General features: G+C 69.8%; 42 protein-coding genes (2 of these 42 cut by a window edge). 5 read left to right on the plus strand and 37 right to left on the minus strand.

The annotated features are described in order from the left end of the window. On the minus strand, positions 1–366 hold the 5' end (the start) of the coding sequence (locus tag IE247_RS11785) for a crotonase/enoyl-CoA hydratase family protein (RefSeq protein ID WP_190122968.1). The gene continues 492 nt to the left of window position 1, outside the view; 366 of the gene's 858 nt are visible here — the first part of the coding sequence; its start codon is at positions 364–366; the stop codon falls past the left edge of the window. Between the two features lie 228 nt (positions 367–594). On the opposite strand from IE247_RS11785, the gene IE247_RS11790 reads away from it, so the two are divergent. After that, positions 595–2208 carry an acyl-CoA synthetase gene (locus IE247_RS11790; protein WP_190122969.1) on the plus strand — a complete coding sequence of 538 codons (1614 nt, stop codon included), beginning with the start codon at positions 595–597 and terminating at the stop codon, positions 2206–2208. 56 nt (positions 2209–2264) lie between these two features. Here the strand turns inward: IE247_RS11790 and IE247_RS11795 are convergent, their stop codons facing one another. After that, complete coding sequence (locus tag IE247_RS11795; RefSeq protein ID WP_190122970.1) at positions 2265–3587, minus strand: alpha/beta fold hydrolase; 1323 nt, start codon at positions 3585–3587, stop codon at positions 2265–2267. 151 nt (positions 3588–3738) lie between these two features. Between IE247_RS11795 and paaK the strand changes: the two genes are divergently transcribed. Continuing rightward, the gene (gene paaK, locus IE247_RS11800) at positions 3739–5034 is read left to right on the plus strand and encodes a phenylacetate--CoA ligase PaaK (protein ID WP_190122971.1); all 1296 of its coding nucleotides are present in this window, start codon (positions 3739–3741) and stop codon (positions 5032–5034) included. Positions 5035–5054: 20 nt separating this feature from the next. Here the strand turns inward: paaK and IE247_RS11805 are convergent, their stop codons facing one another. The 3 genes from IE247_RS11805 to IE247_RS11815 all read right to left on the minus strand — a co-directional run bounded on the left by IE247_RS11805 (position 5055) and on the right by IE247_RS11815 (position 8871). Further along, positions 5055–6158, minus strand: coding sequence for a calcium:cation antiporter (locus tag IE247_RS11805; RefSeq protein ID WP_190122972.1), 1104 nt, complete (start codon positions 6156–6158; stop codon positions 5055–5057). Positions 6159–6223: 65 nt separating this feature from the next. Beyond that, complete coding sequence (locus IE247_RS11810) at positions 6224–7765, minus strand: acyl-CoA synthetase (protein ID WP_190122973.1); 1542 nt, start codon at positions 7763–7765, stop codon at positions 6224–6226. Beyond that, positions 7762–8871 carry an NAD(P)H-dependent flavin oxidoreductase gene (locus IE247_RS11815; RefSeq protein ID WP_190122974.1) on the minus strand — a complete coding sequence of 370 codons (1110 nt, stop codon included), beginning with the start codon at positions 8869–8871 and terminating at the stop codon, positions 7762–7764. Before IE247_RS11815 ends, IE247_RS11810 begins: the two co-directional genes overlap by 4 nt. Positions 8872–9076: 205 nt before the next feature. Between IE247_RS11815 and IE247_RS11820 the strand changes: the two genes are divergently transcribed. Next, positions 9077–10906, plus strand: coding sequence for a serine hydrolase domain-containing protein (locus IE247_RS11820; RefSeq protein WP_190122975.1), 1830 nt, complete (start codon positions 9077–9079; stop codon positions 10904–10906). A 130-nt stretch (positions 10907–11036) separates the two neighbouring features. On the opposite strand, the gene IE247_RS11825 is transcribed toward IE247_RS11820, so the two are convergent. From IE247_RS11825 to IE247_RS11965, 29 genes are all read right to left on the minus strand, one after another. Then, positions 11037–12605 carry a phytoene desaturase family protein gene (locus IE247_RS11825; protein WP_190122976.1) on the minus strand — a complete coding sequence of 523 codons (1569 nt, stop codon included), beginning with the start codon at positions 12603–12605 and terminating at the stop codon, positions 11037–11039. A gap of 98 nt (positions 12606–12703) precedes the next feature. Continuing rightward, positions 12704–14926: a serine/threonine-protein kinase gene (locus IE247_RS11830; protein WP_190122977.1), complete on the minus strand. Its 2223-nt coding sequence runs from the start codon at positions 14924–14926 to the stop codon at positions 12704–12706. Positions 14927–15235: 309 nt separating this feature from the next. Further along, positions 15236–16327: a dTDP-glucose 4,6-dehydratase gene (locus IE247_RS11835; RefSeq protein WP_190122978.1), complete on the minus strand. Its 1092-nt coding sequence runs from the start codon at positions 16325–16327 to the stop codon at positions 15236–15238. Positions 16328–16357: 30 nt separating this feature from the next. After that, positions 16358–18754: a non-ribosomal peptide synthetase gene (locus tag IE247_RS11840; RefSeq protein WP_190122979.1), complete on the minus strand. Its 2397-nt coding sequence runs from the start codon at positions 18752–18754 to the stop codon at positions 16358–16360. A gap of 32 nt (positions 18755–18786) precedes the next feature. Further along, the gene (gene glyA, locus IE247_RS11845) at positions 18787–20127 is read right to left on the minus strand and encodes a serine hydroxymethyltransferase (RefSeq protein ID WP_190123126.1); all 1341 of its coding nucleotides are present in this window, start codon (positions 20125–20127) and stop codon (positions 18787–18789) included. A gap of 179 nt (positions 20128–20306) precedes the next feature. Continuing rightward, positions 20307–21206, minus strand: coding sequence for a hypothetical protein (locus IE247_RS11850; RefSeq protein ID WP_190122980.1), 900 nt, complete (start codon positions 21204–21206; stop codon positions 20307–20309). Between the two features lie 27 nt (positions 21207–21233). Beyond that, complete coding sequence (locus IE247_RS11855) at positions 21234–22424, minus strand: MFS transporter (protein ID WP_190122981.1); 1191 nt, start codon at positions 22422–22424, stop codon at positions 21234–21236. A gap of 50 nt (positions 22425–22474) precedes the next feature. Further along, positions 22475–23101: a TetR/AcrR family transcriptional regulator gene (locus IE247_RS11860; RefSeq protein WP_190122982.1), complete on the minus strand. Its 627-nt coding sequence runs from the start codon at positions 23099–23101 to the stop codon at positions 22475–22477. Between the two features lie 194 nt (positions 23102–23295). Further along, positions 23296–24975: an ATP-binding cassette domain-containing protein gene (locus tag IE247_RS11865; RefSeq protein WP_190122983.1), complete on the minus strand. Its 1680-nt coding sequence runs from the start codon at positions 24973–24975 to the stop codon at positions 23296–23298. A gap of 140 nt (positions 24976–25115) precedes the next feature. Continuing rightward, the gene (pabB, locus tag IE247_RS11870) at positions 25116–27176 is read right to left on the minus strand and encodes an aminodeoxychorismate synthase component I (RefSeq protein ID WP_190122984.1); all 2061 of its coding nucleotides are present in this window, start codon (positions 27174–27176) and stop codon (positions 25116–25118) included. Further along, a complete protein-coding gene (locus tag IE247_RS11875) occupies positions 27173–28669 on the minus strand; it encodes a class I adenylate-forming enzyme family protein (RefSeq protein ID WP_190122985.1) in 1497 nt (498 codons plus the stop codon). The genes pabB and IE247_RS11875 overlap by 4 nt, the downstream gene beginning before the upstream one ends. A 68-nt stretch (positions 28670–28737) precedes the next feature. After that, positions 28738–29661, minus strand: a complete 924-nt coding sequence (locus IE247_RS11880) for an NAD-dependent epimerase/dehydratase family protein (RefSeq protein WP_190122986.1) — start codon at positions 29659–29661, stop codon at positions 28738–28740. Continuing rightward, the gene (locus IE247_RS11885; RefSeq protein WP_190122987.1) at positions 29646–30875 is read right to left on the minus strand and encodes a hypothetical protein; all 1230 of its coding nucleotides are present in this window, start codon (positions 30873–30875) and stop codon (positions 29646–29648) included. The genes IE247_RS11880 and IE247_RS11885 overlap by 16 nt, the downstream gene beginning before the upstream one ends. A 2-nt stretch (positions 30876–30877) precedes the next feature. After that, positions 30878–31366 (minus strand): nucleoside 2-deoxyribosyltransferase, encoded by a 489-nt coding sequence (locus tag IE247_RS11890; RefSeq protein ID WP_190122988.1) that lies wholly within the window; start codon positions 31364–31366, stop codon positions 30878–30880. A 56-nt stretch (positions 31367–31422) separates the two neighbouring features. Continuing rightward, positions 31423–32139: a class I SAM-dependent methyltransferase gene (locus IE247_RS11895; RefSeq protein WP_190122989.1), complete on the minus strand. Its 717-nt coding sequence runs from the start codon at positions 32137–32139 to the stop codon at positions 31423–31425. 40 nt (positions 32140–32179) lie between these two features. Beyond that, a complete protein-coding gene (locus IE247_RS11900) occupies positions 32180–33667 on the minus strand; it encodes a glycosyltransferase family 4 protein (RefSeq protein ID WP_190122990.1) in 1488 nt (495 codons plus the stop codon). Positions 33668–33708: 41 nt separating this feature from the next. Next, positions 33709–35127, minus strand: a complete 1419-nt coding sequence (locus IE247_RS11905) for a GNAT family N-acetyltransferase (protein ID WP_190122991.1) — start codon at positions 35125–35127, stop codon at positions 33709–33711. A gap of 21 nt (positions 35128–35148) precedes the next feature. Beyond that, positions 35149–35922 (minus strand): sugar phosphate nucleotidyltransferase, encoded by a 774-nt coding sequence (locus IE247_RS11910; protein ID WP_190122992.1) that lies wholly within the window; start codon positions 35920–35922, stop codon positions 35149–35151. Positions 35923–36041: 119 nt separating this feature from the next. Next, positions 36042–37010: a Gfo/Idh/MocA family protein gene (locus IE247_RS11915; protein WP_373305542.1), complete on the minus strand. Its 969-nt coding sequence runs from the start codon at positions 37008–37010 to the stop codon at positions 36042–36044. Beyond that, a complete protein-coding gene (locus tag IE247_RS11920; RefSeq protein WP_190122994.1) occupies positions 37007–38344 on the minus strand; it encodes an NDP-hexose 2,3-dehydratase family protein in 1338 nt (445 codons plus the stop codon). The genes IE247_RS11915 and IE247_RS11920 overlap by 4 nt, the downstream gene beginning before the upstream one ends. 24 nt (positions 38345–38368) lie before the next feature. Beyond that, the gene (locus tag IE247_RS11925) at positions 38369–39490 is read right to left on the minus strand and encodes a DegT/DnrJ/EryC1/StrS family aminotransferase (RefSeq protein WP_190122995.1); all 1122 of its coding nucleotides are present in this window, start codon (positions 39488–39490) and stop codon (positions 38369–38371) included. A gap of 807 nt (positions 39491–40297) precedes the next feature. After that, positions 40298–41488 carry an acyl-CoA dehydrogenase family protein gene (locus tag IE247_RS11930; RefSeq protein ID WP_190122996.1) on the minus strand — a complete coding sequence of 397 codons (1191 nt, stop codon included), beginning with the start codon at positions 41486–41488 and terminating at the stop codon, positions 40298–40300. A 150-nt stretch (positions 41489–41638) separates the two neighbouring features. After that, positions 41639–42127: a DUF4430 domain-containing protein gene (locus tag IE247_RS11935; protein WP_190122997.1), complete on the minus strand. Its 489-nt coding sequence runs from the start codon at positions 42125–42127 to the stop codon at positions 41639–41641. 49 nt (positions 42128–42176) lie between these two features. Next, positions 42177–43634, minus strand: a complete 1458-nt coding sequence (locus IE247_RS11940; protein ID WP_190122998.1) for a prenyltransferase/squalene oxidase repeat-containing protein — start codon at positions 43632–43634, stop codon at positions 42177–42179. Positions 43635–43733: 99 nt separating this feature from the next. Further along, a complete protein-coding gene (locus tag IE247_RS11945; protein ID WP_190122999.1) occupies positions 43734–44558 on the minus strand; it encodes an ECF transporter S component in 825 nt (274 codons plus the stop codon). Beyond that, positions 44555–46177 (minus strand): ABC transporter ATP-binding protein, encoded by a 1623-nt coding sequence (locus IE247_RS11950; protein WP_190123000.1) that lies wholly within the window; start codon positions 46175–46177, stop codon positions 44555–44557. The genes IE247_RS11945 and IE247_RS11950 overlap by 4 nt, the downstream gene beginning before the upstream one ends. Next, a complete protein-coding gene (locus IE247_RS11955) occupies positions 46174–47340 on the minus strand; it encodes a CbiQ family ECF transporter T component (protein ID WP_190123001.1) in 1167 nt (388 codons plus the stop codon). The genes IE247_RS11950 and IE247_RS11955 overlap by 4 nt, the downstream gene beginning before the upstream one ends. Further along, positions 47337–48458, minus strand: coding sequence for an SCO2322-related protein (locus IE247_RS11960; RefSeq protein ID WP_190123002.1), 1122 nt, complete (start codon positions 48456–48458; stop codon positions 47337–47339). Before IE247_RS11960 ends, IE247_RS11955 begins: the two co-directional genes overlap by 4 nt. Further along, positions 48455–48691 carry a hypothetical protein gene (locus tag IE247_RS11965; protein WP_190123003.1) on the minus strand — a complete coding sequence of 79 codons (237 nt, stop codon included), beginning with the start codon at positions 48689–48691 and terminating at the stop codon, positions 48455–48457. Before IE247_RS11965 ends, IE247_RS11960 begins: the two co-directional genes overlap by 4 nt. A gap of 423 nt (positions 48692–49114) precedes the next feature. On the opposite strand from IE247_RS11965, the gene IE247_RS11970 reads away from it, so the two are divergent. Continuing rightward, positions 49115–50197 (plus strand): enoyl-CoA hydratase/isomerase family protein, encoded by a 1083-nt coding sequence (locus IE247_RS11970; RefSeq protein ID WP_190123004.1) that lies wholly within the window; start codon positions 49115–49117, stop codon positions 50195–50197. Here IE247_RS11970 and IE247_RS11975 read toward each other — a convergent pair. From IE247_RS11975 to IE247_RS11985, 3 genes are all read right to left on the minus strand, one after another. Then, positions 50194–52251 (minus strand): SpoIIE family protein phosphatase, encoded by a 2058-nt coding sequence (locus tag IE247_RS11975; protein WP_190123127.1) that lies wholly within the window; start codon positions 52249–52251, stop codon positions 50194–50196. The genes IE247_RS11970 and IE247_RS11975 overlap by 4 nt on opposite strands. Before the next feature lie 141 nt (positions 52252–52392). Further along, on the minus strand, positions 52393–56004 hold the full coding sequence (locus tag IE247_RS11980) for a phosphodiester glycosidase family protein (RefSeq protein WP_229869065.1): 3612 nt from the start codon (positions 56002–56004) through the stop codon (positions 52393–52395). A 521-nt stretch (positions 56005–56525) separates the two neighbouring features. Continuing rightward, a complete protein-coding gene (locus tag IE247_RS11985) occupies positions 56526–56795 on the minus strand; it encodes a DUF6158 family protein (RefSeq protein WP_190123006.1) in 270 nt (89 codons plus the stop codon). A 293-nt stretch (positions 56796–57088) separates the two neighbouring features. Between IE247_RS11985 and IE247_RS11990 the strand changes: the two genes are divergently transcribed. Beyond that, positions 57089–57671, plus strand: partial view of a VOC family protein gene (locus tag IE247_RS11990; RefSeq protein ID WP_190123007.1) — the 5' portion only. 224 nt of this gene lie beyond the right edge of the window; the window shows 583 of its 807 coding nt (coding positions 1–583); its start codon is at positions 57089–57091; its stop codon lies beyond the right edge, outside the window.

Here is a 57671-nt window from a genome sequence, read left to right on the forward strand (position 1 = left end):
ACGGGGGCGGTGGTGGCGGAGCATGGCCTTCCAGTGGAGGTCGGGGTCGGCTTTCAGCCGTTCCCGGTGGTTCTCTCCCTCCGGGTCCGCGCCGCCGAGGGCCTTGAGGTCCATACCGGCGCAGAAGGCGCCGCCCGCGCCGGTGAGGACGATGGAGCGGATCGTGTCGTCGCGGTCGGCCGCCATCCAGCCGTCGTGGAGACCGACCAGCATCGACGGCGAGAAGGCGTTCCTCGCGGCGGGCCGGTTGAGGGTGAGCACCAGGGTGGCGTCCCGGCGGTGCGCGGTGAGGTGCTCGGTGGCGAAGGGTTCCGTGTCGAAGGGTTCCGTGTCGATGGATTCCGTGCCGATCGGCCGTTCTGCCATGCGCGGGCCTCCCGTCCCAGACCTGGAACAGGTTGCAGCAGGGGCGGGCCCAGTTCAATAGCTTTCTGACAGTCAGTCAGATTTCTTGGCCGCCGCCCCTTCACAGTTGCCGCCCCGAACGCTCTAATGACCGCCGGGCCGGGACGCGGACGGCCCCGGGCCGGACCCGGGCCGACCGGACCGGACCGGACGGAACCAGGTCAGACGGAACCCAGGTCAGGAGGAGCGGTGGAGTACAACCTTGCCGACCTTTTCGAGTCGGTCGTGGATGTGGTTCCCGATCGCGAGGCCCTGGTCTGCGCCGACCTGCCCGGGACGGGCGCGGAGCGCCGGCTGACCTACGCGGAGCTGGACGCGGCGGCCAATCGGGTCGCCCACCATCTGCGGGACGCCGGCATCGGGCCCGGCGAGCACCTCGGGATCCAGCTCCGCAATGGGGTGGAGTACCTCCAGACCCTGCTCGGCTGCCTCAAAGCGCGGATCGTGCCGGTCAATGTCAACTACCGCTATGTGGCCGACGAGCTGACCCATCTCTACCGGGACGCCGATCTCGCGGCCCTGGTCTTCGACGCCGAGTTCACCGGGCCGGTCGCCGCCGCCGTGCCGAGCGCGGAGCGGCTGCGGCATCTGCTGCGGGTGGGGGACGCGCCCCCGGCCGCTGCCTTCACGGCCACCCCCTTCGCCGATGCCACGGCCTCGGCCTCGCCCGGGCGGGGGTTTCGCCCCCGGTCGGGCGACGATCTGTTCATCATCTACACCGGCGGCACCACGGGGATGCCCAAGGGCGTCATGTGGCGGCAGGAGGATCTGTTCTTCTCCGGCCTCGGCGGCGGCGCGCCGACCGGCGAGCCGGTCTCCTCGCCCGGGGAGCTGGCCCGGCGGGTCGCCGCCGGAGGCGACGGGATCACCTTCTTCCCCACTCCCCCGCTGATGCACGGCACCTCGACGCTGACCGCGTTCATCGCCTTCCACTTCGGCCAGCGGGTGGTGCTGCACCGGGGCTTCACACCGTCGGAAGTGCTGCGGACGATCGAGCGGGAGGCGGTCACCAGCGTCTCCCTGGTCGGGGACGCGATGCTGCGCCCGCTGGTCGACGCGCTGGAGGGGCCGCTGCGGGACGTCGACCTCTCCGCCCTGTTCAGCGTCTCGTCCTCCGGGGCGCTGCTCTCGGAGACGGTACGGGCGCGGTTCGCCGCGCTGGCCCCGAAGGTCGCGCTGCTCAACAACTTCGGGTCCTCGGAGTCCGGCTTCAACGGCACCGCGACCGAGGACTCGGGGCAGGAGAAGGGGCTACGGCTGCGGGTCAACGACCGTACGGCGGTGGTCGACCCGGTGACCCGGGAGCCGGTCGCGGCGGGCGAGGTGGGACGTATCGCCCAGCGCGGCCGGGTGCCGCTCGGGTACTACAACGACCCGGTCAAGACCGCGGAGACGTTCTTCCGGCGCGGCGCGGACCGCTGGGTGCTGCTCGGCGACATGGCGACGGTGGACGCGGAGGGCGTCGTCACCGTCCTGGGGCGGGGCTCGCAGTGCATCAACACCGGCGGCGAGAAGGTGTATCCGGAGGAGGTCGAGCAGGCGCTGACCTCCCATCCCGATGTGTACGACGCGCTGGTGGCGGGGGTGCCGGACGCCCGGTGGGGGCATCGGGTGGCGGCCGTGGTGCAGCTGCGCGCGGGCGCGCGGGAGCCGAGTCTGGCGGAGATCCAGACCCACTGCCGGGCCCGGCTCGCCGGGTACAAGATCCCGCGCGGGCTGGTGGTCGTACCCGAGATCCGGCGCTCGCCGAGCGGGAAGGCGGACTACCGCTGGGCCCGGGCGGCGGCGTCCGGGCACGCCTGACCCGGGACCTGACGCGGGTCCGGTCCGGGGCGGGTCCGGGTCCGGCCCTGGGGCGCTCAGATGCCGAACTCCCGCAGGGCGGCGAGGAACTCCTCCGGCCGGCTCTCGTGGATCAGATGCCCGGCGTCGATGGTGACCATCCGCGCGCCGGGGATCCGCTCGGCCAGCAGGGCCAGCCGGTCCTGGGGGACATGGCTGTCCGGTCCGCCGCCGATGACCAGGGTCGGAGCCTCGACGGCGGCCAGCCGCTCGCTCCAGGACGGGTCCGGCGCGCTCAGCTCGGCGTCGATGCTGAGCACCACCGGCCAGTCGAAGGCGGGCTCCCCCGGCTGCCGCCGGGCGGACGGCCTCGGCGGATCGGGCGGGAACGGCGGTGGCGGGTCCTCGACGACGAGCCGGTCCACCAGCTCGGGTTCCTCGGCAGCGAGCAGGAAGGCGGCCATCGCGCCCATGGAGTGGCCGACGATGTCGACGCTGTCCAGACCGAGCCCCCGGATGAACGCGCTCAGCTCGTCGCGGAGCCGGACGAAGCCGTACTCCCCGTGCCAGTCGCTCAGCCCGTGCCCGCCGAAGTCGGGGGCGTACACCCGCCGGGTGGCGGCGAGCCGCTCGGCGATCACGGTCCAGTCGGCCCCGCTGCCGCCCAGGGCGTGGGCGAGCACCACCGGCGGGGCGGACTCCTCGCCCCAGGTGCGGTAGGCGAGCCGGACGCCGTCGGCGTCCAGGGCCAGGATGTCGGGGGCGAGGAAGGCGCGGACGGTACGGACGAACGCGCCGGGGTCGTCGAGCCAGGGGTGGTGGGCCGCCGCCTTGCTCTCGTACGGGAACAGCGCCGCCAGCTCGGCGGCGCGGGCCGGCCGGGGGCCGTTCTCGCGGGGCGCGGAGAGCAGCAGCACCGGCGCGTCGAGCAGGGCGAGCGCGGCGCGGGTGGCGGCCGGGTCGAAGACCCCGTCGGCCTCCGGCCCCGGACCGTCGCCGTTGCTGCTGCTGTTGCCACCGCCGCCGACACGGGTGCCGGGGGCGATGAGCGTCAGGGAGCGCACCCGCAGCGGGTGCCGGGCGGCGTACAGGGTGGCGAGGTTCCCGGAGGCCGAATGGGCCAGCAGATGCACGCTCTCCAGGTTCAGATGCTCGCGGAGCGCCTCGATGTCGTCGGTCTGGAGATCCCAGCGGCAGGTGGCCGGATCGGCGGGTTCCGCGGAACCGCCGGTGCCGCGCAGATCCAGCAGCACCAGCCGGTGATGGGCGTCCAGGCCGCCGAGCGTTCCGTAGTAGGCGGCGGCGCGCGTGGGGCCGCCCGGCAGGCAGATCAGCGGTTCGCCCGCTCCCTTCAGATGGTAGGCGAGTTCCGTCCCGTCGTACGCGGTGAACTTCGGCATGTGCCGATCGTTGCCCGCCCGGGGCCTCGGTGCAATGGGCCCCGCCCAGGGCGGGCCGTCCTCTTGCCAGAGGCCCGGGCGAGCTGCCTTACTGATCCCCGGAGAACACGACCGAACGACCGGTCGGGTGACGGGTGGAGGGAGCGGCCGGATGAGGGAACTGCTGGACGCCGGGGAGCGGCTGAGCCGGCCCGAGCTGGCCGCGCTCCAGCTCGGGCGGCTGCGGGCGACGCTGCGTCACGCGTACGAGAAGGTCGGCTTCTACCGCGAGTCCTTCGACCGGGCGGGGGTGCGGCCCGAGGACTGCCGCACGCTCGCGGATCTCGCCCGCTTCCCGTTCACCGCCAAGTCCGATCTGCGCGACCAGTACCCGTTCGGCATGCTCGCCGTGGACCGGTCCGAGGTGCGGCGCGTCCACGCCTCCAGCGGCACCACCGGCCGCCCCACCGTCGTCGGCTACACCGCGCGCGATCTGGACATGTGGGCCGATGTGATGGCCCGCTCGATCCGCGCGGCGGGCGGACGCCCCGGCCACATGGTCCACGTCGGCTATGGGTACGGGCTGTTCACCGGCGGTCTCGGGGCGCACTACGGGGCCGAGCGGCTCGGCTGCGCGGTGGTGCCCGCCTCCGGCGGCATGACCGAGCGCCAGGTGCGGCTGATTCAGGACTTCCGTCCCGACGTCATCATGGTGACGCCCTCGTACATGCTCACCCTGCTGGACGAGTTCGAGCGGCAGGGCATCGACCCCCGGACCGCCTCGCCGTCGATCGGCATCTTCGGGGCCGAGCCCTGGTCCCCGGCGATGCGGGCGGAGATCGAGGAGCGGTTCGCGCTGGACGCCGTCGACATATACGGGCTCTCGGAGGTGATCGGCCCGGGGGTGGCGCAGGAGTGTCTGGAGGCCAAGGACGGGTTTCTTCATGTGTGGGAGGACCACTTCTTCCCGGAAGTGATCGATCCGCTCACTGGCGAGGTGCTGCCCGACGGGGAGCGGGGCGAGCTGGTGTTCACCTCGCTGACCAAGGAGGCCATGCCCATGATCCGCTACCGGACCCGGGATCTCTCCCGGCTGCTGCCGGGCACGGCGCGGGTCTTCCGCCGGATGGAGCGGGTGACCGGGCGCACCGACGACATGATCATTCTGCGGGGCGTCAATCTCTTCCCGACCCAGATCGAGGAGATCGTGCTCCGGACGCCGGATGTCTCCCCGCACTTCGAACTGCGGCTGACTCGCCCGGACCGGCTGGATGTGCTGACGGTACGGGCGGAGGCGCGGCCGGACGCGACGGCGGGGCGGCGGGCGGAGGCGGCCCGGCGGATCGCGGCGGCGGTGAAGGAGGGCGTCGGGGTGTCGGTGGCGGTGGAGGTGGTGGATCCGCGGACGCTGGAGCGGTCCTCGGGGAAGCTGCGGCGGGTGGTGGATCTCCGGGAGGCCGGGGGCTGAGGGCTCAGCTTCCGAAGCGCTCAGGGGCTGAAGGAGAGGAAGACGAAGGCGGCGAAGAGCACCAGGTGCACCCCGCCCTGGAGCAGGGTCGCCCGGCCCGGCACCACGGTGAGGGCGCTCACCACGGCGGTGAGCGCGAGCAGGACCATATGGGTGGCGTCCTCGCCGAGCACCAGGGGGCCCTGGAGCCAGATCGAGGCGAGCGCGATGGCCGGGATGGTGAGCCCGATGCTGGCGATGGCTGAGCCGTACGCGAGGTTGAGGCTGGTCTGCATCCGGTTCCGGCGGGCCGCCCGTACCGCCGCGAGGGTCTCGGGGAGCAGTACGAGGAGGGCGATCACCACGCCGACGACGGCGGTGGGCAGTCCGGCGGAGTCGACCCCGTTCTCGATGGCGGGCGAGACCAGCTTGGCGTTGCCGACGACGGCGACGAGCGCCACCAGGAGCAGGCCGACGCTCAGCCAGGTCTCACGGTCGCCCGGCGGCGGCGCGTGCGCGTCGGGGTCGCTCTCGGCGGCGCCGTCGGCGCTCACCGGGAGGAAGTAGTCGCGGTGGCGTACGGTCTGGACGCCGACGAAGAGCGCGTACAGACAGAGGGAGGCTCCGGCGGCGAAGGCCAGTTGGTCCCCGGTGAACTCGCCGCCCGAGTGTCCCGTGGTGAAGGCGGGCACGACGAGCGTCATGGTGGCGAGGGTGCAGACGGTCGCGAGCGCGCCGCCGGAGCCTTCGGCGTTGAAGACCGCGACCCGGTTGCGCAACGCGCCGACCAGCAGGGACAGTCCCACGATGCCATTGCAGGTGATCATGACGGCGGCGAAGACGGTGTCCCGGGCGTAGGTGGAGGCCTTCTCGCCGCCCCCCGCCATCAGGGTGACGATGAGCCCCACCTCGATGACGGTCACGGCGACGGCGAGCACCAGCGAGCCGATGGGTTCGCCGACCCGGTGGGCGACGACCTCGGCGTGGTGCACGGCGGCGAGCACGGCCCCGATGAGGCAGAGTCCGACGAGCGCCACGGCGACCCCGGCGAGGTCGCGGCCCCAGGCCAGCGCCAGGGCGAGCACCGCGACCGGGGGCACCCAGGTCGTCCACCGCGATCTGAGCCGTACCGCGCCGGTCGTCATGCCCGCCACGCTGCCAGCAGTCGCTGCGGCGCGCACGGGATGCTGCGCCAACGGGTTGACAGACGCTAGTCGCGGCCCTCCCAGTACGGGGCGCGGAGCCTGCGTTTGTAGAGCTTGCCGTTGGGGTCGCGCGGCAGCTCGGTGGTGAAGTCGATGCTTCTGGGCCGTTTGTACCCCGCGAGCAGTCCCTCGCAGTGGGCGAGGATCGCGGCCGCGAGCGTGTCGCCGGGGAGGTGTCCGGCGGCCGGTTCCACGACGGCCTTGACCTCTTCGCCCCGGTCGGGGTGGGGGACGCCGAAGGCGGCGGCGTCCGCCACGGCCGGATGGCTCAGCAGCGCCGCCTCGATCTCGGCGGGGTAGATGTTGACCCCGCCCGAGATGATCATGTCGATCTTGCGGTCGCGGAGGTAGAGATAGCCGTCCTTGTCCAGGACGCCGAGATCGCCGACGGTGAAGAAGTCGCCGACGCGGTTCCGCGCGGTCTTGGCCTCGTCCCGGTGGTAGCTGAAGCCCCCGGTGCTCATCCGCAGATAGACCGTGCCCTGTTCGCCGGGCGGGAGTCTGGCGCCGTCGTCGTCGAGGACGGCTATCTCGCTGATGGGCCAGGCCCTGCCGACCGTCCCCGGTCTGCTCAGCCACTCGTCGGCGGTGACGGACGTGCCGCCGCCCTCGCTCGCCGCGTAGTACTCCTGGACGCACCGGCCCCACCAGTCGATCATCGCCCGTTTGACCCCGTCGGGGCAGGGGGCCGCGCCGTGGACGGCGTGCCGCATCGAGGAGACGTCGTACCGCGCCCTCACCTCCTCGGGGAGTGCGAGGAGCCGGTGGAAGTGCGTCGGGACCATGTGGGTGTGGGTGCAGCGGTACGCGTCGATCAGCCGGAGCATCTCCTCGGGCGTCCACCGGTCCATCAGCACCAGCGGATGGCCGATGTGCAGGGCCGCCGTCGCGAACTGGAGGACGGCCGTGTGATAGAGCGGCGAGCAGACCAGATGGACATGGCCGTCGAAGGGCTCGATGCCGAAGAAGCGGAGGAAACCGCCGAGGGGAACCTCCTCGGGGAGTCTCCCGGGCAGCGGGCGGCGGACGCCCCTGGGCCGTCCGGTGGTGCCCGAGGTGTAGTTCATCACCGCGCCGAGGGTGCGGTCGGCGGGCGGCGCGCCGGACCGTCCGCCGAGGAGTGCGGCGTACGGGCGGAATCCGGCGATCTCGCCGACGGCGTAGCGGCGGTCGGCGGGCAGGGGGGCCTGGTCGGCGGCGGCGCTCGCGGTGTCCGCGAACCGCTGGTGGGCGATGAGCAGCCGGGCGCCGGAGTCGGCGGTGATCCAGGCGATCTCGGCGGCGAGGAGATGGTGGTTGACGGGGACGAGATAGAAGCCCGCCTGGGTCGCGGCGAGATGGGCGGTGAGGAGTTCGACGCCGTTGGGGAGCACGGCGGCGAAGGCGTCGCCGCGTTCGAGCCCCGCCGCGCGCAGGCCGTGGACCAGTTGGTTCGCCGCCGTGTGCAGCCGTCCGGCGGTCCACTCCTCGCCGTCGGGCGTGATCAGGACGGGGCGGTCGGGGTCCGCCGCCGCCTGTGCCCAGAAGCCGTGCGGCCGGCCGGTCACCGTTCGGCCCTGCCCGCGACGCGGTTGATGCGGTCCACGGCGCGTTCGAAGCCCCGGGTGAGATCGTCGACGACGGCCCGTACGCTCCGCTCGGAGGTCATCCGGCCCACGATCTGGCCGACGGGCGTGCCCAGCAGCGGGACCACCTCGTACCGCTGGATCCGGGAGACGGCCTCGGCGACCAGGAGGCCCTGGAGCGGCATGGGGAGCGCGCCGGGGCTCTCGGGGGCGTCCCAGGCGTCCGTCCACTCGGTGCGGAGCTGCCGGGCGGGTTTGCCGGTGAGGGCGCGGGAGCGCACGGTGTCGCCGGAGCCGGCGGCGAGGAGTTTGGCGGTCAGCGCGCGGGAGTGGAGTTCGGCCTCGGTGGTGGTGAGCCAGAGGGAGCCGAGCCAGACGCCCTGGGCTCCGAGGGCGAGCGCGGCGGCGATCTGTTCGCCGCTGCCGATGCCGCCGGCGGCGAGCACGGGCAGCGGGGCGACGGCCTCGACCACTTCGGGGGTGAGCACCATGGAGGCGATCTCTCCGGTGTGGCCGCCCGCCTCGTACCCCTGGGCCACCACGATGTCGATGCCGGTCTCGGCGTGGCGGCGGGCGTGGCGGGCGCTTCCGGCGAGGGCGGCGACGCGGACGCCGTGCTCGTGGGCGCGGGCGACGACGTCCTCGGGCGGTGGGCCGAGGGCGTTGGCGAGCAGGGCGAGGGGGTGGTCGAAGGCGATGTCGAGCTGGCGGCGGGCGACCTCTTCCAGCCAGCCGGTGATCCGCCAGCCGGAGGGTTCGCCTTCGGCGAGTTCGGGGACGCCGTGCCGGGCGAGGGTGTCGCGGACGTACTTCCGGTGGCCCTCGGGGATCATCGCCTCCGCGTCGGCCTCGGTCATGCCCGCCGCCCGGGTGGCGGGCATGACGACGTCGAGGCCGTACGGTCTGCCGTCGGTGTGGCGGTCCATGCGGTCGAGATCGCGCCGGAGGTCGTCGGGGTCGGTGTAGCGGACGGCCCCGAGGACGCCGAGGCCGCCCGCGCGGGTGAGGGCGGCGGCCACCGCCGGGAACGGCGTGAAGCCGAAGATGGCGTGCTCGATGCCCAGGGCCCTGCTCAGCTCCGTCTCCATGGACGGCAGGATGCCGCAGCCGGGTGGCCGGGGGAAGAGGTTTTCTGATGCTGTGTCAGATAGAGGGGGCGGGGGCACGGGACGGTTGACGGCTCCGCGCTCCGGGAAGAAAGGTTTCCTTGGTGGTCGAGGTCCCGGGTGTTCGAGGTCAGGGTGTTCGGGGTCCCGAGACGCTTTCAGGAGCGGGAGCAGGAGTGGGTGGCGGATGTCTGAGGACGCGACGGGGAGCGGGATCAGCCGGCGGCGGCTGGGGAGCGGAGTGCTCGCGCTCGGCGGGGCGCTGGCCCTGACGCCGATCCCGTTCGCGGCGGCGGACGGCGGCCCGGGCAGCGGCCTGGAGAGCGGTACGGGAAGCGGTACGGCCGTCGGCGGGGGCCGGGGGCGCCGGACGCTCCGGCGCGGCACCCCCGAGCGGGCCGGGCTGCTCCCCGGCCCGCTGGAACGGCTCGTCGCCGACGCCGAGAGCTATCTCGGCCCCTCCCCCACGCACCCCTGGTACGCGGGCGCGGTGCTGCTCGCCGGGCGCGGCGACACGGTCGCCCTGCACCGGCCGATCGGCAAGGCGGTGCGCTACTCCGCGTACGACGAGAGCACCGGCACGGCGGTGGAGTTCCCCGCCGAGCAGCAGATCCCCATGGCCGAGGACACCGTCTTCGACCTCGCCTCCGTTTCCAAACTGTTCACCTCGATCCTCGCGGTGCGGCGGATCGAGCGGGGCGAACTGGAGCTGGAGGCCCCGGCCGCCGCGTATCTGCCGGAGTTCGGCGGCGCGGGCAAGGCGGACATCACCGTGCGTCAACTGCTGACGCACACCTCGGGGCTGCGCTCCTGGATCCCGCTGTACACCGAGCCCACCCACGAGGGCAGGCTGCGGATGCTGTGGAACGAGCGCCCGGCGTCCCCGCCCGGCAGCCGCTATCTCTACTCCGACCTCAATCTGATCGCCTTGCAGCTGATCCTGGAACAGATCACCGCTCACCCTCTGGATGCGCTGCTCCAAAACGAGATCACCGCTCCACTCGGGATGCACCGCACTCGTTTCAACCCGCCCGCCTCCTGGAAGCCCGAGATCGCCGCCACCGAGGACGCCAGACCGCCCTGGTCCGGCCTGGACCGAGGGCTGGTCTGGGGCGAGGTGCACGACGAGAACGCCTTCGCGTTCGGCGGGGTCGCCGGTCACGCCGGTGTCTTCTCCCGCGCCTGGGACCTCGCGATCCTCGCCCGCGCCCTCCTCAACGGCGGCGCCTACGACGGCTACCGCCTGCTGCGCCCCGAATCCGTCGAGCTGATGTTCACCGACTTCAACACCGCCTTCCCCGGGGACGAGCACGGGCTCGGCTTCGAGCTGTACCAGCACTGGTACATGGGCGCGATGGCCACCCCGCGCACCGCCGGGCACACCGGTTTCACCGGCACCAGCCTGGTCCTCGACCCGGGCAGCGACTCCTTCCTGATCGTGCTGGGCAACTCGGTGCACCCGGTGCGCTCCTGGCGCTCCGGCAGCGCGCCCAGGGCCGCCGCCGCCGACCACATGGCCCGCGCCGTCGCGGTCCGCCCCGAGCGGGGGCGCACCGCCTGGTTCTCCGGCACGGCGGCCGCCGCCTCCGCGACCCTCGCCCTGCCCGCGCTCCCCCTCGCCTCCCGGCGGGCGCGGCTGCGCTGCTCGCTGTGGTGGGACACCGAGCCGGGGGCCGACGGACTCTTCCTGGAGGGCTCGCCGGACGGCGGGGCGAGCTGGCGCGCGGTGCCGTTCACCACCGTACGGCCGGGGCACGAGGAGACCTCGCACCCGTCGGGCTCGGTGACCGGCTGGTCCGGGCGGGTCTGGCACCGGCTGACGGCGGACCTCTCCGCGTGGCGCGGCACGGAGGTCCGGCTGCGCTGGCGGTACACCACCGACCGGCTGCGCTCCGGCCGGGGCGTGTACGTGGACGCGATCCGGGTCGAGGACGGCGGGCGGGCGGTCTTCGACGAGTCCCGGCCCGGTGACGCGGCCCGTATCGAGGCTGCGGGCTGGACGCCGTCCCGCGACTGACGGACCGTCCAGGAGCTGCCCGGCCCCCGGACGGCCCGGACGGCCCGGACGGCCCGGACGGCCCGGACGGCCCGGACGGCCCGGACGGCCCGGACGGCCCGGACGGCCCGGACGGCCCGGACGGCTCCGGTCAGCGCCCCAGGACGGCCATCGCCGCGTTGTGTCCCGGCACTCCGCTCACTCCCCCGCCGCGCACCGCGCCCGCTCCGCAGAGCAGCACATTGGCGTGGTCCGTCTCCACGCCCCAGCGGCCGGTGGACTCCTCCGCGTGGGGGAAAGAGAGGTCCCGGTGGAAGATGTGGCCGCCGGGAAGGCCCAGCTCGCGTTCCAGATCGAGCGGGGACTTGGCCTCCACACAGGGCTCGCCGTTCGCGTCGAGCGCGAGACAGCCGGCGATGGGCTCGGCCAGATGGGAGTCGAGTTCGGCGAGGGTCGCCGTGAGCAGCGCGGCGCGGGCGCCTTCGGGGTCGGCGGCGAAGAGCCGTGCGGGGGTGTGGAGTCCGAACAGGGTCAGCGTCTGGCAGCCCTCGGCGGTGAGTTCGGGGCCGAGGATCGACGGGTCGGTCAGCGAGTGGCAGTACAGCTCCGACGGCGGCGCGGCGGGCGGCTCGCCCCCGGCGGCCTGCCGGTGGGCGGCGGCGAGCTGCTCGTACCCCTCGGAGACATGGAAGGTCCCGGCGAACGCCTCGCGCGGCGCGACGGAGCCGTCCCGCAGCCGGGGCAGCCGCCGCAGCACCATGTTCACCTTGAACTGCGCGCCCTCGACGGGCGGCGGCGGTGGCTCGCCGAGCAGCGCGGCCAGTTCGTGCGGCGAGGCGTTCACCAGGACATGGCGGGCGGCGACCGTGCCCTCGGCGTCCGGGGTGCGGTAGGCGACCTCGGCCGCCGATCCGTCGGTCTCGATCCGGGTCGCCTCGTGCCGGGTCGCGATGCGCGCCCCGGCGTCCCGGGCGGCCTTCGCCAGGGCGTCGGTGAGCGCCCCCATGCCGCCGACCGGCACCTGCCACTCGCCGGTGCCGCCGCCGATGACGTGGTAGAGGAAGCAGCGGTTCTGCGCGAGCGAGGGATCGTGGGCGTCGGCGAAGGTGCCGATCAGCGCGTCGGTGAGGACCACTCCCCGGACCAGGTCGTGGCGGAAGCTCTTCTCGATCACCGCGCCGACGGGCTCCTCGAACAGCGCCCGCCAGGCCCTCTCGTCGCCGATCCGCGCCCGCAGCCGCTCCCGGGTCGGCAGCGGCTCGGTGAGGGTGGGGAAGACCGCCCGCGCCACCCGGCCGGTCATCGCGTAGAACTCCCGCCACGCCGCGTACTCCCGCTCGCCCCCGGTGAGCGCGGCGAACGACTCCCGGGTGCGGGCGCCGCCGACGAGCAGTCCGCCGTCCCCGGCGGGTGTGTACGACGAGACGGTGCGCTCCCGTACCCGGAAGTCGAGCCCGAGATCGCGCACGATCTTCCCGGGCAGCAGCGAGACCAGATAGGAGTAGCGGGAGAGCCGGGCGTCCACCCCGGCGAAGGGCCGGCTGGAGACGGCCGCTCCCCCGGTCTCCGGACCGCGCTCCAGGACCAGGACCGAACGCCCGGCGCGGGCGAGATAGGCGGCGGCGACCAGGCCGTTGTGGCCACCGCCCACGATCACGACGTCGTACGAGCGGGGGTCCGGGCCGGGGTACGGGCCGGAGTACGAGCTGTGTACGGGCATGGCCGGACTCTAGGCGGTGGCGGGCGGCGGCGGGAGAGGGGCGGCGCGGCCCGGGCTCCCGGGTACGGCTCGGCGCGGGCTCCCGGGTGCCGAGCGGCTCAGGCTCCCCGGGTGCCGCGCCGTTCGCGCAGGGCGGCCACCCGCCGGTACAGCTCCACCGCCTCGGTGTGCCTGCCGAGCTGCTCCAGGCAGTGCGCCTCGTCGTTGCGGCTGGCCAGTGCGTCGGGGTGGTCCGGTCCGAAGACCCGCTCGCGGGCGGCGGCGACCTGGGTGTAGAGGGTCAGCGCCTCCTCCCAGCGGCCCAGCCAGCCGAGGCCGACCGCCGTCTCACGGCGGCTGACGAGGGTGTCGGGGTGCTCCGCGCCCAGCACCCGCTCCCGTGCCCCGGCGACCGCGCGGGCCTCGGCGAGCGCCTCCTCCCAGCGGCCGAGCCGGCCGAGGTTCACCCCGAGGCCGTGGCGGGCCCGCAGCGTCTCGGGGTCGTCCGGGCCGTGCACCCGGGCGCGGTCGTCCACCAGGGCCCGGTACAGCTCCAGGGCCTCCGCGCTGCGGCCGAGGCGGCCCAGGCTTATGCCCGCCTCGTAGCGGGCGGCGAGGGTGTCCGGGTGGTCCGGGCCGAGCGCCCGGGTACGGGCGGACGCCACCTCCCGGTAGATGTCCAGCGCCTGGGGCCAGCGGCCGAGGCGGCCCAGGGCGTACGCCACCTCGTAGCGGGTGACGAGGGTGTCGGGGTGCTCCGCGCCCAGCACCCGCTGCCGCGCCTCGGCGACCTCGCTCACCAGCCGGAAGGAGTCCTCCAGCCGGCCGAGCCTGCTGAGGTTGAAGGCGAGGTTGTGGCGGCAGCGCAGGGTGTCGGGGTGGTCCGGGCCCATGACGCGCTCACGGGCGGCCAGCACGGCGGTGTAGACGTCGTTGGCCTCGAAGTGGCGGCCGAGCTGCCCCAGGACGTACGCGGTCTCCTGGCGGGCGGCGAGGGTGTCGGGGTGGCCGGGGCCGAGCGCGCGCTCCCTGCCGTCGGCGACCAGGCGGAATTCGCGCAGCGCGTCCTCGGCCCGCCCGGTCCTGCTGAGGCTGAAGCCGACCTCGTACCGGCTGGCGAGGGTGTCGGGGTGGTCGGGCCCCAGGGCGTGCTGCCGTTCGGCGGCGACCGCGCGGTGCACCTCGCCCGCCTCCTCCCAGCGGCCGAGGCGGCCCAGGCTCAGCCCCGCGTTGTGCCGCCCGGCGAGGGCGGCGAGCAGCGCGGGCGCGGGCCGCGCGGTCCGCGCCCGGGGTACGGGGAACGCCTGGCCGCGCGGGTCGGCGAGGGTGGTCCACTCGCCGGTCAGACCCGCCGTGTGATCGGGCAGCACGGTCCGCAGCGCGGTGTCCACCGCCTTGTGACCCGCCGTCATGCCCCGGGTCCACCCCGGCAGCCCCGGCGCCCCCCGCTCGGGGGAGCCGTCGGACGGCGCCGGGAGCGGGGCGCGGCCCCGGCCCTCCCGGGCGATTCTGCGGCGCAGGTCCCTGGCGTCGGCCGGCCGCTCCTCGGGGGTCTTGGCGAGCAGGTCGAGGACGATCCGCTGGAAGTGGTCCGGGATGTCGTCCCGGTGGTCGCTCAGCGGCGCGGGCGTCGTGTCCCGGTGCCCGACCAGGACCGACCAGGCGTCCTCGTGGTCGAAGGGCGGCACCCCGGTGGCGATCTCGTACAGCACACAGCCCAGCGAGTAGAGGTCGCTGCGGTGGTCCACCGGCCCGCCGCCGCCGATCTGCTCGGGCGACATGTAGTGCGGGGTGCCCATGGCGATGCCGACGCCGGTGAGCTGGGAGGACGCGCCGATGCCCTCGCCGAGGCGGGCGATGCCGAAGTCGCAGATCTTCACCGCCCCGTCGGTGAGCCGCATGATGTTGGCGGGCTTCAGATCGCGGTGCACGATGCCGCGCTCATGGGTGTACGCGAGGGCGTCGGCGACCTGCTCGGCGATGTCGACGATCTCGTGGACCGGCAGCGGGCGCTGGTCGTTCGCCTCCAGGAGCTGGCTGAGGTTGTGCCCCTCCAGCAGCTCCATCACCAGATAGAGCACCCCCTCGTACTCGCCGAAGTCGTGCACGACGGTCACGCCCCGGTGCTGGAGCGCCGCCGCGACCCGCGCCTCACGGCGAAAGCGCTCCCGCAGCACGGTGGTGAACGTCTCGTCCCGCTCCGGCGACATCGGCTTGAGGCACTTGACCGCGACGCGCCGCCCCAGCGACTCGTCCACCGCCCGCCACACCTCGCCCATGCCCCCGCGCCCGATGACTTCGAGCAACCGGTACCGGCCCTGGATCAGCCTGGTCTCCGCCATCGCGTGCTGTCAGCCCCCGTCGTTCCGCTCCGCCCTCCCGGCAGCTCCAGTATGGCCGCCCGGCCACCCGGTCCGCACGGGCCACGGCTCCGGCCTCCTTCCGCGCCGCGGGGGCGTGGGCATGCCCAGTCCTCCGGAGTCCGTACGCCCGTCGCCGGGGAGCGGGGCCGGGGAGCGGGGCCGGGGAGCGAGGCCGGGGAGCGAGGCCGGGGAGCGAGGCCGGGGCCGCAGCCCGTCGGGACTGCGGCCCCACGCCTCACACACTCGCCGTACGTCAGGAGCGTGGGGGCTGAACCCGACGACGTCCGGTCACGTTGTGGTGACGCGGCCGCCGGCGTTCAGTGGCCCCGGGGCCACCGCACCCCAGTCGAAGCCGAGTTCGCCCTTCTCCTCAAGGATCCTTTCCCACCAGGAGCGATGCTCCACATACCAGGTGACCGTCTCGGCCAGGCCGGCGTCGAAGTCATGCACCGGACGCCAGCCCAGTTGCGTTTCGATCTTCTTCGGGTCGATCAGATACCGGCGGTCGTGGTTCGGCCGGTCCGGGATGTGCTCGATCCACTCCGCCGGATCCAACCCGAGTGCCGTGACGACCCGGTCGGCGATGTCCAGGTTGGTGACCTCGTGGCGGGCGGACACATCGAAGATCGGCAACAGTTCCGGTTCCGTGGCCGCCCGCACCGGCACCGGCTCCAGCTCGGCGTGCAGCACCCGGTGCACCGCCGCGCAGTGATCGGCCACGTGCAGCCAGTCCCGGCTCTGCAGCCCGTCGCCGTAGACCGGCACCTTCCGGCCGCGCAGAAGATTCGTCACCGCCAGCGGAATGAGCTTCTCCGGCAGCTGGTAAGGGCCGTAGTTGTTGGCGCAGTGCGTCATCCGGATGTTGAGTTCCGGGTAGGTCTGCATATACGCGCGTACGATCTGGTCTCCGGCGGCCTTGGCCGCACTGTACGGCGTCTTCGCATTCAGCGGGGACCGTTCGGTGAACCACTTTTCCCAGGGGGCGAGTTCCCCGTACACCTCGATCGTGGACACGTGCACATGGGAACGGACCGGAACCAGGCGACTGCACTCGGCCATCACCTGCGCGCCAAGCGCGTTGGAGCGCATGAAAGCACTCGGGCCCAGGATCGCGCGGTCGTTGTGCGACTCCGCGGCGAAGTTCACGACAAAGTCAGGCCGGTACCGCCGGTATATCTCTTCCATGGCGTCCAGGTCGGCGATGTCGGCATTCTCGAACACGACGCGATCGGACACGAGGTCCAAATTCGCCTGATTTCCTGCGAATCCAAGGTAGTCCACCGCGATCACTTCGACATCGGGTGACTCCCACTCCAGCAAGTGCTGCACATAGTTCGCGCCTATGAAACCTGCGGCACCGGTCACGAGATAGACGGGCATGGCTCCTCCGTATGTCCGACAGGCATAGGACTAGGCATCGGGTTGTTCGCCGTACCGTTCGGCCAGGTGATCGGAGAGGGCGTCCACGGTCGGATGCTCGTAGATGTCGGAGATCCTCAAGCGTCGATCGATGCGCACCATGCTCCGGATCGCCTTCATGGAATCCCCGCCGTGGTCGAAGAAATTGGCGTCACCGTCCAGGTGGTCGACGCTCAGGACATCCCGCCACGCGTCGGTCACCACACGCTGCCAGTTCCCGGCCCGCTCCCGTTTCCCTCCGGGCACGCTCGGGGCATCCCCTCCCGCCCGCGCGCTCAACGCGCGCCGGTCAACCTTGCCGTTCTTGCTCAGGGGCAGCGACTGAACGATCTCGATCGACGAGGGAACCATGTGCTTCGGAAGCCGTTCGTGCAGCATGTCGAAGAGAGCCGCGTGGTCCAGCGTTCCAGCGCGCTCAGCCGTCACATATCCGACCAGCGTCACATGGCTGTCCGGAGCCTCTCTGGACACCACCACCGCGCGCTTCACTCCGGGATGCGCGGCAAGGGTGGACTCGATTTCCCCCAGTTCCACCCTGATTCCGTTCACCTTGACCTGGAAGTCCTTCCGCCCGAGGATCTCGATGATTCCGTCGGGCCAGAACCTCGCCATGTCACCGGTGCGGTACAGACGCTCCGGGGCAAGGTCGCCCCACGCCCACCGGACGAACCGTTCGCTTGTCTCCCGAGGGCGGTTGAGATAGTCGCGGGCCAGGCCCACCCCCGCGAGATAGAGCTCTCCGACCACACCGACCGGTACCGGCATCATCCGCTCGTCAAGGATGAACGTCCTCTGGTTGGCGAGCGGCCGGCCATAGGGAAGGTGGCCACCGCTCCACTCGTCGGACGTGTCCCACTCGTAAGCGGTGGAATGGACGGAGGCCTCCGTCGCACCGCCCAGCGCCACGAACCTGAGGTCCGGGGCGACCTTCCGGAAGCGGGCCGGCATCGTCGTCGGCACCCAGTCCCCGCCCGTCATGCAGAGCTTCAGGGGAAGCAACCGGGAATCAGCGCTGACCTCGGCGAAGTCGAGGAACAGCTCGATCAGCGGAGGCGCCGAGTTCCAGATCGTGACATGGTGCCGGTCGGCCAGTTCCCACCACGAAGCTGGATGGTATCCAGCCTCCGCATCCGGTATGACGACTGTGCCGCCGGCGATGGTGATGCCGAGGAACTCGTACGCCGACATGTCGAAACTCGGCGAGGACAGCGCGAGCACTGTGTCTTTGGGCCCCACACCGTATCTCGCGTTGAGATCGGCCAGGTTGTTCAGCACGCCACGGTGGCGCAGGGCGATCGGCTTGGGCGTACCGGTGGAACCCGACGTGTGGATCACATAGCAGAGGTTGTCCGGGCTGACCGCGGTGACCGGATTCCCCGCGGGTGCATCGGGGCGGCTCCCCAGGTCGTCGACCGACAAGTAGTGCCGCACCTGTGAGGGAAGGATGCGGTCGAGCCCCCGACCAGTGATCATCACTTCGCAGCCCGTGCCGAGGACCATTCTTTCGAGACGGTCCCGCGGGTACGCCGGATCCAGGGGCACGTACGCGCCGCCGGCCTTCAGAACGGCCAGGATCGCCACCAGCAGGCCGGGGGTCTTTTCAAGGTGGATGCCCACCCTGACGTCCGGTCCGACCCGGAGCTCGATCAGACGGTGAGCCAGTTCGTTGGCTCGCCGGTTCACATCATCGTACGACCACGACTCGGCTCCAAAAACGGCCGCCACCGCATCGGGCGCCTTCATGGCCCGGCTCTCGAACGCCTGATGGAGGCAGATGTCCTCCGTGAGACGGGTTTCCGTGTCGTTCCATGTGCGGAGCATGGTGTCGGTTTCGTGTGCTGTCAGGATGTTCAGCCGTGCGGCCGGGGCATCCGGAGTCCTCACCATCTGATCCAGCAGGACCTTGTAGTGCCCCGCGACCCGATCGGCGTACGCGTCGTCAAATCCGGCGGCGTCGAAACTGAGCGTCACCCTCGACGAGGCAAGGTCCGCGTAGAGGACCAGTTCGTGTGCGACATCGGTGTCCCTGCTGGAGTCGCCGGAGAACGAGACAGCGAAGGGGGCGGGTTCGTGATCCGATCGCGGCGCCCTCCTCATCCCTTCGACGAGATCAATAGCGGTGGACTGATCGGTGACATTCAGGTGAATAGTTTCCTGGCTGTCGAGTACATCGATGGAGATCCGCTCAAGGGCGGTGTACCGATGGATAAGAGCGGCCATCGCCGCCGTCAGAATCGATGATTGTGAAAGCTCTCCGCCAACTGCGCCAAACGCACCGGGGGATCTTTCCACGCGCTTGCCTGTCGGTCCTTGCCCGGGTGCCGACCGGCCCAGCACTGCGGGAAAGGAAGCGGAAGTCAGCCGAGCCTGGCGATCGGTGAATGTCATGCCTTGAGCAACCTTCCGAACGAGGCGGGTGCCTAATCAATTTCGGACTGAAAAGGAAACCGCGCACAGAGGCTGCTCACCCGGCCATGTACCGATTCGCGGAGTGTTCCCGCCAGCTCGTAATCCGTGGAACCCTGGACCTTGATACCGGACAGCACCTCGTGCACGAGCCTTGCGCATTCGCGAACCGCTAAGGGACCCATCCCCCGCTGCGCGAGTATATTGGTGCCGAACCGCAGGCCGCCGCCGACCGTGGGCGGAAGCGGGTCTCCGGGGATCTTGTTTCTGTTGACCAGAATTCCGCATTCTTCGAGTGCTCGTTCGGCCACGACACCGGTGAGCCCCGCGGTCCGGACGTCGACCAGGACCATGTGGTTGTCGGTGCCCCCGGTCAGAACGTCATACCCCAGCGTCATGAGTTCGTCCGACAGCGCCTTCGCGTCATCCACGACGCGTTTCATCGTGGTGTGGAAACCGCCGCTCGACGCGATGGCCAGGGCGCGCGCCTTGGCTGCTATCGAGGACGGGTCCGGCGTTCCCTGAAACCCGGGGAACACCGCGCGCTGCATGAGCTTCCACAGCTCTGTCCGGCCGTCCGGCCCGGCCCGGCGATAGTCCTCGCCAAGCAGGATCAACCCTCCTCGGGGACCTGCTAGTTGCTTGTAGGTACTGGTTGTCGTGATGTGGGCGTAGTCGATCGGACTCGGATGCAGCCCCGCGGCGACCAGGCCGGCTATGTGGGAGATGTCGGCGATGAGGTAGGCGCCGACACGATCCGCGATGGCCCTGAACCGGGCGAAGTCCAGCCATCGGGGGAACGCGCTCGCTCCCGCGATGACAACGTTCGGGCGGTGTTCGAGCGCGCGGCCGAGGATCTTGTCGTAGTCGAGACTTCCGTCGGGTTCGACGCCATAGCGGGCCACGTCGTAGTACTTCCCGCTGACCGATGCGCTCGCTCCGTGCGTCAGATGTCCACCGGAATCAAGATCCAGCGCGAGAACCTTTCCGCCGCGGGGCAGCAGGGCCGCCATGACCGCCAGGTTCGCCGATGAGCAGGAGTGCGGCTGAACGTTCGCGTACCGGGCACCGAAGACGTGCTTGGCACGTTCCACCGCGAGTCTCTCGATTCCGTCGAAGTGCACGGCACCCGGGTGGTAGCGCGCCCCCGGATAGCCCTCGGCGGTGACGTTCGACATGACTGTACCGTTCGCGCAGAGGACGGACGGCGGGGCCACACTGGCGGAGGCCACCATCGACAAGCTTGCGGTTTGGTACTTCGCCTCGGCATCGAGGAGCGCACCGAGGCCCGGATCGTTTCTCGCCAGTACACTCCAGCCCATCTCGGCGATGGACCTGGTCGTAGGGCTTGTCATTTGCTCAGCTTCAAGCACAGGAAACTCCTTGGATTCGATCGCACGGTACAGGTCATGCCAAATAAAGGCTGGAACCTTTTACTGGGATCAGCTCAGCCGCAGAGAAGTTCCGAGCAGAGGAAACCGCGGGCCGTCAGGCAACCACCGCAGCGCGGGCGGAGCCGATCACTCCGCCGGAATTAGCCGAAATTTTTCTTCAGCCAGGAATCATCAACATATTCGGTCGCCGCTTGGAAATCAATCTCCAACTGACGCAGAAATGAGCTGATCACGTACACTTTTTCCGGTGCGAACTGTCGCAAGGCTTCGATCAGGCCCGGAACGTCAAGGGATCGAGTTTCACTTGCGACGAGCGCCTTCGCGGCATCCACGCCTGAGAACAACGTGTGCATACCGGGAACGGCGGTGATCACAGGAGCTTTCGGATGACCGAGTTCATTCTCTTTCAGCAGAGCTTCCAACCGCTGACGACTGGGTTCCCGGAACGGTGAGTGATACGCCTGATGCGCAAGGGACCGGTCCACCACCTGTAGGTCCACAGGCCCCTCGCTGCGCGCTGATTCCAGTGTCGCCCGCAGACCGGATACCATGATCATGCGCCCGGCTCCATTGAGGACGGAACCGAAGTCACAGGATATGGTCATCTGGTCCGGCTGATTGTAGTAGCGCCAGTCGATCGACGCAGGCACAAATGCAAAACCGATTGCCTCGTCCCTCTGGGTGTCTTGCAGATGCCTCTCCCGAAGGAATCTGACCACCATTTCGGTCGAGGCCGCTCCGGATGAATGCAGTGCGGCGAGTTCTCCCAAGGAGACACCGCCGTAAACCGAGACGGCACCATACTGGTGCTCCACTATCCTACCCACGCTGAGCATTGCGGCCATTTGCCGTATCCAGCGCAGCAGCACCGGATGGACGTGCAGCACCTCTCCGTCTATGAGGTGACTCACCGGAACTTCAATCACCTCGGCAAATTCACGGTAAATCGACTGGGCAATTTCCGAGTTTTGCAGCATCGGTTCGTAGCCACGAAAATCCACCGCAGCATCGGCCGGCCCAAATAACATGAACGTCTTCACGAAAACTCCTCTTCGCTCTTACAGGATTCAGCTCTCCGCCGCTTCCAAACTGCTCACCGTCTTCTTGGAGGCGCCGATGGCGAGCGCCAGCAGCCCCAGTGAGCTCAGCCCCAGGAAGGCCGCGACAGCCGGCAGCAGTCCGGCGCCCAAGCTGCCCAGCGTCAGACCGCCGATGGCTCCGCCCAGCGAGACCCCGAGATAGGTGCTCGACGTGTTGAATGCCAAGGCCTGGGCGGCGGCCGGTCCAGCAAGCAGATAGAGCCGCGCCTGAATGGCCGGAGAGTTCCAGAAGGCCATGCCGCCCCAGATCGTGCCCACCACGACGAGGACAGTGAACGGCACCGGACGGACGAACCACAGCAGGCCCAGCACCACCATGATTCCGGTGAAGAGTCCGATTCCGGCGACCAGGGCACGGTCCGGCCCCCATCGGTCGGTGGCCTTCCCGCCCGCCCAGATACAGACGATGCCGGCGAAACCCGACAGGCTGAACGCAAGCGCTCGCTGATCCACGCTGGCCTCGCTCACCGCCGCGAGATAGGGGGCCATATAGGTGAGCATCATCATCGAGCCCGTCATGAGCGCGCAGTTCGCCAGAAGTCCGAGCGACACCGGCAGATTGCCGAGGGCCCGCAACTGCTGGCGAATGTCCGGCACTTCGCTGGGCTTGTCGCCCTCGCGAGGCAGGACCACGAGCAGGAAGACCAGTGCCGCGACCCCGCCCACCGCCATGGCGACGAAGGTCGCCCGCCAGCCGTAGTGCCCCCCGATCCATGTACCGATCGGGACTCCCGCCGCGATCGAACCCGTGACACCAAGCGCCACGACGGCGACGTACCGTCCGATGTGGCTTTCCGGGGCGCGCTCGGCGGCGAAGGCGAACACCGTGGGGGTCGAGGCCGCCGCCGCCAACGCCGCCACGACCCGCAGCGCCATCATGAGACCGAAGCTGCTGGCCGTCGCGGCCACCAGGTTCGCCGCAACGAAGATCACGAACGCGACGGTGAACAGACGGCGCCGGGACACCCGCGCAAGAGCGAATGCGGCAATCGGAGCGGCCACGGCGACAGTGAGAGAGAAGACGGTCACCAGTTGGCCGGCATGCGCCTCGCTGACATTCAGATCTCGCGCGATCTCCGGCAGGACCCCGGCAATCACATAGTCGTCGGTGTACAGGATAAAAGCCGCAAAGAGCAGCGCAAACAGCCACGCGGGCACAACGGATCTCCTTAGGTACTTCGACCGTGCCTGATGGTGCGGATACCGGGTCAGTCGTCGGTCGGTGCGGTGTCGACGCCAGAGCCGCCCATCAGGATCGAGCACAGGTGTGCCCGCAGCGTCGTCCGAAGGCGTTCGACGCTGAGCGACCCGTGGGGCGTCACCGAGTCCAGAATCAGCCCACCCAGGACCGCGATGAGCCGTTCGGCCTCCTCGACCGGTTCGCGCACCTCAAGAACGCGCAGGGCGTCCGTGATGACCTGCCGCATGTCGGTGGCCATCTGCTCGGTCACCGGGCGGAAAATCGGATTCACCCGGGCAGCCATGATGAATTCCATCAGCACAATCGCCTCGACGCGGCGTTCATCATCGACCGGAAGGAGTTCTTCCAGGCGCGCCTGCAGGGCATCGACGGCTGATTCGCCCTCAAGTCCGGCCAGCGCGTCGATCGGATACCGGACGAGCCTCTCCCCCATGCGGTTGCCGATGCTGGTCACGGCCGCCACAAGAAGGCTGCGATGGTCGTCGAAGTAATGGCGCACCGAACCGATATTCAATCCTGATTCAACGGCGACCTTCCGCAGCGACAACCCGGTGAAACCTTCGGACACCAGGAGGCGAAACGCCGCCTCAATGACATCCTTGCGACGCTGTTCAAGGTCAACTCTAGCTGGCATTCCAGCATAATATCACAGCCGTGACAAAACATGGTCCGTGTGTGCGGTGCGATTTTGATCCGACTTCGAGGGAGTCGCCGCCCGCCACTCCGCGCACCCACCAGAACAACGGACGGGCGTCCCTGACCCTACGACACCTCACCCGGCGACATCACGGACAGGTGTCCGCCTCCGGGGCGAGTCGAGCGCGCCGGTCACCCACGTCGCCGCACCACGCGCTTCTCGTCCCACACCGGCTCCGGGGACTCGTAGATGGCACCGTCGGAGCCGAAGACCAGGAACCGGTCGAAGTCCCGGGCGAACCAACGGTCGTGGGTGACCGCGAGCACGGTTCCCTCGAAGCCTCGGAGCGCGTGTTGCAGCGCCTCGGCGGAAACGAGGTCAAGGTTGTCGGTGGGTTCATCCAGCAACAGCAGTGTCGTGCCGCCGAGTTCGAGAAGGAGGATCTGGAAACGCGCCTGCTGTCCCCCGGAAAGAGATTCGAAGGTCTGCTCCGCCGCACCGGCCAGCTCGTATCGGGCGAGCGCCCGCGAAGCCTCCTCGCGCGGCAACCCCTCCCGGCGCTCGTCGCCGCGGTGCAGGATGGACACCAGCGTGCGCCCTGCGAGATCGGGCCGTCCGTGGACCTGAGCGAACCATCCCGGACGTACTCTCGCGCCCAGGCGCGCCACACCCTCGTGCGACACCGGTTCGACCGGAAGGTCGCCCACCGGCTCGTGTTCGGGCTCGGGGACACTGCCGCCGGCGGCGAGCAGCCGCAGGAAATGCGACTTGCCCGAACCGTTGGACCCGAGCACCGCGATCCGGTCCTCGAACCAGACCTCAAGATCGAACGGCTTCATCAGACCGGTGAGTTCGAGGCTTTCACAGACCACGGCACGCTTGCCGGTACGTCCGCCGCGCAGCCGCATCGACAGATGCTGTTCGCGTGGCTGCGCGGGGGGCGGCCCCGCCTTCTCGAACCTTTCGAGCCGGGTCTGGGCGGCACGGTACCTGGAGGCCATGTCCGAGTTGTAGGAGGCCTTCTGCTTGTACATCAGCAGGAGGGCCTTCAGCTTGGCGCGCTCCTCGTCCCAGCGGTTGCGCATTTCGTCGAAGCGCTCGAACCGCTCCACCCTGGCCCGGTGGTAGGTGTCGAACCCCCCGGGGTGGATCCAGGCGGTGTTGCCCGCCGCGCCGAGCTCGACCGTGACGATGCTCTGTGCCGTACGGGCGAGCAACTCACGGTCATGACTGATGTAGAGGACGGTCTGCTGAGTCTCGATCAGGCGGTCCTCAAGCCACCGCTTGCCCGGAACGTCGAGGAAGTTGTCCGGCTCGTCGAGCAGAAGCACCTGATCGGGGCCACGCAGCAACGCCTCAAGCACAAGCCGCTTCTGCTCGCCGCCCGAGAGTGTGTCCACCGCACGCCGCTGGCACCGGTCGAAGGGCATGCCGAGCGCCTCCGTGGTACACACGTCCCACAGCACCTCGGCGTCGTATCCGCCGGCATCGCCCCATTCGGCCAACGCGTTGGCGTACGCCATCTGCGCCGCGGTGCCCCCGCTCGTCTCCATGGCCGCTTCCGCCGTGTCGACGGTCGCCGCGGCGCGTCGGATTCGCGGATCCGCCACCGATAAGAGCAGATCACGGACCTGGTCACCCTCGCGGGCGATGAACTGTCGCATGACGCCGAGGCTTCCGCTCCGGTTCACCGCTCCGCCATGAGGTGCCAGATCCCCTGCGATCATCCGCAGCAACGTGGTCTTGCCGGATCCGTTGGCGCCGATGAGCGCGGCCTTCGCCCCCTCGCCGACCCGAAACGAGATCTCATCGAGCAGCATCCGGCCGTCCGGCAGGCTGTAAGAAATAGAGTTCACATCGATATATCCCACGGACGGGACAGTATCACATCCGTGATACGATGTACTCCAGCTTCACATCACCTCACGCTCACACCCCTTCATCAACTCGATGATGCCCTCCGCCGCATAATCGATCTTCCTGAAGCTCTGGCTGGGGTGGATTTACGATCTCAGCCATGCGGAATAATTCCGATCCGGTAATCGAGGCCCTCGAAGGCGGATTTCGGAGCGGCCGCCTTCACCAGCGTCTCGGCGTACTCCGCCTCCGGGTCCGACAGCAGTGTGATGGCGCCTCCGACTCCGAACGACGCGGAGTCCTTCTCAAGGACGAGGGTCCTGATCACCACACTCAAGTCGGCGCGCCCATTGAGGGACACCCATCCAAGGACGCCGGCGTAGATACCTCGCGGTTCCTCCTCCAGAGCAGCCAGAATCTCCATGCTGCGCAACTTCGGCGCACCGGTCATCGAGCCGGGCGGAAAGGCCATGCGGATGCAGTCGACCGCCGCGACATCCTGCCGGAGCTTCGACTCGACAGTACTCACCATCTGGTGCACCGATGCGAAGGTGTGCACGCCGAACAGCTCCACAGGACGCACCGATCCGACCTCGGAGACGCGGCTGAGATCGTTCCGCATCAGATCGACGATCATGAGATTCTCGGCCACCTCTTTCTCGTCGGTCGCGAGCTCCCGCTTCAGCGCTGCGTCCTCGGCCGCCGTGGCACCGCGCCGACGTGTTCCCTTGATGGGGCTCACGCGCACGGACCGGTCGCCTCCGATGGTCATGAACCTCTCCGGCGACGCGGACAGCACGGAGAACTCCGAATTCCGAAGGAACGCACCGTAGGGAACCGGACTGGCTGTGCGCAGACGAGCGTAAGTCTCGGCAGCGTCGAACTCACCCGCTATGGAAGCGGAGTTCGTCAGGCAGAGTTCGTAGGAGTCTCCGCTGGCCAGGTAGTCCTGGCACTTCAGGATCTTCGCCAGGTACGTCTCCTTGCTGTCCCGGAAGGCAACCTCCACCGACTCTCCGGGCGGCATCCGCTCCATGCGGCCGGGAGGCTCGGAGATGACCTTGCGCACCGTGTGCGAAGCGCTCTCGAACCATGCCTGCGCATCGGCGTGTTTCCCGAGCCCGCGGCCGGCTGCGAACAGCAGGTAGACCTTGTCCTCCAGGTGGTCGACGACCACATAGCGATCGGTGAGCAGAAAGCGGGCATCGGGAAGCCGAGAGTGCCGGGAAACGACCATCTCCTCGGTGTCCGCCCTCAGTTCGTATCCGAAGTAGCCGACAAAGCCCGGCCTGAACTCGAACGGCAGCTCTTCCTCCCTGTCCACACTGAGGAGGCGCTGCTGATCCTTCAGGAAAGTGAACACATCGACATCGGCATACCGCACCGAACCATCAGAATCCGTCACCTTGACGCGCTGTTCGGCCACGCGGTAGCTCACGGTTTTTGAGTGGGCGTCAGGCAGCCCGCCGATGATGGAGAACCGCGCCTGGCCGGTATCGGAGCTGTCGAGCCAGAAGCTCTCGGTCGACAGCCCGCAGAACGCTTTGAACAGCGCCTGCCCGTCGGCCTTCCCCTCTACGCACACCCATGTGCAGTTGATCGCATCCTTGCGGTCCGCAGGATTGGCCGCTGTGTTCCTGCTCTCTGTGACGATCTCGGCGAAGTTGCGCAAGAGAAGCCGTCCGTCGTCGCTGAGAACCGACTCCGGGTGGAACTGAACGCCCCAGACCAGCCTGCCACTGTGCCGGATCGCCATGGGGACGCCATCCTCGTCCTCGGCAATGACCTCCAACGGCTCTTCCACTCCTGAGAGAGCCAGGGAGTGGTACCGAACCGCAGTGAACTCCTCACCCATTCCGCGGAACAGACGGTCTTCACCGCGGCTGATCCGGGACGGCCTCCCATGCATGATCGTGGGCGCCGGCCCGACCTTCGCCCCGTAGACGCTGCCGATGAGCTGATGCCCGAGGCAGACACCGAGAATCGGCAGGTCCACGGACGTCACAATAGTGCGTGATATCCCCACGTCAGCAGGTACATCGGGACTTCCGGGCCCCGGCGATATTACTACGCCATCGAAATCCTCCAAGGGGACGGATTCCAGTGGGACATCGTTCTTGACAACCACACATTCAACATCCGGGAGCTCGCTCAGATACATCCAGATGTTATAGGTGAAGGAATCATAGTTGTCGACAAGAAGGATACGGATCATCGGACCATTCCATGGTTTCCATTACCGGACACAGAGCTCAGCTTATGCCTCATGATCTTTCCACTGCTGGTGCGTGGAATCTCCGAAACCAACGTCCACTGTTTGGGAATTCGAAAAGGATCCAGGTCTCGGCGAAGTTGCTCCCGCAGCGCGGCAAAGGACCCTTCCGGCTCACCGGTCGACGGATTCATCACGACGAGGGCGGACAGCGTGGAGACATCGTCGACCAGGGGTGCGAGTACGGCGCAGTCCTCGACGCCGGCACAGCCCCTGATGGCAGATTCGATCTCCACCGCCGACATGGAGATTCCACCGGCATGTACAAAGTCGTCCGTGCGTCCGACGACCACCAGGCCGCCGTTGTCGGCCCAGTACCCGAAGTCCTTCGTCTCCAGCCAGCCGTCGACCAGTAGCTCTTGCGTCCCGTTCACCGTGACCGCATGGCTCGGAATGGTCGGCCCGGTGACCCACACCGCGCCGACCTTCTGTTCCGGTCCGGCCGCCGGGAGAGGGCGACCTGAGTCGCTCCGCAACTGCACCGCATAGCCGGGGCAGACGAAACCGGCGGTTCCCGCGGCCCGGCGCCTCACCCCGTTCGCACAGAAGGCGTTGCCCACTTCCGTGGAGCCGATCTGGTTCAGCACCGGGACCTGCCAGCGGTCCTCCAGCCGCTCCGCGACAGCGTCGGGGAGCGGCTCCCCGGCGGACACGATGGCTCGCAGCGCCGCCGGGCGTTCGACGGCCGAACTCTCGATGTGGTCGGCGAGCTTGGCGAGCGCCGACGGAACGGAGAATGCCAGGGTGGCTCCGTACCGGCGCAGGGATTCGACGAATTCCTCTTCGTTCCTGCGTTGCCTGTTCAGCACGACCGACGCGCCGCTGAAAAGCGGATAGACGAACTGATTGTTGAACCCGTAAGTGAAATAGTATTGCGAGATCGAGACGATGGTGTCGGCCGCTTGTACGTCCAAGCCGTTCTTGCCGGCCACTGCTTCGTGGAAGAAGTTCAGGTCGGCACTGGTATGCGCCACGGCCTTCGGAGTTCCGGTCGTGCCCGAGCTGTACAGGTAGTACCGAGAGGGCGCCTGCCCCTCCCCGCGACCGCGAGGGGCAGGCGGAGTCCGGGAGTTGGGGCCCTCGATGTGCAGTGTGCCGTCGCGGTACGAGATGATGAATCTGGTGGGCAGAATTCCCAGCATCCTTGATTGCACGTGCGCCGCCAGGTCCGGATTTACCACCAGCGGAACTGCGCCGATGGCATGCGCCGCAAGAAAGGCAGGCATCCATTCGGGCCGGTCGCCCACCAGGAGCCCGACATGATCACCTGAAACGATGCCATGGTCCAGAAATTCTTCGGCGATTTCACGGGCGCGAGCATGGATTTCTCCGTGCCGATGGACTTCACCCGTTTTTTCGTCTATGACAGCGGCCGTATCCGTCCAGCCGCCCTCCTCGGCCAGCCGCGCGGCCAAAATAGATGTATCGCTGAACACAACTCTCCCCGCTTCCCTGGATATACCCTGGTACGGACTGAATCAGCCGAGCTCAGCCGGCGCCGTTCTTAACGAGCAAGGGCCGTTTCTATGGAATCGGTCAGGGTGAAGTGCCTCGTCCAGCCGAGGTGTGATTCCGCACGTGAGATGTCGGCGCGCTGCCACCGCGACCCGATGCGCAGTCCTTCGGAACCCCGCTCGAACCGATAGGGGATCCCGGTCCGCGCCGCGAAGGCGTCGAAGAGCTGCCTGATGCTCGTCGCGGTCCCGGACGCCGCGTTGTAAGCGGCCACCGTCGGCCCCGGGCGGGCCGCGGCCAGGCTCACCAGACCCGCGACGTCTCTGACATCGATCAGATCCCGCGCCGTCTCCGGGAACGGAACGTTCGCCACCACCTGGTCCGATCCCGCCTCCTCCGCGGCTCGGTACAGCCCGACCGCGGAGGCCCAGATCCCGTTCGTACCATGGCCCGCGCCAATCACGTTGAAGGCACGGATCAGCGTCAGCGGCCTGTTCATCCGATAGGCCGCGCGGACCAGGTGGGAGGCTCCCGCGCTCTTGGACTTCCCGTACGCCGTCAGGGGAGCCAGAGCGGTCGATTCACTCACCCGGACGCCCGGGGTGGTGTCACCGTACTCGTGCGACGACCCGAGGTGCAGAATCGATTCTGTCGTCCCCGACCGTTCGCATGCTTCCGCGAGGCGGCACGGCCACACAACGTTGTCCCGGCGCACCACCGAAGGGTCGGTCGACCAGGCGGCGCCAACGGCATTGACGATCACGGCGGGGCCGCAGTGCCGCAGGAATCGGGACAGCTCAAGAGACGACCAATCGTCTCCGGAGTAGTAGGGGCCGCCGACGTCTCCAAGGCCGCCCGTCGCCCGCCCGTACCGGTCCACCTCTATGCAGTGCCACCCGTCCGCATCCAACGCCGCGGTTACACGGCTTCCGATGAACCCCTTGGCACCGAAGACGACTACGGTCCTGGCCATGCCGCCCCGTCACTCCGCCACTCCGTGCGGGCCGTATCGAGTACGGCCTCCGCGGCCGTCTTCGCGCCGTCCGCCCCCACTTTCGCCACAAGGCCCGTCCAGATGTCGGCAGGAAGCGCCAGGCACTCCGGGATCGTTTTCTCCAGCTGTGCCCGGATGGACAGACGCGTGGTGTCCGAGCGTCGGCGAAGACCGTCCGCGATCGCCTGGTAGACGTAGTCATTCCCGGCCGCCTCGGTTTCCGCGGCCTTCCGCACTGCCACCGCCTCGTCGACGACGTCAGTGGGCCACTTCACCCCGGTGTGGGCTCCGGTCGCCATCCTGTGGATCTCCGCCTGCTGGAACCCGGAGACGTTCTGCGGTGGCAGACGAATCAGCGGCGTCCCGCAGGAGCTTGCCTCCAGCAGGCTCATCAGCCCCGGCTGGCTGAGGCAGAGCGCGCTTTCCGCGATACGTGTGCGGTACTCGGTGCGGGCCAGCGGACCGAAGCTGAATTCCATGTGCCCCGCGTACGGGGCGACGAGGGCGTCCAGATCCGCTTGTGGCGTGTTGGCGGCTATGAGGACGCTCTCGAAACCGGTTTCGATCAGCGCCTCGATGGTTCCCGGGAGTACCAGGGACGGGTAGGTCGTGGTGTCCCGGGTGGCCAGCCCGAGCATTCCGCCGAGGGTGACGATGGCTTTCCGATTTCCCTCCGCGTATCCATGGGCGTGCCGCGTCGTGGCCGGCGACTCCCATGGAACCACCGCGCCGATCCACTGCAGATTGTGGATGCTCCGCATCCAGTCGAGGGTCTGCGGGGACAGGCCCGGGAGCCTCAGAGCGAGATAACGGCTCACCTCCAGCGGTGGCACGGCAAGGTCCGCGCCGTGCCACAGGAAGGGCATGAGGTCGACGAAGACGGTGCGCACACCCGCTGCTTCGAAAGCGCGGGCCGCGAACCCGTCCAGCGTCACCAGTGCCACGTCGAGGTCCTTCGCGGCTGCCGCCCGCGTCAAATCCTCATAGTCCGAGGAGTCGAAATCGCACCAATCGTCGACGACGTTCCGCATGAGGGACCGTCCGTACTCGCTCCCGAAGGCGACGACTTGGCATTCCCCGGGCGCAGTCCGCCGGATCTCGCTGATGACGGTCTCCAGTGCGGCATGTGGCCCCCAGCCGAAATTCACGCCCAGGATGCCGATCCGGACACCGCCAGGGGCCGTGCTCGACACGTTCACCCCACTCCTTCCAACGAGCGGAACTTCAGTGCGCGCTCAACCTCCGGGCTCTCCCAGAAACGGTCCGACCGCCGGTGCTTCGCACCGAGGTCGAGCGCCAGGGAACACGCCTTCTCCACGACCGCCGGACTGCCCAGGTCTCCTTCGACCACTTCCAGTTCGAGCAGGGTGCCCATACCCCTCAGCATGGAGGAGAGCGCGCCGAAGGACGTGGTGACCAGGACCGTGGGCAGACGGATCGAGGCCGCGTACCCCAGCTCGAAGGCCACTCCGGCCGAAGGTTCATCGCCGACGAGCGCACACAGGCTGTCGGACGCGTGCAGGGCTCGGAGATCGTCCCGCATACAGTCCTCGGGCGGCAGCCCCGCGGCGCCCCACTCCTCGTTCAGATGGGAGCTGAAGACCGAGGCTCCCAACTCGGAGAGCCGTGTGTGATGACTGAGAATTTCAGCCTTCCGCTCCGGCAGGAAAACATTCTCACGCACATAGTTTCCGAAAGGTGCCGCAAGGAACACCTTCGGGCGGTGGGCAAGGGAACTGCTCATACACTGACCGCCTTCACTACGATACTTCCGCCGAATCGGCCGCGCTCCTGACCCGTCACATAATCCCGGAAGCCGATTTTCGCGGCCTTGAGCCCGGACTCCCGAAGCATCCGGGCAACTTCGGACGGGCTGAACAGATGAACCGGGGTTTGCAGAACCTCGTCGCCGTTTCGGTACGCCGCCGTGAAATCACCGCCGCCGGGTAGCACACGGTCCCTCGCCATGTTCCGGATCACACTGAGTGGACCATAAGTGGCCGCATTGTAACGGTTGTTGACATCGAAGATGAATACACCGTCGGGCTTCATAAGACTTCTGACCTGCTTCAGTGCCGGTATTAGCTGCGCCTTGGGGATATGCCCCAGGACATTCGAAAGACAGGTCACCAGATCGAAGCGGTCAGAAAGTTCTCCCGGCAGCTCGGGCGCGCTGAGGGGAATCGCCAGCACCTGGGCGCTGGGGCAGTTGCGCTGGGCAAGAGCGGCCATATCGGGGCTCTCGTCAATGGCAGCGACGCGATCGGGGTGAATCGCCGAGATTATGCGTTGCAGGCGTTCACCGGTGCCGGTTCCCACGTCCAGCAGTGCGAGACCCCTCCGGTTCCCGGCTGCTGTGGCTATCTCTTTTTCGACCGCGCGGAAATACCCGGTATGGCGCTCCAAGTACGTTGCGTAGCCGCTTGAATAGGCGTCGTAGAACCGCTTCGACGTCACTGAGGTGGTCCGAGGTTCAGAACCCTGCGACATTCGTCTCCTAATTCCGGATGTATCCAAGGCAACTCTCGATGTCGAAGCGCCCCCAGTCCGCGGCATGCTCCAGTCCGGCGGCGACGGTTTCCTTCGGAAGGTCCCCGGTCGCCCGCAGCACAAAATCACACACCTTTCGCAACTCCGCGACCGGCACACCGCTGGACCAGGCCAGGTAGTAGAAGGCCCGGGCTCCGTGCCCGAGCGCGCGGAATTCCTCATCCGCCGTCGACAGCACCAGGTCCTCGATCTCCCGCGGCACTCGCCAGGCGTCGTCCAGGGTGGGGTTCCGTCCCGAGAGGACGGAGATCTCCTCCCACAGAGCGGCGGTGATCATGTCCCAGGGCACGAACTCCCGTGCCTGACCGGCCGCCGCCAGTTCCGCGTAGAGCGCCGTGTACTCCGATGCCAGCGAACGATTGGACAGACGCTCGGACAGAGGGCGGGCGGCCGCGACCAGGCGCTCCCGGGCCTCGGGGTCGAACCACAGGCTCCGCAGTGCCCGCGCGATCAGTCCGCCGTCCGGCGCGTCCACGTACAGCGCGCCCGACTCGCCTCCCAGGTACTCGCTGATGCCACCTGCCCGGGTGGCGATCACCGGACAACCGGCGGCCTGGGCCTCTACATTCACCAGGCCCCCGCCCTCTGACTTCGAGGCGACGACGGTGGCGAACGCGCCCTTCAGCAGGGAAGCCGCTTCCTCGATCGGCACCTCCCCGATGAAGTGCACACGGGAACCCAGACCGAGCCGGTCGGCGTACTCCTCCAGCGCGGCCCGCTCGCTGCCGTCGCCGGCCACGACGAGTTGGAGCTCCGGGATCTCGTCCTTCAGAAGACTGATCGCCTTGATCGTGCTGTCCACGGACTTGGCGGGTTCAAGACGTCGCAGCGACAGCACATAGGGCCCCAGGGCACCCGCACTCCGGTGGGGCTCCGCGGTGCTGAACAGTTCGTGGTCGATACCCACATAGAGCGTCGATACCGGTGCCCTTTCACCGACCAACAGCTCGGTCTGCCGCGCGAGGTCATCCGACGCCGCGTTCAGCAGGTCCGCCCTCCGCATGACCGGAAGAACGAAGTCCCGCCCGGTCAGCCAGACGAGCCGCGGGTCGGGATCGACCGCGTCGGGGATGTCGTAGCCGCCGACGGTCTGGATGACCGGCACGTGCCACAGGCAGGCCAGGAGCTCAGCCACCATCGGAAGCGGTCTGCGCAGGCCGACGACATGGATGACATCCGGCTTCCGCACACTTCGGATGAATTGATGCAGCTCGGCTGTCAACGCTTGAAAGTCGGAGGGCAGCACCGGATTGGGGACCCGGTGTATACGCACACCATTACGCACCTCTTCCTTCGGCGTGGTGTCGGGCACATGCCGCGTCAGTACGTCCACCTGGTGTCCACGTGCGACCAGCTCCGCTCCGAGCTGGTCGATGGGATCCTGCGCGCCACCAGTCACCGGGTAGTACACGCTGCACACGAATAGAATGTTCACTGGCTTCGACTCCTCGTCCTGCCAGGCCGGCCTTGCCGAGCTCAGCGGTTGGCCTTGTAGCGCTTCCCCTTCAAACCGTGAACCTCCTCCACCGGGAATCGGTCGATATTGACAGCCAGCTTCTTGTCCGCCGCCTCGATCAGGTCGAAGTCGCAGTAGCGCGCGAATCGAATCAGGTAGTTGAGGATGTCCGCGGCCTCGAAGGACACCTTGCTCTTGAAAGCCTTGTCGGTGCGGAGCAGCTCGACGATGTCGGACTCACTGAGCCACTGGAGTTCAGCCAGCAGCTCGCCGGCCTCGCCGCCGATCGCCATCCCCAGGCTGCGCGCCTCTTCGAGTTCGCCCCAGCCCCGGTCCTGAATAAATGTCAGAAAACGCTCGGTGTAGGCCTTCAAACGGTCGGAGTTGCGACCCAGATGAGTGGTCTCACCTGCGAGCCAACCCCACTGCGCGGCTACCTTTCCCGTGGAGTACGCTTCCGGAAGAAGCCCCTCCAGTGTCCACATCTCGCTCTGGAAGGCAGTCACCACTGCCGGATCCACATGCTGGTGCGTATACAGCTTGTGCGTACGGCCCTCGGCCCAGGACTGCGCGAACCTAAGGGTTTCCTGGAGCGCGCTCTGCGACGTTGCACTCAGCGGCATCAGCTTGACCGCGCCGCCTTTCTTCGGTCCGAACGCGACGACGGAACTGAGGGCTTCGGATGTGTAACCGAGAAATATCTCCTTATACTTGGACTCCACCTCGCGCGAATCCCGCCGTTCGTGCCCTGCCACCAGGGCTCGGACGAAGTCTTCGTCTATACCGTCGACAAAGGCATCCATACGGGAGGTCAGAAAATTTTCGAGCTCCTTGTACTTGGGCGGGGAGTACTCCTCGAATTTCAGCGGCTCCGGTACGGCGCGGTCCTCTTCGCTGTCGACGTCGTAGTAGATCGCGTGCTCCACGACACCTGGACGGTACTGGCTGTTCGACTGCGAACCGCATGTCCAGCCGCGGTTCAGATAGAACGTCTCGATCCAGGAACTCGGCTCGGCGACGGTGCCGTAGAGCTGTCGGATGCCACGCTCCTTCGCCACCTCGACGGACTTCGCGAGCAGCGCGGATCCGGCGCCGTTGGAGCCACGGAAGTCGGGGTTGACGATGAGCGGGCTGATCTTCATCGTGCCCTGGCGCTTTTCGGCTATGTTCATGACGCCGACCACTTCGCCGGCGGCTTCGGCGACGTAGACATGCTGAGTCTTCGAGAAGTGACCCACAGGATCCGCACCACCGCCGAGGTGTGCGTCGATGATGCGATCGGCCTGAGCGATGTGATCACCGTCGTAGTTCCGCCTGAGGGAACCGTGCAGAAGGCTCTGGATGACCGCCCGGTCCGCTTCTGTGGCGTCCCTGATGACGATCTTGTCGAGCTCTTCGGACGAAGGTTCGTTGGTGTCCGGCTGAATACTCAATTCCATCTCCCTGATGCGTGGCGGAAATTAAGCCAGTACTTTTCGACGGGCGATTGCGGCGTCAACCAGGCGGTCGGGGGTGCCTACGTCGAACCACCCGGCTTCCTCGGGAACAGCGACTGCGGTAAGACCTCCGTCATCTATGTAGGACTGAAGCAGCGATGTGACCTCCAGTTCCCCCCTGCGCGATGGGACGATGGACTCCAGCCTCTTCCATATCGAGCCGTCGAAAGAATAGAGACCTGTGCACACTTGCCCACTGCTATGCACATCAATCTTTTCCTGAACACTGACGACCGTTCCGTTCGCAATGCTCTCGACAACCCCGAAATCCTTTGTATTGGGGTGCTCGATCACCGCGACCGCAGCGCTGCATCCGGTTTCTTCGACCTGTGTGAGGATCTCTCCTGCCCAGGTCGAACTATGCACGTACAGAGTGTCACCGAGCGCAACGACGATATGTTCGTACCCTTCGGGTTCCAGGTGCTCCCGGGCACAGGCGATGGCGCCGGCGATTCCATTCGGCTCTTCTTGAACTACCGTCCGGATTTCAATGTCGGCGTATCCGAGCCAGGTCGGAATACTTTGGTAAATTTCTTTGTCCGCCGCGTTGCAGACAAGGACCAGAGTATCGACACCGCACTCTTCCATCACATCCATTGAGAATGCGATCGCCGGCCTGTCGTAAACCGGAAGGAGATGTTTGTTGACTACGCGTGTCGCCGGAAAGAGTCGGGATCCTGTTCCTCCCACCAGCACTATTCCGGCGACTCGTTCTTGGGCAGGGCTCGTTGCCCCCATTGCCTACCGCCTTCTGGCCCGCAGCGGGGCCGTGATCGATCTACGGTCGAAAGGTGTGGCTACGCGAAAGTGGTTGCGGTTACGCGAAAGTAGTTGCGGTTACGCGAAAGTAGTTGCGGTTACGCGAAAGTGGTTGCGGTTACTTCTCCCAGCGCGGCGATGCGGCGCAGAATGGCCGGACAGTCGACCAGCCCCGCCGTCTCCGAGTCCCGCAGGTGCCTCATGCCCGCGGTCAGGCATGACCGCGTCGCGTTGGTGGGCTCGGAGGTCGCGACGACGGTCGGCTCTTCTCCGTCCGCCTCTCTCATGACGACCAGGCCCGGAGCGTCCACCCGCGGCGAGAACACACGGAGCAGTTCCAGACGCCGGTAAGGGTCCGCGACGACGACACTGTTGGCGTAGGAGTCACCGATGGCCCACGAGCCGGTGTAGGTGAAGGTCCGCCCGCCGGTCGATCGCCTCGTGATCGCCGCGCCGCCGTCGGTCTCCGAGTCCCCGAACAACAGCGCTCCGATGTCGAGATCTTCCGCGACGGCACCGAGCCGCACCAGCGCGTCGACACAGTAGGTCCCCAGGTCCGCGGCGGCGCCTCCGTGCCGAGGGCGCCGGCGGAAGTCCGTCGGTTCTCGTCCCGGTATGCGGAACACCGCGGACACGGACACGGAGTCCGCCCAGTCCTCGTCGTGCACCCGGGTGAGGAAGTCGGTCCAGCCAGGATGGTAGGGGTAGGAAAGGCACTCGAAGACTGTGCGGTCGCAGGCGCGAGCCATCGAGTCCAGCTCGCGGACCTCCGTGGCCGCCAGTGAGACCGGCTTCTCCACCAGCACGTGTTTCCCGGCGGTCAGAGCGGCCCGGCAGTCGTCGAAATGACGGCCGGTCGCGCTGGAGACATAGACCACGTCGACGTTCGGACAGGCCAGGACCGCCTCCCGGTCCATGAACTCGATCCCGTCGTTCGGCAAGGCCGAGCGAGTGCCCCGCGGATGATCGGTCCCCACGAGGAGGGGACCCTGCGTACCGTTGAGCTCCCGGAGCAGTGGAGCGGTCCTCCGGCTCAGATAATCGGAATTCCCCAGCGCCGCGATCACGGTTTCAGAGTTCCGCTCACGATGAGGCCTTTGATCATCGTGAGACAGGTGCGCAGCTCGACGCTGAGCCGATCACCGTGCTGGCCAAGCGCCTCCAGCTCTCTCAAGGGGGTCCACCGGCCGGCCGGCTGCTGCTCGGCGGCATCGGGGAGCAGCCCCAATTGATAGGTGGCGATGGCGCCGCGGAACCGGCCGCCCTCCTCGGCGTGTACAGCAGAGTGGATTTCTCGGCAGCGGACCAGACCCGACGATTCCTCGACCATCGATCGGCGGCGCGATTCCGTGGTGTGGTCCGCGATATCGCCTCGCTGAAACCGCGCCTCAAGGCTGGGCCCACGGAGGGACCCGATCCGGACTCGTTCCGAGACGAGCAACTCCGGGCCGCTGGAACCGGGCCGGACCAGCAGCGTGCACTGACCCATGCCGACCGGCGCCAACAGTGGCTGATCCCAGGACGCGACCTCACGGCCCTGTCCTTCGACACGACAGCCCACGATGGAGAAGAACCGGCGCTGCCGGTGCTCGATGCTGTCCGCTATTTGCCAGTGCGACAGGCTGTCCAGTGGTACGAGTTCGGGGTTCGAGCCCGGAGACGTGGAGTCTTGTCCGTGCGGTACGTGCGGTAGCGGTCCGCTCGTCACCGGGGCAGGGGCGTCCGGGGACATCATGGCCTCCAGTGGCCACATGGACAGGACCGATCGCAGATCCATATTGAGAAGGCGGCTTTCCAACGCAGCCTTCAGCAGAACCGGTATCGGTACCCAACTACTTTCTGGGACGGTCCGAGCAATATCGATGGCTTCCCGTTCATCGAGCAGGACTATACGATTCCGGTTCACCTTTCCGAGAAACCACGACTCCTGTTCGCGCTGCACAGAATCGGCAAGTGTGCACACCTCTTCCGACAGTGCGATTTCAACGGCCGGAACCTGGCTTCCGCCATGCGCGGCTTCGTAGTTGCTGCGCGTTGCCTGCACAGTGGGTGCAACTTCAATTCCGTCCGGAGTGCCTGGCTCAAATTTAAAGGTGATCAGACCGTGGAATTGCCCTTCAAACTGTGCGACAAAAAGGCACAGCATTCCGACTTCACTCTGCTCGACGAGCGGCTGTTCGACCGTATGATTCGTGCCCGACAGATGTCTTGCGCCAATGATCCGGAAGAATCGGCCTGTCTCGTGCGCCAATGCTCCATCTTCTCCGATGGACCATGACCGCAATTCAGTCAAGGGAACGAGAAAAGCACGCGCAGTCAGCGAACTACGCCGACGCAGGCACTCCGAGCGCAGATCCCGTACTGTATCGATCACCCTGATCGCCGGTTTTACGGATGCCACGTGTACTCCCCATCGTGTACGCGTTCATGCCACGCATTCGATCAGCCGGTCGCAGACGTAGTCGACCTCTTCGAGACTGATCAGCGGATGGATGGGGAGGCAGATGACATCTCGGGAAAAACGCTCGGCCACAGGCGTAGGGCGGCTGGCGCCGATCGGAAATTCACCGAGCGGCCTGAAGTAGATTTCAGATTCGATTCCAGCGGAATCGAGCTCCTTCCGCACCCGCTCCCGATCCTTGACCAGAACGGGCACGGCGAAGCCCCCGGACCGATCGGAGTCATCGGCTTCCCGCACAAGCTCCACCGGGGAGCCGGCCAGTCGCTCCCGGTAGCGACGCACGATTGACCTGCGCTTTTGCAGCTTGCTCTGCAACCCTTCGAGCTGCGCGAGACCGATCGCCGCCATGATGTCGCCCATGTTGTACTTGAATCCCAACTCGGGGATGTCGTAGGGGTTCCCCCAGGATCGGGCACCCGTATCGATTCCGAGTCTGCGCAGTCGCTTCGCCCGCTCCGCAGAGGCAGCATCGGGGAAGGTCACACATCCGCCTTCACCGACAGCAAGAGATTTCGTCGCATGGAAAGAATACGCTTGAATATGTGGCGACTCGCTCATCGGGCGTCCCCGCCACATCGAACCGATGGCGTGAGCACAGTCCTCGACGACCGTCACTTCATATTTTTTGGACAGCTCGTTCAACCCTGCTATATCGCAAGGGATTCCCGAGTAGTGGACGGCTATAATGGCGCTGACATCCGGCTCGGCCTCCAGGATTTCACGCACCGACTTCAGGTCGATGTTCCCCGTGGCGCGTTCAATATCTGCGAGAATCACCCGGCACTGATGCTGAAGTGCCACTGATGCTGTCGAAACAAATGTATTGGCGGGAACTATGACGGCGCTCCCCTTGGGCACTCCTGCCGCAACAAGCGCAAGATGGAGAGCTGCGGTTCCGGAGTTCACGGCGACTGGATGCTTGCCGAGTAAATCCGTGCTCGCCAGCTCCTGTTCAAACTTCTCGGTAACGGGACCGAGTCCGATCCAGCCGGATTCAAAAACCTCTCGGAGGCGGTCCAGCGAGGATTTCTCTACTTGCGGTCGGTACATTCTGATTTCGCTCTTCGGCGGGACATGCTGCGACACAACACACTCCCTTCACCGCTTCCGCGGGAATTATCCGGATCAAAATTTCAGCACCTGCGCACACAGCTGTGCGCCCGTCAACAGATTCCCCTTCAAGTCATCGCTGCCCAGCGAGGAGACCTCACTCTATATCGGCTGTGATAAAACGTAAAGCAATTGGCGTTGATTACAAGCCACAAGCCCGTGTGACCTGCAGCTATCCAACTGGCCAAGAGTGCCGCACAGCCCTCGGGACGCCGTCCGTACCCCCGACGGAGCGCACTGGACCGCCTCCCGGCGGCGTCGCGGAAGTGAAGCCCCGGTGAGGTCCGCGCGGGCTCAGGTTCCGCGGTGCGGGCGGAGCTTCGAGCGGGACTGGCCTCGGTCGGAGAAGGTACGAGCTCGGATTCCGGTTCGAGTGCGGCTCCGGCACCGGCTCCGCGGGCCTCGGCAAAGGCCGGGCAGGCCGAGGGCGGCCGCATCGTGGTGCGGCGGCCGTCCGGTCCTGATGTTCCGGCGGCTGCGGTCTCGCCGGCGATCGGCAGGTACGTCTGGGTGAGACGGCTTAGCACCGGGTGATACGCGGCGAGTTCGGCGCGGTCGATCGCCGCCAGGGCGGACGCCCACGCTCGCGTTCGTCGCGAACGCGGCGCCCATGCTCTTGGCCTGTCTCAGGGTGACGGGGGGGGGAATCCGGTTCTCGGCGCACCGGCCTCTTCGACCGATCGCCGCGCTCGCGCCTCGGACAACCGCCTGGCCCCGGCCGGCATGACGGCGACAACCGCGCGTACGGCGGCGACGGTGCTGAACATCTGCGGTCACCCGTGCTCAGCGCCGTACGCGGGGCATGCCCAGACCGATCCACGCGATGATCTCGCGCTGGATCTCGTTGTTGCCGCCGCCGAAGGTGAAGACCACGGAGGAGCGGTAGCCGCGTTCCAGCTCGCCGTGGAGGACGGTGGAGGCGGAGCCCTCTTTGAGGGGGCCGGAGGCGGCGAGGATCTCCATGAGCCAGCCGTAGGCGTCGCGGCGGGCCTCGGAGCTGTAGACCTTGACGGCGGAGGCGTCGTGAGGGGTGAGGGTGCCGTCCTCGACGGCGCTGACCATCTGCCAGTTGAGGAGTTTGAGGGCGTCGAGGCGGGTGTGGGCGCGGGCGAGGAGGGTGCGGACCCAGGAGAGGTCGATGACGCGGCGGCCGTCGGCGATCTTGGTGGCGGCGGCCCAGTCGCGGACGTCGCTGAGGGCGCGAATGGCTGTCGCGCCGTGGGCGGCGAGGGTGACGCGTTCATGGTTGAGCTGATGGGTGATCAGTCGCCAGCCCTCGTTCTCGGGGCCGACCCGGCGGGTGGCGGGGACGCGGATGTTCTCGTAGTGGCTCGCGGTGGTGTCGTGGGAGGCGAGGGTGTTGATGAGGGTGCAGGAGTAGCCGGGGTCGGTGGTCGGTACGAGGAGGATGCTGATGCCCCGGTGCGGGGGCGCGGCGGGGTCGGTGCGCACGGCGAGCCAGACCCAGTCGGCGGTGTCGCCGTTGGTGGTCCAGATCTTCTGGCCGTCGACGGTGTAGTGGCCGGTCAGCTCGTCGCCGGTGCGTACGGCGCGGGTCTTGAGGGCGGCGAGATCGGTGCCGGCCTCGGGTTCGCTGTAGCCGATGGCGAAGTCGATCTCACCGCTGAGGATCCGGGGGAGGAAGTGGGCCTTCTGCTCCTCGGTGCCGAAGCGCATGATCGTGGGGCCGACGGTGTTGAGCGCCATCAGGGGCAGCGGTACGCCCGCCTGGGCGGCCTCGTCGAAGAAGATGAACTGTTCCATGGGGCTCAGCCCGCCCCCGCCGTACTCCTTGGGCCAGCCCGCGCCGAGTCTGCCGTCGGCGCCGAGGCGGCGGATGGTGGCGCGGTAGAAGCGCTTCCGCTCGGCGGGGTCGGCGTGGCGGGCGTAGGCGTTCTCGGGCACGAGTTCGGCGAAGTACTCGCGCAGTTCGGCGCGGAGCCGCCGCTGTTCGGGTGTGTGGGCGAGGTGCACGGCCCCTCCAGAGTCTCGGTCCGTACCGGACGCGGCGCACACGGTAGAACGTGTTGCAAGAATCTGGAAGGGGCGGGGATCCGCGAACTCTCCGCCGGGCCGGACGGCAGACCGCAGGAAGGCCGTCCGGCCCGGCGGAGGCGGTGGTTCCTACAGCTCGGTCCAGGTGAAGGCCACCCGGTCACCGGCCTTGATCCGGAACTGGCAGCCGCCGACCGGGGTCGCGACGCCGTTGACGGAGATGTTCCAGTACGCCGTGGAGCCGCCGGCGCTGCCCGCGATGGTGGTCACGAAGTAGTCGTCGAACGAGGGGTACCAGATGCCGTCCCAGGTGAAGCCCGCCGCGCTCGCCGCGTCGTCGAGGGCGGCGGTGGGGGTGGCGCCGGGGGTGGGGTTGTGGCCGTTGTTGGTGCCGTCGCAGATGTGTGTGCCGCCGGAGGCCGTGGTGACGTTGTGACCGGTGGTCGTGATGTTGGAACTGTAGATCGTGGAGGTGGGGCCGGTGACCGTGAGGTGGACGGTCACCGGGGTGGCCAGGGCCGTCGCGGGGGTGGCGGTCGCCGCGGGGGCCCAGAAGGTGAGCGCGAGGGCGAGGGCCGCGGTGGCCGCGGCGAAACGCCGGGAGATGCTGCCGATCATGGGGTGGTTCTTCCTCTCGGAAAAGTGGGTGGGACGGGGATGGGGGTGGTCAGGAGGCGCGTCGGCGCAGACGTACGGCGTAGAGCGCGCCGCCTCCGCAGACGATGAGGGCCAGGGCCGCCGCGCCGTAGGTCAGGGCGGGCGAGCCGGTGGAGGCGAGCGGACCGCCGGAGGAGCCTCCGGTGGAGCCGGTGCCGGTGGAGCCGGAGGCCGCGGTCTCGGTGGCCGCAGCCGTGGCCGTGGCCGTGGCGGACGCCGTCGCGGTGAAGTCGGAGTAATCGGGGTACGAGTCCGCGGAGTCCGACGGGTCGGCGGTGGTCGGCGAGGTGTCGCCGGGCCTGTCGGACGACGTCTTGCTCGGCGTCGGCGTCGGGGTCGGCGTCGGGGTCGGCGTGGGAGTGGGGGTCGGCGTGGGAGTGGGGGTCGGGGTCGGGGTGGGCGTCTCCTCCGGAGCGCATTCGATGGCCGCGAGGTCCTCGGCTGCTCCCCTGCCGTCGATGTCGGCGAGCGACTCGCCCGCGAGCGCCGGGACGACCTGCGCGGTGGCGCGCAGCGCCGATCCGTCGGCCTTGGGCTCCAGGTAGCCCACCGCGCCCCGGTCGGCGGCCGGTGCGTCACAGCCGAGCTGCATGGTCCGCAGCCAGGCGATGCCCTTGACGGCGGCCTCGGCACGGCCTCCGGCGGCCAGCGCCTGGACGGCCAGGGCGGTGGAGTTGGAGTTGCCCGCCACGGGTGTGCCGAAGCCGTTGTCGCCGAAGCCGCCGTCGGACCGCTGCTGCTGGATCAGCCAGCGGAGCGCGGGCTTCACGTCCGCCTTGCGGTTCGCGGCCAGGAGCGCCTGGACGGCTATGCCGGTGCTGTCGGTGTGGGACTTGCACTTGGCGGGATCGGCACGGAAGTTCAGGGGATACCCGCCGTCGGCGCAGCGGGAGGCGGCGAGGAAGTCGACGGCCTTGGCCGGGAGTTTCCCGGTGCGTTCCAGGGCGAGGACGGCCAGGGACTGGCCGAACTGGTTGGACATGTCGCCGCCGACCCGGTCGTCGGTGAAGCGGCCGTTCTCCTGGAGCCGGCCGAGCAGCGTGGCCTCCAGGTCGTGGCCGCCGAACTTCTTGGGGTCCCGGCCCTGGACGGCGGCGACCAGGGCGAGCTTGGCGGTGCCGCCCATGTTCACCCTGCCGGGTGTGCCGCCGGTGACGTAGCTCGTGGCGTTGAGCTCCAGCCAGTCGGTCGCCCTGGCCGCCGCTCTGCCGCCCTTCCCGGTGGAGGCGAGGGCGAGGACGATGTCGGCGGTGAGTCCGTGGTCGCCCTTGGCGTTGCTGCCGTCGGTCAGCTTCGAGGCCATCCAGGTGGCGGCCGCGTCCGAGGGGGAGAACAGCGGTGCGGCGGCGGGGCCGTTCGCGGCGGCGGGGTGCGTGCCGCTCAGTCCGGCCGCCGCGATCGCGCCCGCGACGGCGAGGGCGGGTAGCGCTGCGGCCAGTCTCCGCAGGGGTCGCGTGGGCGTGCTCATCGGTACTCCTCGGTACGGCGGGACGGGTACGGGTCGGAAGCGGGTACGGGTACGGGTACGGGGTCGGAAGCGGGTACGGGTACGCAGGTACGGGGGCGGTCATGCGCGGGGAGGGTCGAAGACGACGGGCGCGTCGAAGGCGGCGCGCCGGGACGCCCGGCGCAGCACGGCCAGTACGGCGGGGCCGACCAGCACGATGGCGAGGAGGTTGGTGAGCGCGCGCCCGGTGTCCCAGCCGAAGGTGGAGGTGGTCAGCGTGAAGATGAGGAAGGTGTGCAGGTTCTCGGGGACCGTGGCGGTGGGGTCGAAGGAGAGCTGGGTGTCGGTCCCGGCGGTGAAGGGCCAGAACCACATGTTCATGAGGAGGCCGAATGTGTAGGCGGCGACGACTCCGTAGCAGGCGAGCAGGGCGATCTCGGCCCGTCCGGTGACCCGCCGGGGAAGCAGTCCCGCGCCGAGCCCGATCCAGGCGGAGGAGATCATCTGGAACGGCAGCCAGGGGCCGACTCCTGCGGTGAGCAGCGCGGAGGCGAAGAGCGAGAGCGCGCCGAGCACGAAGCCGAACCCCGGGCCGAACACCCGCCCGGCGAGCACCAGGAGGAAGAAGACGGTCTCGATGCCCGCCGTGCCCGCGCCGAGCGGCCGCAGTCCGGCGTTGACGGCGGAGAGCACGCCGAGGAGTGCGAGCGCCTTGGGGTCGATGCCGCCCGAGGACATCTCGGCGAGGACGACGGCGAGGACCACGGGCATCACGATGACGAAGATCAGCGGGGCGTCGGCGGAGTGGGCGACGGCCTCGGGCCGGGGCGGGGCGAACAGCGGCCAGAAGAACATGACCAGCCCGGCGGCGCTCGCCAGGGCCAGGACGACCCAGGTGCGCGGACGTATCCGCAGCACGGAGACGCGCCGGCCGGCGGCGCTCATGCCGTGGCCTCCTCTGCGGCGGCGGCGAGGGCGGCGGCGATCTGTTCCACGGTCAGCCAGGGATCGGGCGCGAGCACCTTGGCGACCTGTGGGGCGAACGCGGGCGAGGAGACCACCACTTCGGCGGTCGGCCCGTCCGCGACGATCTCCCCCTCGGCCATCACGATCACCCGGTCGGCGGCCCCGGCCACGAACTCCACGTCGTGGGTGGCCACCACCACCGCCCGGCCCTCGGCGGCGAGCCGCCGGACGATCTCGGTGAAGCGGGCCTTGGCGCGGTAGTCGAGCCCCCGGGTCGGCTCGTCGAGGAGTACGGTCCCGGGGGCCGCGCCCAGCTGTACGGCGAGTACGAGGGCGAGCTGCTGGCCCTCGGAGAGATCGCGGGGGTGGCGGTCGCCGGGGATCCCGGGGGCGATGGAGTCCAGCAGCGCGCGGGAGACGCCCGCCGCCGTGCCGGACTCGGTGTCGCCCTGGGCGCATTCGGCGTCCACGGTCTCCAGATAGAGCAGATCGCTCGCGGTCTGCGGCACCAGGCCGACCAGTGCCCGGGCGGCGCGCGCCGACACCTTCCCCGGGTCGGAGCCGAGCACGTCGACCGTGCCGGACCGGCGCGGCCCCGAGCCCTGGAGCGCCCACAGCAGCGAGGACTTGCCGGAGCCGTTGCGGCCCATGAGCGCGACGACCTCACCGGCGCGGAGTTCGAGATCCACCTCCCGTACGGCGATGGTCCCGCCGTAGGCGACGGTCACCCGCGCTCCCGTCAGCAGGGTCTTTCCGGCGGTGGGAGCGGCGGCGGCCGGGGCGCTGCGGGCGAGCCGCTTCCTCAGCGGTCCCGCGGCGCGGCGGGCGTCGCGCACGGAGAGCGGGAGCGGCCGCCAGCCGGCGAGCCTGCCCAGCCGTACGACCGGGGGCGCGACGTCGCTGTCGGCCATCAGCTCGGCGGGCGGGCCGTCGCGCACGGTGCCGTCGCCGACGAGATGGAGCAGCCGGTCCGCGTACTGGAGGACTCTCTCCACGCGGTGTTCGGCGAGGAGCACCGTCGTACCGAGGTCGTGGACGAGCCGGACGACGGCGGCGAGGACCTCCTCGGCGGCCGTGGGGTCGAGCGCGGAGGTGGGCTCGTCGAGTACGAGGACCCGAGGGTGGGCGGTGAGCACCGAGCCGATGGCGACGCGCTGCTGCTGGCCCCCGGAGAGGGTGCGCAGGGCGCGGCGGCGCAGTTCGGCGATGCCGAGCAGATCGAGGGTCTCCTCGACGCGTTTGCGCATCACGTCGGAGGGGAGGCCCAGCTGTTCCATGCCGTAGGCGAGTTCGTCCTCGACGGTGTCGGTGACGAATCCGGCCAGTGGGTCCTGGCCGACGACGCCGACGAGATGGGCGAACTCCTGGGGCGGGTAGTGGGCGGTGTCCTGGCCCGCGACGCTCACCCGGCCGCGCAGACGGCCGCCGGTGAAGCGGGGCACCAGCCCGTTGACCGCGCCGAGCAGGGTCGACTTGCCGACTCCGGTGGCTCCGGTGACCAGGCAGAGTTCGCCCTCGCCGATGTGGAGGCCGACGTCGGCGAGGGCGGGGCGCTCCGCGCCGGGGTAGTGGAAGGTCACCTGTTCGAAGGAGATCACGCGGCCGGCTCCTTGGCGGTGGAGACCGGTTTCGGTTCCGGTTCCTCCTGGGTGAGGGCGGGCGGGGGTGCCAGCCAGGCGGGCAGCGCGCCGACGAGGATCGCCAGGGCGGGCAGAACGGAGAGTTCGGGCCAGGTCAGGGGGGTGAGGGAGGGGTAGAGGCCGGCGGGGTCGAGCTGGGAGGTGAGATACATCAGGGTCGCGGCGGCGATTCCGGAGAAGGTGACGGCGAGTTCACCGGCCCGCCAGCGGTCCGGGCGGTAACGGCTGCGGCGCAGCCGCCGTCCGCCGAGTACGAATCCGGCGACGGCGACGAGGAGCCCGGCGGTCAGCATCGGCGCGCCCAGATAGACGGGGGTGGTGGCGTCCATGACTCCGTACAGCCCGGCGCAGACCCCGAGCAGGCCGGTGATCACCAGGAGTCCGGTGATCAGCCGGGTGGCGGGGTCGATCCGGCCGGTGCGGCCGTAGCCGTGCGAGGCCATCGCGGCGGCGAGCGCGAGCGAGCGGTTCAGGGCGTCCTCCAGCACCGGGACGAGGATTCCGCGCAGGGCGCGCGGCCCTTTCCGGCCGCCGGCCCGCAGTCGGCGGGCGCGGCGCACCCGCTGCACGCTCTCGACCAGTTGTGGGGCGACGGTGAGTGCGACGACGACGGCGGTGCCGATCTCGTACAGCGCTCCGGGCAGGGACTTGAGCATGCGTTTGGGGTTGGCGAGCGCGTTGGCCGCGCCGACGCAGACGACCATGACGGCGAGTCTGAGCCCGTCGTAGAAGCCGCCGAGGAGCTGTTCGGCGGCGACCGGGCCGAAGAGTCTGACTCCGGCGGCCCAGGCGGGCAGGGGGATCTGCGGGAGGGTGAGGAGGACGGTGTCGCCCTGTCCGCCGCCGAAGACGATCCGGAACACCACGCGGCCGGTGACGATGAACGCTCCGAGCAGCAGATACATCCGGAAGGCGAGGGCCCAGGGGGCGTCGCCGCGCCGCCGGACGACCACATGGCCGCAGACCGCGAGGATCAGCGTCAGCAGCAGGGGGTTGGTGGTGCGGCCTGCGGCGGTGGCCATGGCGAGCGCCCACAGCCACCACGCGCCGGGGTGCAGGGCGCGTGGCAGCGGCGGGAAACGGAGGGCCGCGAGGGGCGGGAGGGAGGGGCGTGCGGTCATGTGGGGTCGTCGGCTCTCGCCGCGCGCCGTCTGCGCCACGCGGTGGCTCCGGCGGCGAGCAGCAGCAGGGCGAGGGCGGTGAGGCCTGCGACCGTGCTGAGCGGGATGCCCCGGTCCGCCGCCCCGGTGGCCGCGGTGGTCTCGTCGGCCTCGGTTCCGCTGTCGCCGTCGCCGGTCCACTCGGGGGCCTCGCCGGGGGTGACGGCGGTGCCCGGGACGGGTTCTTCGGACGCGGCCGGTGTGGTCCCGGTGGAGGGGGTTTCGCTCTTCCCCCCGGTCTTGGCGGGGGCGCTCGGTGCCGCCGGGCGCGAGCCGTCGGCCGATCCGCCACCACCGCCACCGCTGCTGCCGCTGCTGCTGCTTCCGGATCCCGTCGAACCGGTTCCGCCCGTCGAGCCGTTGGAGCCACCGTTCGCGTGGTCTCCGCCGGAGCCGCCGGACTGGGAGCTTCCGCCATTCGACGAACCGCCCCCGTTGGACCCTCCGCCGGACGAGGAGCCGTCGCCGGTGGGCCCGGCGGTCGGCCCGGACGACGGCTTCGGCTTGGGCTTCGGCTTCGGGGCGGGGGACGGGGTGGGGCGTAAGGGGGCGAGGCGCGGCGGCGTACTGGCCGTCTCCGTCTCGTTCATGGAGAACGACCAGCCCTCGAAGCTGCCCGGCGGGGGCTTGCGGTTCATCACGCCCCACTGGCTGTAGCTCCACTTCCCCCGGTCGGGGGCGTGCCAGTACGACCAGTAGGCGGAGGCGGGCGGGGTGTCGACGCAGGACTCGTCGGCCGGGCCGGGCCTGCCCTCGATCCGGCAGATGAACGCCTCGCCCCAGCGGTTGGTCCCGGCGATCCGAATGCCCGCGTTCTTCAGCGCGGCATGGCCGGTGGCCTGGTCTCCGGGGGCGCAGCGGACGACGGTGGTGCCGCCGAGCCGCTGGAAGTCGATGACGACGGTCACGCCCTTGTCGTCAGGGCAGTGCCCGGGCGTCCCCTTGCCCTGGTCGATCGCGAACGCCGGTGGCGCGAGGGCGACTTCACCGGTGAGTCCGATTCCGGCCGAGGCCGCCGTCAGGGTGAGCGCGAGGCCGATCGCGCGCGGGGCGCGGAGGCCGCGCCGGTCGGTTCTCATGATGGCGTGCCCTCCTGGCGGCGCGGGGCGGGGTGTTCGGCGGGGCCCGCGGCGGCCGGCGGAGCGACCGTCCGTAATGTCCAGAGCATGACATTCCAGCGGGCGGGGGCCGGGCGGGCCGAGGGGCGCGGGGCCGTACGGGAGAGGCGCGGCACACGGCGGGCGGCGACGGCTCGTGCCGTCGCGCCCGGCATCCCGGCCGCGACTCTGGCGCCGGGTCTGACGCCGATCATCCGAAGGACCCTCCCGGTGAAGGCCGGCATCGGGACCCCGGGCGGGCTTCGCACACGACAAACCCCTGACGCGTATCCGCGGTGAGGACGGATACGTCAGGGGCCCGAGTGGTTCAGATACCGGGCTCCACTCTGCAGACCATGACAGTGAGAAGCAGTGCGCACACACGGCTGGGCGGTCCGACTCGCGGCACAACGGGTGCGGTGCCGCTCACGGTTGCAGGTCAGCGCCGGATTCCCACCGGCTTTCCCCATCCGTACGCGTATGAAGTTGTCGGCCCCGTCCACCTGGATCACTCTGTTCACGCAGGCGGGGACAGCCGCATCCTATGTGCGCCCCAACCGTGCCGCCACCCCTTGAACTGGGCTTTCCATACGCGAGGATGGGATCGGCCACGATCATCACTCGGGAAGGAACGGCCCATGGACCCGGACGCGACCGAAGCCGTACTGCTGCGCGCCGAGGGCCGCGCGGCCCGTATCACCCTCAACCGGCCGCGCGCCCTCAACGCCCTGACCCGTCCGATGGTCCGAGCGGTCGACACGGCGCTCACCGCGTGGGAGCGCGACGGGAGCGTGGCCGTGGTGGTGCTCGCGGGGGCGGGCGAACGAGGGCTCTGCGCGGGTGGCGACATCCGGGCGATCCGCGCGGACGCCCTCGCGGGCGGGCGCGCGTCCCTGGAGTTCTGGCGGGACGAGTACCGGCTCAACGCCCGGATCGCGCGCTTCCCCAAGCCGTACGTCGCGCTCATGGACGGCATCGTGATGGGCGGCGGGGTGGGCGTCTCGGCCCATGGGAGCGTACGCGTCGTCACCGAGCGCTCCTCGGTGGCGATGCCGGAGACGGGCATCGGCTTCGCCCCCGATGTGGGCGGTACGTATCTGCTGTCGCGCGCCCCCGGGGAACTCGGCACCCTGCTGGCCCTCACCGGAGAGCCGGTGGGCGCGGCGGACGCCCTGCTGTGCGGGCTCGCGGACCACTTCGTACCGGCGGCGCGGCTGACCGGGTTCGCCGCCTCCCTGACGGACTCCGAGGTCGCGGACGCCGTACACCGCTACGCCGAACCCGCTCCGGAGGGTCTGTTCGCCGCCCGGCGGGAGTGGATCGACTCCTGCTGCGCGGGGGACTCGGTGGAGGAGATCGTGGAACGGCTGCTCGACCACGGCGATCCCGGCGCGAAGGAGGCGGCGCGGACCATTCTCACCAGGTCGCCCACCTCCCTCAAGGTCACCCTCGCGGCGCTGCGCCGGGCGCGGGCGCTGGGGTCCCTGGAGGAGGTGCTGGAGCAGGAGTACCGGGTGTCGTGCGCGGCGTTCCGCTCCCCCGATCTGGTCGAGGGGGTACGCGCTCAGGTCGTCGACAAGGACCGGCGTCCGCGCTGGTCCCCGGCGGAGCTGTCCGGGGTGTCGGAGGCGGCGGTGGAGCGGTTCTTCGCCCCGCTCCCGGAGGGGGTGCCCGGCCTGTTCGGGGACGGGGAGGGGAGCGGGGCGGGGAGCGGGGTCTAGCGGGTGGGGCGGAGCAGGAGGAGGGCGATGTCGTCGCCGTGGCGGCCTGCCGGGGTGTCGGGGCCGACGAGGGCGTCGGCGATGGCTTCGAGGGGGCCGGTGGCCCCGGCGAGGCGGGTGGCGAGGGCGGCGAGGGCGTCGTCCATGTCGGTGCCGGGGCTCTCGACCAGTCCGTCGGTGTAGAGGGCGAGTACGGATCCGGGGCGCAGGGTCATGGTGGTGGTGGGGTAGTCGGCCGCAGGATCGACGCCGAGCAGGGGGCCGCCCGCGATGTCCAGGACGCGGACGGTGCCGTCCGGTTCGCGGAGGAGTGGCTGGGGGTGTCCGGCCCGGGCGAGGTGGGCGCGGTGGGCGCGCAGATCCAGGTGGAGGTAGGCGCAGGAGGCCAGCAGATCCTGGTCGAGGTCGATCAGGAGCCGGTTGGTGGACTCCATGACCTGGCCGGGGGGCTGGCCGACGGCGGTGTAGGCGCGGACGGCGGTGCGGACCTGGCCCATCAGGGCGGCGGCGGTGACGTTGTGGCCCTGGATGTCGCCGATGACGGCGGCGGCGGTCCGGCCGGTGGGGATGAGGTCGTAGAAGTCGCCGCCGATGTCCATGCCCTCGGTGGCGGGCCGGTAGCGGGCGGCGACCTCCAGTCCGTCGAGGGCGGGGAGGGAGCGTGGCAGCAGGGCCTCCTGGAGGCCGTGCGCGAGGCGGTGTTTGGTGTCGTACAGCCGGGCCCGCTCCAGGGCCTGGGCGATCAGCCCGCCGAGGCCGGTGAGCACGGACCGTTCGTCGGTGGAGAAGCGGTGCTCCTCGGCGAAGCCGAGCACACAGGTGCCCACGGGCCGTCCGGAGGCGATGAGCGGGAGATAGGCCCAGGCCGCCATGCCGTCGGGGGTCGCGTACCGCTCGGGGTAGACGCGCTCCAGCTGTTCGCGGGACTCGAAGAACGACGGCACTCCGGTGATCAGGGACTGGGCCCCGGGGATCTGGGAGGTGAGCGGCACTCCGTCGAACCGCTCCACGACCTCCGGGTCACGGTAGCCGCGGTGGCCCAGGACGCGGAGGCGGCCGTTGTCGGCGGCGAGGATCACCAGTGCGCTGCCGCCCAGGGAGGGCATGATCTCGTCGGCGACCAGGCCGATCACGTCGGAGACCCCCACGGCCTCCGTCAGCGCGATCGCCAGGTTGGCGATGTGGGAGATGGTGACCAGCCGGGGCGGACGCCCGCCCCGGCTCTCCTCAGCCGCGCTGTCGCTCACCCCGGCCCGGGCCGGGGTGATGTGGACGCTGACGCCGTCGCGGCCGGGGTGCAGCCGGAAGGAGAGCCAGTCGCGCGGCGGTCTCAGCACGCTGAAGGAGGTGATGTGCTGGCTCAGCATCGCCGCCCGGTAGCGGTCCTCGTACACGGGGTCGTTCAGATAGGGCAGCGCGTTCCACAGCTGGCTGCCGGTGAGCAGGGGGACCGGGATGCCGAGCAGTTCGCCGGTGGCGGCGTTGGCGTAGGTGACGCGCCCGTCCACATCGAGGCCGCACATGCCGTCCGGCAGCCGGTCGAGCATCCGTACCGCCTCGGTCGCGGCGGAGTCGGCGGCCGGGGCGTCGGAGCGGGGGAACTGCGGCTCGACGACGAGCGGCCTGCCCTGTTCGGCGGCGCGCCGGAGTCTGAGCGCGAGATGGTCGCAGGCGGCGGTGATCAGGGCGTGCTCAGTGGCGGACAGCTCGGGCGGGTGGGAGGCGGGCCAGGTGATGTAGAGGGCGCCGTAGGGGATTCCGGCGCTGATGAGCGGCGCGGCGGCGAGGCAGTACGGGTACGGCAGGACGACGGCGATACGCGGATAGCGGCGGGCCATGTCCTCCTCGCCCGCGACCCAGACCACCCGGCCCTCGCGCACCGACTGGGCGACGGGGATGGGGGCGGTGAGGGCGACCCGCTCCCAGGGCGCGGAGAAGGCGCGGGGCAGGCCCGCCTTCACGGCCATCTCCAGCATCCGGCCGCTGTCGCCGCCGCCGGCCGGTGAGCCGCTGAGCAGATAGAGCGCGCCCGAGTGCGCGTGGACGTCCTCCATCAGCCCGGCCAGGGCGAGTGACAGCGACGGCTGGAAGCCGCCCTCGTCACCCCGGCGGGCTCCGTCGCCGCCGCGGCCCGACGCTGCGGCCCCGGGGGCACGCGGCCCGGTCAAGCTGAAGCACCTCCTCAAGCCCGCTCATCACCAAGGCTGCCGGGTGACGCGGTTTCTCGCACGGCGGGACGGGTGGCGGCGGGCCGCGGCCGGGGCGGCGGCCCGTACGGCGTGGCCCGCGACGGCCCGGGCGGCGGCCGGGGCAGTGGCTGCGGCAGCGGCCGGGGCAGGAGCGGCCGACACCTCGATCTCGGCGCGTTCGGTGACCCCGTTCACGGTCACCGCGAGGGCCGCCGTCCCCGGGCGCAGTGCCGTGAGACGGCCCGTCGCCGGGTCGAAGGCGGCCGTGTGGCGGGCCCCGGCGGTGTGCGCCGGGCCGAGGTGGAGGCGGCGGGAGCCGGTCCAGTCGACGCTGAGCGGGAAGGCGGCGGGAACCTCGCGTACACCCTGCGTGACCGTGGCCCGGACCTCTTCGGCGGAGCCCGGCGGCAGCCGGGCGGGGGCATCGAGAGCGAGGGCGTCGACATGGGCGCGGGTCTGCACCGAGAGCCAGTCGGGCCGGGCCCGCCAGGGCCGGCGGCGGGCGGCGGAGCGCTCGTCGGGGCCGACCCGGTCGACGCCGACCAGGGACCAGCCGGTGAAGCCGCCCCGGCCGGCCGGGCCCGCCGGGCTCTTCCCCGAGTTGCCGTTGATCAGATACGGCACGCCGTCGATGTGTTCGGCGTGGAAGACGCCCGCGTGCGCGCCGATGAACGCGGCCCCCTTGCCGGTGGTACGGCGGAACTCGGCGAGCCAGCGCTCGATCAGCGCCGCCTCCTTGCGGTCGCTCAGCCGGCTGCCCTGCCCGGGCGTCGGATCGCGCGGCGGCACATGCTGCACCAGGACGACCGAGCCGATGCCCGGATCGGCCGCCGCCTCGTCGAGCCGCTCGCGCAGGGCCCTGATCTGGGCGAAACCGCCGCCGCGCAGGGTGAGACGGGAGGTGTCCAGGGTGATCAGCCGGGTGCCCCGGTGGTCGAGGACACGGTGCGCGGGGCCGAACTCGGCGGTGAAGTTCCCGATGCTCCCGCCCATGACCTCGTGGTTTCCCGGAACGTACAGCCAGGGCAGCTCCCCGCCCGATTCCCCGCCCAGCTCCTCGGTCAGCACCCGCCGCGCGAACGCCAGATCCGCCGGTGAACCCTCGTCCACCAGATCGCCGTTGACGAGGAGGAAGTCGGGGCGGGCCGCTTTGATCTCGCGCAGGGTGCGCCGGGCCTGCCGGACGATCGCGCTGTCGGGGTCGCGGGCGACGAACTGCGCGTCGGACATCACCGCGAACCGCCACTCCCGGCCCAGGGTCTCCGCCTCCGTGTCGATCAGGGGGTCGGGGGCGCGCGGCCGGTCGGGCAGCTCCACGGTGGGCGGCACCTGCGCGGCGAGTCCGTCGACGACGACCTTTCCGGTGTACTGCCGGGCCGCGGCGGTCTCGGCGAGATAGAAGCGGTGCACCGACAGCGGCGTCGCCGCCCCCGGCGGCACCGTGAAGGTCACCCGCCGCCCGCCGGTCCAGGTGAGATACGGGCCGCGCAGCAGCTGGTCGGAGCCTGTCGCGTCCTTGAGATGGAGGGTGGGCCAGGCCCCCTGTCCGTCGCCGTCGATCCACAGGGTCAGCGATCTCGGCTGTCCGGCCAGGGAGATCGGCCGGGGCGGACTGGCGTAGGCGGCGCGGGTCGCCGTCGAGCGGGTGAAGTCGTACGTCAGTTCAAGGCCGGTGCCGTCGTGTCCCTGAGGGGTCGCCGCGACCGAGCCGCCCGCGCGGGCGTGGGCGAAGGTCCAGGAACCGGCGTCGTCGAAATCGGCGACCGGCTGTTCGGTGAGACCGACGGTGACCGCGAGCGAGGTGGTCACGGTCCGGGCGCCCCGACCGCCCCGGACGGTCGCGGTGACCTCTCCCGCGCCGCCGCCGGTGCGCGCGGTGACGGTGAAGGAGCCCTCGCCGTCGTCGCCGATGCCGAAGAGCGAGCCGTCGTGGGTGAGGCGTACGTCGGCGGGCTCGACGGGCGCGCTGTTGCCCCGGGCGTCGAACCCGACGATCCCGAACGTGCCGGTGGACCCCGCGCCGTCGAGTCCGAGCCGGCCGGTGGTGGGCTCGATCCGTACGAGGTCGTCCAGCACGGTCAGTTCGACGCTGCCCCGGGCCCCGGCCCGTTCGGCGTGGACGGCGGTCGTGCCGCCCCGGCGGGCCCGGAAGACGCCCCGGGCGTCGACGCGGCCCACCCGGGGCCGGGCCGTGCGCCAGTTCGGGGCCCCCGCGGCGGGCCCGTAACTCTCGTCGTACCCGGCGGCGGTGAGCCTCCGGGTCAGCCCGGGGAAGACGCGCTCGGGGTGGCCGCCGCGCACGGGGTCGGCGGTGGGCGCGCCCGCGGCGGGCGTCTGGGTGCGCACCCAGTAGCCGTGCGGCTCGCCGCTGCCGTCGGGCGCGGTGAGCGCGAGCCCGTTGGGCACGGTGCGCTCGCTGCCGTCGGACGGGCTGTTCTCCACCTGGAGCACGTCGCTGCCGGGGGTGCGGGCGAGGAGGGTGGAGGAGCCGCCGCCGTCGAGGTTGAGGGCGCTGTGCGCGCCCGCCTCCTTCAGCATCACCCCGAGTTCGGTGAGGGTGACACCGCCGCTGTCGGCCTGGCGTCCGTCGACGGTGACGATCCGCAGGGCGCTGCCGTCCCGGGAGAAGCCGACGGCGGTGCGGGGCGCGGCGGTGTTGTTCGGCCTGCCGTCGTGGTTCTGCGGCACCCCGTCCACGACGAGGAGTTCGCGTCCGCCGACCGCCGTGCGGGGCACCGGGCCGCCGTCCGTGCGCGGCCGGAACTCCAGGCTCACCGCGTCGCCGGGGCGCAGCGCGGCGAGTCTGCGCGCGCCGTCCTCCCGGCCGGTCAGCACGGTGGTGCCGGGGGCGAGGGGTGCGCTGCCGGGGCGGTCGGCGACGGAGACCACGCGCCCGTCGCGGACGGTCGCCTCGGCGACCTCTCTCGCGCCGTCGACGGTCAGGGCGCGGTCGGCGCTTCCCCAGGCGGGGGTGTAGGCCCCGATGCCGCCGGCCGGGACATTGGCCGCGTTGTAGGCGGTGAGCGGGTGCGGGCCCGTGGGCAGGGTGAGCGTTCCGTCGAAGTAGAGCCGCAGGATCCGGCCCGCGAGGCCGGGTCCGACGCCTGCGGCATGGTGCGCGCCGGGGGCGGGCGAGTGGGTGATCTCGCCGTTCCGGATGCCGGGGCCCTGGGGGGCGCCGGTCTGGGCGATGTCGAAGAAGTCCGCGTTGACGGCGGCGACGGTACGCCGCCCGGGCCCCGGGTCGTGCCGGGCGGCGAGGCCGGAGACGGTGTCGCGCCCGGTGACCTCGCCGGTGGAGAGGTAGTCGGCCGTCACTCCTTCGGCGGTGAGGTCGACGGAGAGCGCGTCGACGCGCAGCCAGCGGTCGGCTTCGAGACGGTCGTACGAGGTGAGGCTGATGCCCCGGGCGATCGGCCGGGATTCGCGGGCGGTCTCGATGCCGTCGCCGTCCACCACGGCGCGCGGCCGCCCGGCGGAGCCCGTACCGCCGGTGCCCGGCGCGCTCGCGGGCGGCGGTGCGACGGGCCGCAGGACTTCGGCGGCGTTCGCCGGGCGGGGGTCGTCGCCGGAGTCGGCGGCGGCCACCGGGAGCGCTCCCGCCGCGAGGGCGGACACCGTCCCGATCACCACGAGAACGCGCCGGGTTCTGCCTGTCCCGCCCCTGCCCACGATGCCTCCCGGGTGACCGTCGGCCGCGCGCCGGCCGAGCGCCGTCAGCGGACAGCATCCCGGGAGCGGCCCGGGGACACCAGGGCGCGGGCGTCGCGAGTCACGCCGGGGGGCTCCTCGGGCGGAGTGCCCGGGGGTGTGCCACCGGGGTGCGCGCCCCGGTGGCACGGGCTGTCCCGCGGGCCCGGCCGGCGCCTGTCGGACTCCGCCCGGTGGGCGGGGGCCGGGCATGCGAGCCCTGCGGGAGGGTGTCCGCCCGGTACGAGCCGGACGGCGAAGGGGCTCGGCGTGGCGCTTCGGCGTGGTGCTCCCGCAGGGCGGGTGCGCACCGGATGAGCGGCGGACGGCGGACGCCGGACGGCTCCGGGGACGCGGGGTGGCCGGGCCCGGGCTGCCGCCGTCGGGCGTTCGTCACTCGTACGGGCGATGGCGCCCCCGGCGGGCGGAACGGGCCCCGGACGGAGGGGTCAGCGGGACGGGCCGTCGCTCTCGGTGTGGGTGCGGGCACGGGCGCCGGCGCGGGTGCGGCCGGCTGTGACCGGGCGGTCCGGATGGCGGCGGAGATACTCCTCCTCCAGCTCGGCCATCCGGGTGGTGTGCGAGGCGAGCGCGGCCGGAGCGCCGTGCAGCAGGGTGTCGTGCCTGCTGCGGTGGATGTTCTCCAGCTCCCGGATCAGCTCCTGCTCACTGAGGCGGGCGGCCTCGATGCCCCTGCGCTGGTTCTCGGACTCCGTCATGGCGGCCGTTCTCCTTCCGTCCGGCGGCCTGGGTCGTGTCTCGCCCACGCCGGCGGCCCGGGTGTCAATCCCGACTCTGCGGGAACCCGTGGAGTGCGCGCCATCCGGCGGCCGTGCCCGTCCGCCGTCTCCCGGCGGGCCGCGGGACACGCTCGGGAGGCCCGTGACTCGCGGGGAGGGGGGCCCGGGGGCAGGATGGGAGCCGAATCCCCGCCGCGCACCCCGGCCGACCAGCCGGGTCCGCCGAGGGCGGGCCGTGGACCGCGTACGTCCCATCCCAGGACATGAGGGCGATGAACGAGAAGACGGACCCGGCCTTCGCGCCGGGGATGGCATCGAGCACCGAGATGGTCGGCGCGCCGTGCTGGGTCAGCCTCATGGCCCGGGACCTCGCCGCTTCGCAGGAGTTCTACGGCTCGGTGCTGGGCTGGGACTTCCGCAGGGGAAAGCTGGGCGACGGATTCAGTGTGGCGCTGGACGACGGCGCTCCGGTGGCCGGGATCGGGGGCCTGGCGGGCACCCTTCAGGTGGCCGTGGCCTGGACGCCGTACTTCGCCGTCGCCGACGCCGATGTGGCGGCGGCGCGCATCCGGGAGCGCAGCGGGACCGTCGCGGTGGGCCCGCTGGCGTTCTCGCTGGGGCGGGGGGCGCTGGCGGCGGACCGGGACGGGGCGGTCTTCGGGATCTGGGAGGGGGCGCTGATCCCGGACTGGCAGTCCGGTCATCAGGACGCGCCCGCGTGGCTGCTGCTGCGGACGCGGGACGCGTTCGACGCGGCGATCTTCTACGGCGAGGTGCTGGACTGGGCCGCCGAGCGGTCCGGGAGCTGCGATGTGAGCTATGAGAACGAGGAGGTCGTGCTGATCAGCAATGGGC

The organism is Streptomyces inusitatus (genome assembly GCF_014651115.1).
Lineage (GTDB): Bacteria > Actinomycetota > Actinomycetes > Streptomycetales > Streptomycetaceae > Streptomyces > Streptomyces amakusaensis.

Coding starts and splice junctions, on each gene's coding strand:
- IE247_RS11795 (WP_190122970.1), bottom strand. CDS start 3,587: ATGCCGAAGTTCACCGCGTACGACGGGACGGAACTCGCCTACCATCTG.
- paaK (WP_190122971.1), top strand. CDS start 3,739: ATGAGGGAACTGCTGGACGCCGGGGAGCGGCTGAGCCGGCCCGAGCTG.
- IE247_RS11805 (WP_190122972.1), bottom strand. CDS start 6,158: ATGACGACCGGCGCGGTACGGCTCAGATCGCGGTGGACGACCTGGGTG.
- IE247_RS11815 (WP_190122974.1), bottom strand. CDS start 8,871: ATGGAGACGGAGCTGAGCAGGGCCCTGGGCATCGAGCACGCCATCTTC.
- IE247_RS11820 (WP_190122975.1), top strand. CDS start 9,077: ATGTCTGAGGACGCGACGGGGAGCGGGATCAGCCGGCGGCGGCTGGGG.
- IE247_RS11825 (WP_190122976.1), bottom strand. CDS start 12,605: ATGCCCGTACACAGCTCGTACTCCGGCCCGTACCCCGGCCCGGACCCC.
- IE247_RS11830 (WP_190122977.1), bottom strand. CDS start 14,926: ATGGCGGAGACCAGGCTGATCCAGGGCCGGTACCGGTTGCTCGAAGTC.
- IE247_RS11835 (WP_190122978.1), bottom strand. CDS start 16,327: ATGCCCGTCTATCTCGTGACCGGTGCCGCAGGTTTCATAGGCGCGAAC.
- IE247_RS11840 (WP_190122979.1), bottom strand. CDS start 18,754: ATGACATTCACCGATCGCCAGGCTCGGCTGACTTCCGCTTCCTTTCCC.
- glyA (WP_190123126.1), bottom strand. CDS start 20,127: ATGACAAGCCCTACGACCAGGTCCATCGCCGAGATGGGCTGGAGTGTA.
- IE247_RS11860 (WP_190122982.1), bottom strand. CDS start 23,101: ATGCCAGCTAGAGTTGACCTTGAACAGCGTCGCAAGGATGTCATTGAG.
- pabB (WP_190122984.1), bottom strand. CDS start 27,176: ATGATCCGTATCCTTCTTGTCGACAACTATGATTCCTTCACCTATAAC.
- IE247_RS11880 (WP_190122986.1), bottom strand. CDS start 29,661: ATGGCCAGGACCGTAGTCGTCTTCGGTGCCAAGGGGTTCATCGGAAGC.
- IE247_RS11905 (WP_190122991.1), bottom strand. CDS start 35,127: ATGGAATTGAGTATTCAGCCGGACACCAACGAACCTTCGTCCGAAGAG.
- IE247_RS11910 (WP_190122992.1), bottom strand. CDS start 35,922: ATGGGGGCAACGAGCCCTGCCCAAGAACGAGTCGCCGGAATAGTGCTG.
- IE247_RS11935 (WP_190122997.1), bottom strand. CDS start 42,127: ATGATCGGCAGCATCTCCCGGCGTTTCGCCGCGGCCACCGCGGCCCTC.
- IE247_RS11940 (WP_190122998.1), bottom strand. CDS start 43,634: ATGAGCACGCCCACGCGACCCCTGCGGAGACTGGCCGCAGCGCTACCC.
- IE247_RS11945 (WP_190122999.1), bottom strand. CDS start 44,558: ATGAGCGCCGCCGGCCGGCGCGTCTCCGTGCTGCGGATACGTCCGCGC.
- IE247_RS11955 (WP_190123001.1), bottom strand. CDS start 47,340: ATGACCGCACGCCCCTCCCTCCCGCCCCTCGCGGCCCTCCGTTTCCCG.
- IE247_RS11960 (WP_190123002.1), bottom strand. CDS start 48,458: ATGAGAACCGACCGGCGCGGCCTCCGCGCCCCGCGCGCGATCGGCCTC.
- IE247_RS11965 (WP_190123003.1), bottom strand. CDS start 48,691: ATGATCGGCGTCAGACCCGGCGCCAGAGTCGCGGCCGGGATGCCGGGC.
- IE247_RS11970 (WP_190123004.1), top strand. CDS start 49,115: ATGGACCCGGACGCGACCGAAGCCGTACTGCTGCGCGCCGAGGGCCGC.
- IE247_RS11975 (WP_190123127.1), bottom strand. CDS start 52,251: ATGGAGGACGTCCACGCGCACTCGGGCGCGCTCTATCTGCTCAGCGGC.
- IE247_RS11985 (WP_190123006.1), bottom strand. CDS start 56,795: ATGACGGAGTCCGAGAACCAGCGCAGGGGCATCGAGGCCGCCCGCCTC.